Source organism: Scleromatobacter humisilvae, assembly GCF_023231945.1.
In the GTDB taxonomy this organism is placed as follows: domain Bacteria; phylum Pseudomonadota; class Gammaproteobacteria; order Burkholderiales; family Burkholderiaceae_C; genus Scleromatobacter; species Scleromatobacter humisilvae.
Map to the genome: position 1 here is coordinate 170,677 of NZ_JAJLJH010000001.1, position 54,244 is coordinate 224,920.

Genomic DNA, 54,244 nt, shown 5'->3' on the forward strand with positions numbered 1-54,244 from the left:
CCTCTCGCGCGCCGCGTTCGCGCGCCTGTTCGCGCAGCACGCGCGCAGCGGGCCGCTGGAGCTGCTGACGTCGCTGCGCATGGAGCTCGCCTCGCGCCTGCTGGCCGTCGGCGAGCAGGACACCGCGACGATCGGCGAGGCCGTGGGCTACCGGTCCGAGGCGGCGTTCAACCGCGCGTTCGCGCGCCACGCCGGGATGACGCCGGGTCGCTTCCGGCGCGGCGAGCGCGCCGCTGCAACGGCTGGTTAGGCCGCCGGCTTCACCTTGCGCGCCGTCTTCAGGCAGGCCGACAGCAGCGCCTGCGCATGCTCGGGCGTCATCGGCGCCGTGCTGAACAGCGCGCGGTAGACGATGGGCGAGGCCACGGTGTCCATGACGGCGTCGACCTCGGGCACGGCCTCGCCGCGCCTGGCGCCGCGGGCGATGATGATCTCGATCTGCGACGCGGTGAACGCCGCGCACTGGCTGGGCACCGGCGGCTTGCCCTCGGCGAGCGCGCCGTTGCGGGCGGAAAGCACGTCCAGCATCATGCCCAGGCCGACGTCCGAGGACATCTCGTCGCGGTACTGCTCGACCCACGCCTGCAGGTCGCCGGCGACGCTGCCGGTGTCCGCCGGATCGCCGTCGGGGCGCAGGCGCTCGACGGCGACGTCGGCCAGCAGGTCGGCCAGCTCGCCCCAGCGGCGGTAGATCGTCGAGGGCGTGACGCCGGCGCGGGCCGCGATGAGCGGGACCGTCAGCGCGGCGCGGCCGTCCTGCGCGAGCAGGTCGAGCGTCGCCTTGTGCACCGCCGCCTGGACGCGGGCGCTGCGGCCGCCGGGACGGGGGATGGCGCGGTTGAGGGCAGTCGTCATGTCGCCATCCTAACGCAAAGGAATTGCGTTAGTGGCAGAAGGGGTGCACAATCCGCTAACGCAAAGTTTTTGCGTTAGTCATCAGGAGATCCGCATGTCCCACGCCGCCAATCCCTGCCTGCCCGCGGTGGCCGCCGCGCCCCGCCGCATGGGCCGCATGGCCGCGCTGTGGCTCAACGCGTCGATCCTCGTGGCCTATCTCGCGGCATCGACGGCGCCGTCGCCGCTGTACGCGCTGTATCGCGAGGCCTGGGGCTTCTCGGCGCTGACGCTGACGCTGGTCTTCTCGACCTACGCGTTCACGCTCCTGGCGGCGCTGCTGTTCTTCGGCGCGCTGTCCGACCATCGCGGCCGGCGCGAAGTGGTCATCGTGGCGATGGTGCTGGAGATCGCGTCCATCCTGCTGTTCCGCCATGCCGAGTCCGTCGCCTGGCTCATCGCCGCGCGCGCCGTGCAGGGCGTGGCCACCGGCATCGCCACCAGCGCGCTGAGCGCCGGCATGCAGGACATCGACCGCGAGCGCGGCTCGCTGCTCACCAGCATCTCGCCGCTGTTCGGCATGGGCGCGGGCGCGCTGCTCGCGGGCGGGCTGGCGCAGTTCGCGCCGGCGCCGACGCGGCTGGTGTTCGACGTCCTGCTCGCCGTCCTGGCCGCGCAGGCCGTGGCCGCGTTCTGGCTGCCCGAGACCGTCTCGAAGCGCGCCGGGGCGCTCGCGTCGATGCGGCCGCAACTGGCGGTGCCCAGGCGGGCGCGCGCGATGCTGTGGCAGGTGATGCCGGTCAACACGGCACAGTGGGCGCTCGGCGGCTTCTATGCGTCGCTGGGGCCGTCGCTGGCGCGCATCATCACCGGCCTGCACTCGCCGTTGCTGGGCGGCGCGGTCGTCGCGTCGCTGGTACTGAGCGGGGCGGTCGCGATCCTGTTCGTGCGCACGCGTCCCGCGCGCGCCGCGCTCGCGGGCGGCACGGCGGCGCTGGTCGTCGGCGTGAGCGTGACGCTGGCGGGCGTGCAGCTGCACTCGATCGCCGCGTTCTTCGTCGGCTCGATCATTGCGGGACTCGGCTTCGGCGCCGCCTTCAACGGCACGCTGCGCAGTCTCGTGCCGCTGGCGGAGGCGCACGAGCGCGCGGCGCTGATGTCGACGTTCTTCGTGCTGAGCTACCTCGCCTTCAGCATGCCGGCGATCGCGGCCGGGCTGCTCGCCGGGCGCATCGGCCTGCAGGCGGCGTCGATCGGCTATGGCCTGTTGCTGGTCGCGCTCGCGTGCGTGGCGCTGGCGATGATGACGCGGCGCAAGCCTTGAGCCCTAAGCCGCCTCGCGCAGATCCTTGGCGGGCGCGACCAGCATGTCGTGCGGCACGACGACGCCGTTCTTGACGGCCACGACCTCGGCCAGGATGCTCAGCGCGATCTCCGGCGGCGTCTTGCTGCCGATGTAGACGCCCACCGGGCCGCGCAGCCGGGCGAGCTCCGCGGCCGTGAGGTCGAAGTGCTCCTGCAGGCGCTGGCGCCGCGCGTCGTTGTTGCGCCGGCTGCCGATGGCGCCGACGTAGAACGCCTCGGTCCGCAGCGCCTCGAGCAGCGCGAGGTCGTCCAGCTTCGGGTCGTGCGACAGCGCGATCACGACGCTGCGGCGGTCGGCGCGGAACGCCAGCACCGCGTCGTCGGGCATGCCGGCGAGCAGTGTTGCGCCGTCCACGCGCCAGGTCGCGCGCACCTCCTCGCGCGGCTCGCACACGGCCACCTCGAAGCCGCTGAACAGGGCCATCGTGGCCAGGTACTCGGTCAGCTGGCCGCCGCCGATCAGCAGCATGCGGTAGCGGGGCCCGAAGGTGTTGGCCACGTGGTCGTCCGCGACGCGCAACTCCTCCGGCTGGGGCGCCGCTTCATGCGTGGCGCGGCCGTCGGCGAGGTCGACCCGGCGCCGCACGAGTCCGCCGCCGGCCAGGCCTTGCAGCAGCGCGTCGAGCGCCGCGGGGTCGGGATCGTGCTCGACCAGCAGCTCCAGCGTGCCGCCGCAAGGCAGGCCGAAGCGGTGCGCCTCGTCCGCCGACACGCCGTACGTGACGAACACCGGCGCGGCGCGCGCGGGCAGCGGATGCGCCTGCTCGTCCTTCCAGCGCTGCCGATAGCGATCGGACAGGTCGTCCTCGATGCAGCCCCCGCTGACCGAGCCGGCGATGCGCCCGGTCTCGGACAGCGCCAGGATCGACCCGACCGGCCGCGGCGACGAACCCCAGGTGCGCACCACCGTCGCCAGCAGCGCGCGCTGCCCGGCGCGGCGCCAGTCGCGCAGCTCGCGCAGCACGAGCAGGTCGAGGTTCTCCATGTCAGGGCGCGGGACAGGCGGCGCCGGCCTGGATCCACGCGGCCACCAGTTCGCCGAATTCCTTCTGCGTGCCCGGCGCCGGCGTGCGCGTGCCGCCCGGGTGCCAGCCCCAGCCGACGAGCGGGTCGAAGGCCATGTGGTCGTGGATCTGCTTGAGCGAGCGCTGGCCGTTGCGCGCGGGATCCTTGATCTGCTCGCAGATCTGGCCGAGCGACCTGTCCTGCCACGCCATGCCCGCGGGTGCGACGTGCCACTTGGGCGCGCCCGGCACGCCGGCCGGCTGGAAGTTGGCGGCCTGGTGGCAGGTGGCGCAGCGCATCGCGAGCGCGCCCTGGTCGTCGCTGCCGCGCACCACCAACGGCAGGTGCGGGTGCATGTCGTCGCCCTGGCTCGGGCGGACGCCGGACGGGTGGCAGTTCTGGCAGCGCGGGCTCTCGATGACCTTGCCCATCTCGGCGAACAGCGCGCGCGATCGTTCGGCGGGGTCGGCGATGGTGGAGAAATCCTTCGCCGGCTTCAGCGCCGCGGCCGTGTCCTGCGCCAGCACGGGCAGTCCGGCCAGCAGCGTCACGAGCACAAGTCCAACAAGCGTAGTCGGCCGCATCGCGCTTCTCCACAAATTTTGCGAGGCACGAGCATACTGCGCCATCCGGATTCGTTCACGGGGGCTTTGCAATGTCAGGTGTTTCACTCAACGTCAACGGCCACTCCCATCACGTGGAGGCCGATCCGCAGACGCCGCTGCTGTGGGTGCTGCGCGACGAGATCGGCCTGACCGGCACCAAGTTCGGCTGCGGCGTCGCCCAGTGCGGCGCGTGCACCGTGCACGTCGACGGCCAGGCGATGCGCTCGTGCGTGGCGCCGGTCTCGGCGATCGCCGGGCGCAAGGTGACGACGATCGAGGGCCTGCAATCGCGCGCAGCCAAGGCCGTGCAGAAGGCCTGGGTCGACCTCGACGTCGTGCAGTGCGGCTATTGCCAGTCGGGCCAGATCATGTCGGCGACGGTCCTGCTCGAGCAGAACCCCAAGCCCAGCGACGAGGACATCGACCTCGCGATGGCTGGCAACATCTGCCGCTGCGCCACCTACGTCCGCATCCGCGCCGCGATCCACGCGGCGTCGGCCCAGCTCACGGCTTGAGGAGGTTTCCGCCATGCACCCGTTGATGCAAGCCTTCCGCGACGCGCAGCCCGACGGCGCCGGCGACCTCGCGCTGGTCGCGCCCGGACGCGAGCCCGCGCCCGCGCGCACGGGCGTCACGCGACGCGACGTGCTGGCCGCAGGCGGCCTGGTCGTGGCCATCGGCGGCTGGCTGCCGTCGGCCGCGTCGGCGGCGGCAGCCGGGCAGGCGCGCGAAGGCGATGCCGCCAAGGCCGTCTTCGAGCCCAACCAGTTCGTCAGCATCGGCTCGGACAACCTCGTCACCATCGTCAACAAGCACCACGAGATGGGCCAGGGCAACACGACGGGCCTGGCCACGCTGGTGGCCGACGAGCTCGACGCCGACTGGTCGCTGGTGCGCACCGAGTACGCGGGCGCCAACATCAAGCTCTACGCCAACCTCGCGTTCGGCATGCAGGGCACCGGCGGCTCGTCGGCGATCGCCAACTCCTACCTGCAGTACCGGACGGCGGGCGCGACGGCGCGCGCGATGCTGGTGTCGGCCGCGGCGCAGGCGTGGGGCGTGCCGGCCAGCGAGATCCGCACCAGCGACAGCGTGCTGACGCATGCGTCGGGCAAGCGCGCGACCTACGGCGAGATGGCCGCGGCCGCCGCGAAGATCACGCCGCCGAAGAATCCGGAGCTGAAGACGCCGGATCGTTTCTCGCTGATGGGCAAGGAACACGCGACGCCGCGCGTCGATTCGCCGTCCAAGTGCAACGGCACCGCCACATACACTGGCGACGTCAAGCTGCCCGGCCTGCTGACCGCGGTCATCGCGTTCCCGCCGTCGTTCGGCGCGAAGATGGTGTCGTTCGATGCCGGCGCCGCGAAGAAGGTGCCGGGCGTCACGGACGTCGTCGCCGTGCCCGAGGGCGTGGCCGTCGTCGCGAAGAACACGTGGGCCGCGCAGCAGGGCCGGCGCGCGCTGAAGGTGACCTGGGACGAATCCGCCGGCGCGCAGCTCGACTCCGAGGCGCTGCTGGCGCACTACCGCGAGTTGGCGTCGCAGCCCGGCACGCCGTTCGCGAAGCCGGCGCCGGTGGCCGCGCCGACGGTGGCCAAGTCCGTCGAGGCCGTCTACGAGTTCCCGTTCCTGGCCCACGCGCCGATGGAGCCGCAGAGCTGCGTCGCCTGGCTGCACGACGGCATGCTCGAGACCTGGGCCGGCCACCAGTTCCCCACCTTCGACCACAAGCTCGCCGCCCAGGCCGCGGGCCTGCCGATGGAGAAGGTCAAGCTGCACTCGCTGGTCTCGGGCGGCAGCTTCGGCCGCCGTGCCAACGCGTGGAGCGACTTCACGGTGGCCGCGGTCAACGTGGCCGTCGCGATCAAGGGCCGCGCGCCGGTGCGCCTGCAGTACACGCGCGAGGACGACATGAGCGCCGGGCTGTATCGGCCGATGACGGTGCACTCGGTCAAGGTCGGCCTGTCCGACGCCGGCAAGGTGGCCGCGTGGAAGCACACGGTGGTCACGCAGTCCATCGTCGCCGGCACGGCGATGGCGATGATGATCAAGGACGGCATCGACCCGACCTCTGCCGAGGGCGTCTCGCCGACGGTGTACGAGCTGCCGATGATGGACGGCCAGCTGCACTCGCCGGCCCTGCCCGTGCGTCCGCTGTGGTGGCGCTCGGTCGGCAACACGCACACGGCCTACGTGATGGAGACCATGATGGACAAGCTCGCGCAGGCCGCGGGCCAGGACCCGCTGGCGTTCCGTCTCGCGTTGCTGGACAAGAACCCGCGCGCCACCGGCGCGTTGAAGCTCGTGGCCGAGAAGTCCGGCTGGGGCAAGGCCATGCCGGCCGGCTCGGCCCAGGGCATCGCGGTGCACGAGTGCTTCGGCACGACGGTGGCGCAGGTGGCCGAGGTCACGCTCAAGGACGGCAAGGTGCGCGTCGACCGCGTGTTCTGCGCGGTGGACTGCGGCGTGGCGGTCAATCCCGACGTGATCCGCGCCCAGATGGAGGGCTGCATCGGCTTCGCGCTCGGCGCGCTCTACTACAGCGAGATCGAGCTGAAGGCCGGGCGGCCGGTGCAGCGCAACTTCGACCAGTACAAGGCCCTGCGCATCTACGAGATGCCGGCGGTGGAGGTGTTCATCGTGCCGAGCACGGCCGCGCCGACCGGCGTGGGCGAGCCGGGCGTGCCGCCGCTCGGGCCGGCCGTCGCCAACGCGATCGTGCGGGCGGGCGGCCCCGGGGTGACGCGGCTGCCGTTCGCGCGGGCGGGCCTGGTCTCGGCATAGATCGCCACGGCGGACAATGTCCGTCGATGGACATCCTTCCGCCACCCGAGACGCTGCGCCTGCTGCACGCCGACGGCGCCCTCGTCGCGATCGACAAGCCCGCCGGCCTGCTGGTGCATCGCTCGGCGCTCGACGCCCACGAGACGCGCACCGCCGCCGACCTGCTGCGCGCGCAGCTGGGCGCGCCGGTGTGGATGCTGCACCGGCTCGACAAGGCAACGTCCGGCGTGCTCGCGTTCGCGCGCGATGCGGCGACCGCGTCTGCGCTGGGCGAAGCCTTCGAGTCGGGACGCGTGCGCAAGCGCTACCTCGCGCTGGTGCGCGGCTGGCCGCCGGCCGAGGGCGAGATCGACTACGCACTGGCGCGCGATCCGGAGCTGCCGTCCGCGGGTCAGCCGCGCCTCCCAGCGGTGACACGCTGGCGACGCCTCGCCTGCGTCGAATGGCCGTTCGGCGACGGCCGCCACGCGACGAGCCGCTACGCGCTGGTGGAGGTCGAGCCGCTTTCGGGCCGGCGCCACCAGATCCGCCGCCACTTCAAGCACATCGCGCATCCGCTGGTGGGCGACACGACGCACGGCAAGAGTGCGCACAACCGCGCGGTGGCCGCGTGGCTGGGCACGTCGCGGCTGTGGCTGCATGCGAGCCGGCTCGAGCTGCCCGGCATCGACGGCGGGCCGCCGCTCGTGATCGAGTCGCCGCCCGGCGCCGAGTGGGCGCCGCTGCTTGAAGCGCCGCCTTGATCGCCGATGCGGCTTCGCCGCCCGTCGCCTACTTCTTGCGGACGATGACGCTGCCGATCGAGTAGCCCGCGCCGAACGAGCAGATCACGCCGACGTCGCCCGCCTTGAGGTCGGCGCGGTACTCGTGGAACGCCAGCACCGAGCCGGCCGAGGCGGTGTTGGCGTAGGTATCGAGCACCAGCGGCGCGAGGTCGCCGCCGGCCTCGGCGCCGACCAGCTTCTTCAGGATCAGCTGGTTCATGCCGAGGTTGGCCTGGTGCAGCCAGTAGCGGCGCACCTGCGTCGGCTCGAAGTGCAGCGCCTGCAGGTGGGCCTCGATGTGCGCGGCGGCGAGCGGAACGACTTCCTTGAACACCTTGCGGCCTTCCTGGCGGAAGGTCTTGTCGCGCGCGTCGGGATCGGCATCCTCGCTGCGGTTCATGAAGCCGAAGTTGTTGCGGATCGCGTTGGAGAACTGCGTGACGAGCTTGGTGCCCAGCACTTCCCATTGATCCGTCGAGACCGCGGTGTCGGCGCTCTCGATCAGCGTGGCCGTGCACACGTCGCCGAAGATGAAGTGGCAGTCGCGATCCTTGTACTCGATGTGCGCGGACGTGATCTCCGGGTTGACGACCAGCACGCACTTCGCGCTGCCCGAGCGCACCGCGTTGACGGCCTGCTCGATGGCGAAGGTGGCCGACGAGCACGCCACGTTCATGTCGAAGCCGTAGCCGCCGGCGCCGAGCGCCTGCTGGATCTCGACGGCCATCGCCGGATAAGCACGCTGCATGTTGGACGCCGCGCAGAAGATCGCGTCGACATCCGCGCCCGTGCGCCCGGCCGCGGCCAGTGCCTTCTTGCAGGCGTCGACCGCGATCTCGGCCATCAGCGACAGCTCGTCGTCGCCACGTTCGGCGAACTTCGGCCGCATGCGCGCCGGGTCGAGCACGCCGGCCTTGTCGATGACATAGCGCTGCTTGATACCCGAGGCCTTCTCGATGAACTCGACGCTCGATCCCACCAGCGCCATCTCGTCGCCGCGCGCGATGGCCTCGGCATGCCTGGTGTTGTGCGCCTCGGCGTAGGCATTGAATGCCTGCACCAGTTCCGCGTTGGTGACGATGTGCGGCGGCTGGTAGAGGCCGGTGCCGCTGATGACTGCTTGGGGCATGGAGATTCCTGGGTTACCCGCTGATTTTAGCTGGCCGGGTCACGCCGGACGGGCGCGTGTTCTCGGGGAAAGCACCACGCCGCACGACGGATGACCGCGGATTCACGCACGTTGCGTGCTGCGGCGCACAAGCCTCAGAACGGCACCGGGCTCTCGAACACCAACGGCTCGCCCGTCAACGTATGCGGCAGCGCCAGCCGGCACGCGTGCAGCATCATGCGCGGCGACACATCGCCCTCGATGCCGTAGAACGGGTCGCCGGCGATCGGGCAGCCCAGCGATGCGAGATGCACGCGCAGCTGGTGCGTGCGGCCCGTGACGGGCGCCAGCGCGATGCGCGTCAGCGTGCCGACGCCATCGACCCGCGTCTCGCCGACGACTCGGTAGTGCGTCAGCGACGGCTTGCCGGTGTCGTGGCAGACGACCTGGCGCGGCCGGTTCGGCCAATCGACGATCAGCGGCAGATCGATCTCGCCCTCGTCGCGCGCCGGCCGGCCGTGCACCAGTGCCTCGTAGACCTTGTCGACCTCGCGCTCGCGGAAGGCCTCGCTGAGCGACGCGTGCGCCAGCGCCTCGCGCGCGAGCACGATGACGCCGCTGGTGGGCATGTCCAGCCGATGCACGATGCGCGCGCCAGGCCACACGGCCTGCGCGCGGGTCAGCAGGCTGTCGCGCTTCTCGAGCCCGCGCCCCGGCTCGGACAGCAGCCCCGCCGGCTTGACCAGCACGACGAAGGCATCCTCGACATGCAGCACCTCGAGGCCGGTGTCCGGCGGCGGCCGGTAGACGTCGGCGTCGGGAACCGTGCGCGGCGCGTTCACTTCTCGATCAGCAGCGTCTCGACGTCGACGCCGCGCTCGCGCAGCAGCTCGGTCAGCGGCGCCAGCAAGGGGCCGAGGCGCTCCTCGACGGACGCGCGCACCGTGTCCACCATCACCTGCGTGCCGCGCTCGATCTCGATGTTGAGCGCGTCGCCGGGCTGCTTGTCGGCGAAGGTCGTCATGCGCAGCGTCTCGGGGATCAGCCAGACCTCGAACCAGCCCTCGGCCTTGTTGGCGTCGGACACGGTCAGGCTCGCGCCGTTGATCGCGATGTAGCCCTTGGCGAACACGTAGCGCATCCAGCGCGATGGCACCGCGATGCGCATCACGTGGTTGTTCTCGGGCTGGCGCACGGAACCGAGCACGGCCTGGAAGTCGACGTGCCCCGACAGCGGATGGCCGCCGATCTCCGCGCCGTCGCGCGCCGCGCGTTCGACGTTGATGCGGCTGCCGACCTTGAGCGTGTCCAGCGTCGTCAGGCTGAGGCTCTGCTGCATCACGTCGAAGTTGGCGGCGCGGTCGCCGACGAGCTCGGTCACCGTCAGGCAGACGCCGTCGACCGACACGCTGGCGCCGATCTCCAGCCCGTCGCAGAAGCCCGCGGGGAATTCGAGCGTGAAGCTGCGCAGGCCGGGCTTGTCGACGAGCACGGAGACGGTGGCGACGGCCTGGACGATGCCGGTGAACATGATGGTGCGGTTCCGGAAAGGGGGATGCGCGATTGTCGCCGTTGCCGGACGCCCGTGCCGGCGTGGTGCAATCCACGCCTCAGCCACGGAGAGCTCATGTTCCTGCCCGCCACAGACGCCGACATCCCCCGCATCGTCGACCTGATGAACCGCGCCTACCGCGGCTCGACCAGTTGGAGCGCCGAGCAGGCCTACATCACGGGCGACCGCACGACGCAAGCCTTCCTGCGCGAGGACATCGCCGCCAACCCCGCCGCGACGCTGCTGAAGTGGGTCGCCGGGCCCGGCGACCCGGCCAGCGGCTGCGTCTGGCTGGAACCCCTGGGCGACGGCACCTGGTACCTGGGCTCGCTGTGCGTCGCGCCCGATGGCCAGAACGCCGGCCAGGGCCGCACGCTGCTCGCCGCCGCGGAGGCGTGGGCGCGCGCGCGCGGCGCCGCGCGCGTGCGCATGAGCGTCGTCAACGTGCGCGACACGCTGATCGCCTGGTACCGGCGCCGCGGCTACCGCACCACCGGCGAGATCGAGCCATTCCCGTATGGCAGCGACCGCTTCGGCACGCCGCTGCGCGACGACCTCGCGTTCGTCGTGCTGGAAAAGGATCTGCGGGCCGCCGGCTGACGCCGCGATTGCGCGGATCAATCGGCCCCAGTCGGGCAAGGCCGCACGCGAGCCCGGACAATCGCCCCATGCCGTGGAGCCTCCCGAAGTTCGCGACCGCCCCGTTCTGCCCGTCCGAGGTGCGCGGCAGCATCGCGGTGCCGCCCGGCACGCCGTGGTGGCAGCGCGTGCTGCGCTTCGCCGGGCCGGGGCTGCTGGTGGCGGTCGGCTACATGGATCCGGGCAACTGGGCGACCGACATCGAGGCCGGCTCGGTGTTCGGCTACTCGCTGCTGTTCGTGGTGCTGCTGTCCAGCCTGGCGGCCATCGTGCTGCAGGTGCTGTCGCTGCGGCTGGGCATCGTGGCGCGGGTCGACCTCGCGCGGGCCTGCCGCGACCGCTACGGCGAGATCCCGCGCAAGGCCCTGTGGCTGATGGCCGAGATCGCAATCGTCGCGTGCGACGTCGCCGAGGTGCTGGGCTCGGCGCTGGCGCTGCACCTGCTGTTCGGCGTGTCGCTGGCGCTCGGCATCGTCATCACCGCCTTCGACACGCTGCTGGTGCTGGGCCTCAAGGGCAAGGGCTTCCGCCAGGTCGAGGCCATCGTGCTGGGCCTGGTGGCCACGATCAGCGTGTGCTTCGCGATCGAGCTCGGGCTCGTCGGCCCCGACTGGCACGCCGTGGCCGCGGGCTTCGTGCCGCACGTCGACGCGCTGCGCGATCCGCACGCGCTCTACATCGCCATCGGCATCCTCGGCGCCACCGTGATGCCGCACAACCTGTACCTGCACTCGTCCATCGTGCAGACGCGACAGACGGGCCGCGACCACGCGAGCACCGCCAACGCGGTGCGGCTGTCGACCATCGACACGGTGGGCTCGCTGACGCTGGCGCTGCTGGTCAACGCGGCGATCCTGACGCTGGCCTCGAGCGCGTTCCACACCACCGGGCACACGGGCGTCACCGAGATCCAGGACGCGTACCACCTGCTCGACCCCATCGTCGGCTCGGGCGTGGCCGCGCTGCTGTTCGGCGTCGCGCTGCTCGCCTCCGGCCAGAGCTCGACCTTCACCGGCACCATCGCGGGCCAGGTGATCATGGAGGGCTTCCTCGACCTGAAGATCCCGTGCTGGCAGCGCCGCCTGATCACGCGCGGCCTCGCGCTGGTGCCGGCGCTGGCCGGCGTGCTGTGGCTCGGCGACCAGGGCGTGGGCACGCTGCTCGTCGCCAGCCAGGTGGTGCTGAGCCTTCAGCTGCCGTTCGCGATCTGGCCGTTGGTGCGACTGACGAGCGACCGCGCGCTGATGGGCCGCTTCGCGAACGGGCCGGGGCTCAAGCTCGTCGCCTGGGCGCTGTTCGCGGCCATCACGGTCGCCAACGTGTGGCTCATCGGCAGCATGCTGCGCTGATCAGACGCGCGTTTCCCAGTCGTCGGCATCGAAGCCGACCGTGATGCGCCCGTCGTCCCACTCGACGACCGGCCGCTTGATCACGCTGGCCTGCTCGCGCATCAGCGCCTGCGCCGACGCGGCGTCGACCACCGAGCCCTGCTGCGCCTCGGGCAGCTTGCGCCAGGTCGTGCCCTTGCGATTGAGCACGCGCTCCCAGCCGGCCGACGCCACCCAGGCGGCGAGGCGGTCGGCGGGAACGCCCGCCTTCTTGAAGTCGTGGAAGTCGTGGGCGACGCCGTGGCTCGCGAGCCAGTCGCGGGCGCGCTTGACGGTGTCGCAGTTGGGAATGCCGTAGAGGATGGTCATGGCGCCATTGTCGCGCGACGTCGCGTGGTCGACTGCCGAGCCGCAACACGCCGAAGGCATGGCGCTTGCTGACGGTCCGGGTCTTCGGAGCCCGACCGTCGGATGTCGCCGCTCCGCCTTTTGCGCACCGCCGCGCAACCGAACCGGAGTCTGCGATGACCGCGCCACTCGAATCCTGGAAAGTCTTGCCGCATGGCCCGTTGACCGAGGTCGACGACAAGGTGTGGACGGTCACCGGCACCATCCACATGCCCGTGGGCGACTTCGAGCGCCGAATGACGGTCGTGCGGCTGCGCGATGGCGGCCTCGTCGTCTACAGCGCGATCGCGCTCGACGAGCCGCAGATGGCCCGGCTCGAGAGCCTGGGCCGCATGGCGTGGCTCGTCGTTCCCGGCGACGACCATCGGCTCGACGCCAAGCCCTGGCTGCATCGCTACCCGACCATGCACGTGGCGGCGCCCGCGGGTGCGCTCGAGAAGGCGCTGGAGGTGGTGCCGATCGAATCGACCGCGCCCGACTTCGGCGACCCGGACGTGCGCTGGGTCACCGTGCCCGGCACGCGCGAGCACGAGGCCGCGCTGGTCGTGCGCGGCGCCGGGGGCACCACCATCGTCGTCAACGACCTCATTGCCAACCTGCGCCACGAGCACGGCTTCACGGGGTGGATGCTCCGCCTGATGGGCTTCGCCGGCGACGAGCCCAACATCCCGGGCGTGCGCAAGCTCGCGATGGTCAAGGACTCGGCCGCGCTCGCCGACCAGTTGCTCGAATGGAGCGAGATCGCCGACCTGCACTGCGTGCTCGTGTCGCACGGCGAGCCCATCGTCGACGACCCGCGCGCCGAGTTGCGCCGCCTGTCCGATTCGCTGCGCTGAAGGACGACCCATGAGCGAGATGCTGCCGGAGGACAACGAAGAAGGCGCCCGCCAGTCCGCGTTCCGCGCCGGCTACCGCACCGGCTTCGGCGACGGCTTTGAAGCCGCCGACAAGGTGCACGAGGCGACGAGGAAGGACGACAAGGACGGCGACAGGAAGCAGGACGGCGACGACAAAAAGGACGCCAGGCCGGACGACAAGGACAAGGACGGCGGCAGGAAGGACGACAAGGACAAGAAGGACGACGGCAAGCCGCCGCTCTGGAAGCGGCCGCTGTTCGTGCTGATCGCCATCGTCGTGGTCATCGCCCTGATCATCGTCGGCACCATCGCGCTGATCGACTCGCGCCATCACGAGACCACCGACGACGCGTTCATCGACGGCAACGCCAGCCAGATCGCCGCGCAGGCCGCCGGGCGCGTGAGCCATCTCTACGTCGACGACAACCAGCTGGTGCATCGCGGCGATCCGCTGGTCGACATCGACACCGCCGACATCAACGCCAAGGTCGACCAGGCCAAGGCGGGCGTGCTGACCGCGCAGAGCCAGGCCCAGCAGGCACTGGCGCAGGTCGAGGGCCAGAAGGCCAACGCAGCGCAGGCCGCAGCCAATGCGCGCCAGGCCGAGGCGGAGTCCGTCAACGCGCAGCAGGATCTCGCGCGCTTCAAGGGCGTCGATCCGGATGCGGTCTCGCGCCAGCAGTACGACCAGGCGGTGGCGCAGGCGCGCGCGGCCAGGGCCAAGCTCGACGCGGCGCGCGCGACCGAGGGCACGGCGCAGGCGCAGGTCAAGGCGGCGCAGGCCAACGTCGGCGCGGCGCAGTCGCAGGTCGCCACGGCGCAGGCCGACCTCGAGACGGCCAACATCCAGCTTGGCTACGCGCACGTGGTCGCGCCGATCGACGGCCGCGTCACCAAGCGCGCCGTGGACGTGGGCAACGTGATCTCGATCGGGCAGCCCATCCTCGCCATCGTCAGCGACAACCTGTGGGTGACGGCCAACTACAAGGAGACGCAGCTCAAGAAGATGCGCGTCAACCAGGCCGTCACGATCAAGATCGACGCGGTGCCCGACGTCAAGTTCGCCGCGCACGTGCAGAGCTTCCAGCGCGCCGCGGGCAGCTACTTCAGCGCGCTGCCGGCCGAGAACGCAACCGGCAACTACGTGAAGGTGACGCAGCGGGTGCCGGTCAAGATCGTGTTCGACCACCCCGAGGAGCTGCAGAAGTACAACGTCGGGCCGGGCATGTCGGTCAAGCCCAGCGTGTCGGTCGAGTGAGGGCCTGAACGCGTGGCCGCCTCCGATGCGTCGTTGCCGCGCTCCGCGGCGGGCGGGCACAACCCGTGGCTGATCGCCATCGTCGTGTCGCTGGCCACCTTCATGGAGGTGCTCGACACGACGATCGCCAACGTCTCGCTGCGCCACATCGCCGGCGGCCTGGGCGCGAGCCAGGACGAGGCGACGTGGATCCTCACGAGCTACCTGATCTCCAACGCGATCGTGCTGCCGATCAGCGGCTGGCTCGCGACGCTCATCGGGCGCAAGAAGTTCTACATGATCTGCGTGGCGCTGTTCACCGGCAGTTCGTTCATGTGCGCGCTGTCGCCCAACCTCGCGACGATGATCTTCTTCCGCGTGCTGCAGGGCATCGGCGGCGGCGGCCTCGCGCCGACCGAGCAGTCGATCTTCGCCGACACCTTCCCGCCCGCCGAGCGCGCGAAGGCGTTCGCGTTCTACGGCGTCACCGTGATCGTCGCGCCCGCCATCGGCCCGCTGCTGGGCGGCTGGCTCACCGACAGCTTCTCCTGGCACTGGATCTTCCTGATCAACCTGCCGGTGGGCTGCGCGGCGCTGATGCTGATCTGGTTCCTCGTCGACGAGCCGCAGGCCGTCAAGGACGACACCGCGCAGTTCCGCAGGAACTTCATCCCCGACTGGCTGGGCTTCATCCTGGTGGCGTCGACCTTCGGCTGCCTGCAGGTGGTGCTCGACAAGTTCCAGGAGGACGACGGCTTCTCGTCGAACTTCATCGTCGTGTTCTTCATCATCTTCGTGTGCTCGGCGATCGCGCTGGTGCTGTGGGAACGCATCCATCCGCAGCCGGTGTTCGACGTCAAGCTGTTCAAGGTGGGCTCGTTCGGCGCCGCCAACATCGTGATGCTGCTGGTGGGCTTCACGCTGTTCAGCACGACGCAGCTGATCCCGCAGTTCGCGCAGAACCTGCTGCAGTACGACGCGCTGGCCGCAGGCCAGACGCTGGCCCTCGGCGGACTCGCCGCCGCGGCGATGATGCCGTTCGCCGGCATCGCCGCGACGAAGGTGCCGCCCAAGATACTCGTCGGCCTGGGCCTGCTGTGCACCGGGTTCGCGCTGGTGCACACCGCCTACCTCAACGGCCAGATCAGCTTCTTCGACCTGTCGATGACGCGCGTCTACCAGAGCCTGTGCCTGCCCTTCCTGTTCGTGTCGCTGACCACGGCGGGCTACGTCGGCATCCCGCCCGACCGCAACAACGAGGCCTCGGCCATCATCAACCTGTCGCGCAACCTCGGCGGCTCGATCGGCGTGGCCACGGCCACGACCATGCTCGCGTGGCGCGTCCAGTTCCATCACGAGCGCATCGGCGAGCAGGTGTCGACGATCGGCCCGCGCGGCCAGCAGCTGACGCAGCACGGCCTCGCGGCGGCGCAGCAGGTCGTCAACGGCCAGGCGCAGGTGCTCAGCTACCTCGATATCTTCTACGCGTTCGGGATCATGGCGCTGGTCGTCACGCCGATCGCGCTGTTCCTCAAGACCCCCGCGCCCGGAGAAGCCCATGGCCACTGATCCCCTGCGCCCGCGCGTGACGCCCGCGCGCGCGACCGCGCTCGCGGCCGCCACGCTCGTGGGCGCCTGCACGATGGGCCCGAACTTCCATCGCCCCGAGACGACGCCGCCGCCATCCTGGGCCGGCGCGGCCTCGGCGCCGGCCGACCTGCCCAGCAAGCCGGTCGCGCGCGCCTACGACGGGCGGCTGTGGTGGTCGGTGTTCAGGGATCCGATGCTCGACGGCCTGGTCGACGAGGCCGTGCGCCAGAACCTCGACCTGCAGACCGCGGCGCTGCGCATCGAGGAGGCGCGCGCGCAGCGCGGCAGCGCGGCGTCGCAGGGCCTGCCGCAGGTCAACGGCAGCGGCATCGGCGGGCGCCAGCGCGCCAGCAAGAACGGGCTGGCGAGCGCGTTGACGGGCGGGGCATCGCAGCAAGGCTCGTCGTCCGCTGGAGCCGGTGGTTCGGCTGCCACGCCTGCACCGGCGCCGTCGCCCTACTCGGACTTGTTCGACGTCGGCTTCGACGCCACCTGGGAACTCGACCTGTGGGGCAAGGTGCGCCGCGGCGTCGAGGCGGCCGACGCCAGCATCGTGTCGGCGGAGCAGGCGCGCGGCGACGCGATGGTCTCGATGACCGCGGAAGTGGCGCGCACCTACCTGTCGCTGCGCGGCGCGCAACGCCAGCGCGCGATCGTGCTGGCCGACATCGACGACGAGCAGCAGCTGTTGAAGCTCACCAACTCGCGTGCGAACAACGGGTTCTCGTCGCAGGCCGACGCCGTGCAGCAGCAGGCGCAGCTGTCGGCCTCGCAGGCGCAGCTGCCGCCGATCGACCAGAACATCGACCAGGCGATGAACCGCCTCGCGCTGCTGCTGGCGCTGCCGCCCGGCGCGCTCGCCGACCGGCTCGGTCCGCTGCCGCAGGACGACGTCGCGCTGCCGCCCGAGGTGCCCGTCGGCCTGCCGGGCGACCTGCTGCGCCGCCGGCCCGACATCCTCAAGAGCGAGGCCGACCTGCACGCCGCCACCGCCAAGGTGGGCCAGGCCAAGGCGCAGCTGTTCCCGTCGATCACGCTGGGCGGCACCGCCGGCTTGCAGTCCATCCACGCCGACAGCCTCACCGACTGGGCCTCGCGCTTCTGGGTCGGCGGCGCGCAGGTGTCGATCCCGATCTTCGAGGGCGGCAAGCTGAAGGCACAGATCCGCACGGCCGACGCGCAGATGAAGGAGGCCGCGCTGGCCTGGCGCGGCACGGTGCTGTCGGCGTACCACGACGCCAACAACGCGCTCGTCGCCTACGCCGACGAACAGCGCCACGCCAGCGCGCTGGCCCGCCAGCTCGCCGACGCGCGCCGCGGGGACGAGCTGATGCGCTCGCGCTTCAAGAGCGGCTTCGTCTCGATGATCGACGTGCTCGACGCGCAGCGCAACGTGCACCAGGCGGAGCAGCAGGCGCTGCAGAGCAACGTCACGGCGTCGACGGATCTCGTCGCTTTGTACAAGGCGCTGGGTGGGGACTGGAGCGAGGATGCGGCGGCAAAGGTGGCGTCGACGGCGCCCTGAGCGCATTCGAGCGGCCGCCGGCATCGATCCGGGTGTCAGTCGTCCAGGTCCTTCGGAATCGCTCCCGGTGTCCACCACTCCGACAGCACCACCGCCGCCAGGTCGCGGCTGGCCGACTCGTCGCTGTAGGCCATCACGTCGAGGAAGCGCAGCACCACGGTCTCCTGCGGCTTGGTCAGCGAACCCAGGCGCGGCGGGTTGCGGTCGGGCGGGCGGAAGGATGTGAGGAGCGCGTCGGTGACGTCGCTGGGCTGGGCGATGTGGCGCAGCGCGTACTCCATCATGAACGGCAGGTAGTGGCGCCAGGACGCGGCGTCGAGCCAGCCGCTGCCCCAGGGATGGGCCTCGAGGTAGTCGTCGGAGATGGCGTCGACCAGCACGTCGAACGGCGGCGCCGGCTTGTCGAGGTCGAGCGCGTCGCCGCCGCGCAGCGTCATGGCGGGGAAGGCGGTGCCCTCGGCGGAGAAGGCCGCGAAGGCGTCGGCGATGAGGTCGGTGTGGGACATGGTGCGAGGCGGTGGCGCGGATCGAGGCGGTACTGTCGCACACCGCGTCGCCGGCGGCGCGCGCTCGGCCCTGCGAAGGGGATTTGCCGCGCGACTTAAAATCGGCGACTCATGGCCTTCTCTCTCGAACGCGCTTCCTGCCGCCTCAACACCGCCTACGGCGACTTCCAGATGCACGGGTTCAAGGACCTCGCGTCCGGGCTCGAGCACGCCGCCCTGTGCCTGGGCGACGTCGCCTCGCCGCCGCCCGTGCTCACGCGCATGCACTCCGAGTGCCTGACCGGGGACGCCTTCGGCAGCTGCCACTGCGACTGCGGCCCGCAGCTGCGCGGCGCGCTGCAGGCGATCGCCAAGGAAGGCCGCGGCATCGTGCTGTACCTGCGCCAGGAAGGCCGCGGCATCGGCCTGCTGAACAAGATCCGCGCCTACGCGCTGCAGGAGCAAGGCGCCGACACCCTGGACGCCAACCGCCTGCTGGGCCTGCCGGCCGATGCGCGCGACTACGGCGTCGCCGCGGCCATGCTCGCGGAGCTGGGCGCGAACTCGATCCGGCTCATGACCAACAACCCGACCAAGATGGAGAGCCTGCAGGCGCACGGCATCCAGATCGCGGAGCGCGTGCCGCTGCAGGTCGGGCGCAACCGCAGGAACGGCGCCTATCTCGACACCAAGGCGCACCGCATGGGCCACCTGTTCGACGTGCTGCGCGAGCCCAGCGACGAGTAGACGCGTCGCGCGCGCGTCACGCGGGCGCGACCGCCGGGGCCTCGACCGCCGAGCAGCACTCCAGCGCGCGCTGGCGCACCTGGTTGCGGCCGTTGTGCTTGGCGTCGTACATCGCGAGATCGGCCGCGCGCAGCAGGTCGGCGGGCGTCGAGTCGCGCGCATCGCACATCGCGGCCAGGCCGATGCTGACCGACACCGGCGCGGCGAGCTCCGGCTCCCCGCGCGCGTGCAGCGTCTCCACCTTCTGGCGGATGCGTTCGGCCACGCATGCGGCGCCGGAGAGGTCGCAGGACGGCAGCACGACGACGAACTCCTCGCCGCCGTAGCGCGCGACGAAGTCGCCGGGGCGCAGGCCGGCCTCGCGTACCGCGCTGACCACCGCGCGCAGGCAGGCGTCGCCGGCAGGGTGGCCGAAGCGGTCGTTGAAGTGCTTGAAGTGGTCGACGTCGATCAGCAACAGCGCCAGGTGCGCGGCCTCCTCGACGGCGCCGTCGTCGCGCCGGCGCAGCGCCGCGCGGCGCGCGCGCTCGTGCTCGGCGTGCAGCACGTCGTCGAAGTGGCGCCGGTTGAACGCGCCGGTCAGGCCGTCCTCGATGGCCAGGCGCTGCATGCGCGCGTTGGCCTCCTGGAGCTGCGTGGCCATCACCTTCAGCGCGAGCAGCAGCATGCCGCACTCGTCGTCGGAGCTGCGCGGCAGCGGGATGTCCAGCTGGCCGCTGCCCACCGCCGATGCAAACAGCACGGCCTGCTTCAGCGGCCGGGTGATGCTCAGCGTCAGCCGCCAGCCGACGAACGCCGCCATCAGCGAGGCCAGCACGGCCACGCCGCCGATCACGAGGTCGTTGCGGTCGGCGTACGCGCTGAGCGCCTGGATCTCGGTGGCGACGCGCTGGTTCTGCAGCTCGGCCAGGTCGTCCAGCACGTGCAGCCAAGCGGCGTGGAGGGGCGCGGCCTCGCGATCGAGCATGCGCGCGGCCATGCCGGGGTTGTAGCCCTTGACGCTGGCCTGCGCCACCTCGAGGGTCGGCGCGACGCTGCGGTCGTAGTCCTCCATCCGGCCGATCATCGTGCGTTCCTGGACGGTCTCCGCCTGCGCCGCGAAGCGCTTCTCGATGCGGCGATACGACACGGTGTCGTCGACGATCGCCGCCATGTCGTTCTGGGCATCCTCGACCGAATTGACGAGCGCGAGGCGCTGGCCGATCCGGTCCTGGCGCTCGATCAGCGCGCGCATGTCGCGGATGTCGGCCTGGCGTGCGTTGGACCGCACCACCAGTTGCATCAGGCTCTCGCGCGCGTGCCGCGTGCTCGAGACGGCCAGCCACGCGCCCGCGATCATCAGCAGCAGGATGAGCGAGAAGCACAGCACCAGGCGGTGGCCGATGCGCAGATGGCGGAAGAAGGTTCTCATCGAAGTCCGGCGTGGTGCGGTCGACCACGGCACAGCTCGCCGCTCCGCAACCGGAAAGGCGATCAACGGGATATCGACGAGAGGCCCCTCCCAGTTGAGCCCGGGGCCGCGCGCGGGCGCCGCAAGCGCGAAATCCTCCTGCTTTGCGGCGATCCCTGCCGTCGGGCTAGCCGTCGGCTTGCCGCACGTGGTCAATGAGCCTGTCGCGCACCGCGTTCATCGTGCGGCGCGCCGCGGCGAAGTCCGCGGCGCCCAGCCCGGTCGCCTGGACCAGCGTCCGCTGCGCGCCCTTCTCGCGCAACGCCCGGCCGGCGTCTGTCAGCTTGACGATGACCTGGCGCTCGTCGCGCGAGTCGCGCCGGCGCTCCAGGTAGCCGAGCGCCTCCAGCTTCTTCAGGATGGGCGTCAGCGTGTTCGATTCAAGGAACAGCTTGTCGCCCAGGCCGCTGACGGTCTGCTCGTCCTGCTCCCACAGCGCGACGATCGTGATCCATTGCGTGTACGTGAGGCCCAGTTCGTCGAGGATGGGCTTGTATGCCCGGCCGTAGGCGAGGTTGGCGGAATACACGGCGAAGCAGAGGAAGTCGTCGAGCCTGGGCAGCTCGACCGGGGTGGATGGCGTGGACATGGTCGCGGTCTCCTTGGCCCTCATGATAACCCTTTTAGATCGCATGCGATTTAATCGCATTGCTTGACATCGTGATGCTCGATTCGTACATTGCACGTATGCGATTCAATCGCATCCGATTTATCAACCCAGGAATGACCATGAACCACGTCGACACCGTCCTCTACACCGGCCACACCCACACCATCGGAGGCCGCGACGGCGCCGCGCGCAGCTCGGATGGGCGCCTGGACATCCGCCTGTCGCCTCCCGGCAGCGCGGGCGCGGGCACCAACCCCGAGCAGCTCTTCGCGGCCGGCTGGTCGGCCTGCTTCATCGGCGCGATGGGCCGCGCCGCCCAGGCCGCCGGCGTCAAGCTGCCGGCCGACGTGGCGGTCGACGCCGAGGTCGACCTCGGCAAGAGCGGCGACGGCTTCGCGCTGCAGGCGCGGCTCTCGATCAGCCTGCCCGGACTGGCGCCGGCGGTCGCGCGCGCCATCGTCGACGGCGCCCACCAGCTGTGCCCGTACTCGAAGGCGACGCGCGGCAACATCGCCGTCGAACTTACCCTCGCCTGAACCCGACGCCTCGAAAGAAACGACCATGACCCGCCTCGCTCGATTCGCTCCCCTGCTCGTGGCCGGCGCCGCGCTGCTGTCCGCCGGCCTGACGATCACGGCCCACGCGGCGCCCGCCGCCGACGCCCTGCCCTCCGTCGTGCTCGTCCACGGCGCGTTCGCCGACGGCTCCGACTGGGCCCGCGTGATCCCGCTGCTGCAGGCCCGCGGCGTCCACGTGACGGCCGTGCAGAATCCGCTGACCTCGCTCGCGGACGACGTCGCCGCCACCCGGCGCGCGATCGCCGCCCAGCCCGGCAAGGTGGTGCTGGTCGGCCACTCGTGGGGCGGCACCGTCATCACGGAGGCCGGCGCGAGCGACAAGGTGGCCGCCCTGGTCTACGTCAGCGCCTTCGCGCCGGACGTCGGCCAGACCTCGGGCGATCTGGGCAAGGGCTATCCGACCCCGCCGGGCCTGGCCACGCTGAGCGCCGACGCCTCCGGCTTCCTGCACATCAGCGACGAGGGCATGCGCACGCAGTTCGCGTTCGACGTGCCGCCGGGGCGCGCCGCGGTGATGGCCGCGACACAGGGCCCGATCGCGGCCAAGGCCTTCGACGAGCCCGTCACCGTCGCGGCCTGGAAGACGCATCCGAGCTGGTTCGTCGTGTCCACGCGCGATCGCATGATCGCGCCGGAGCTGGAGGCCGCGATGGCGCAGCGGATCGGCGCGCACGTCACGCGGGTCGCGACGAGCCACGTGCCGCAGGAGGTCGAGCCGGCCCAGGTCGCGGCGGTCATCCTCGACGCCGTGCAGCACGCGCGCTGAAGAACGAGGACGCCCCGCCATGCGCACTCTCGCACGAACCCTCCTGCTGTCGCTCGCGCTGCTCGCCGGTGCGGCGACGGCGTCCGCGGCCCGCCTCGACACGCCCGGCGGCGCGGCCCTGCCCGTCGAGCCGCTGCATCCCAGCCTCGCCGGCGCCACCGGCTGGCTCAACTCAGGCCCGCTGACGCTGGAGGGCCTGCGCGGCAAGGTGGTGCTGGTCGACTTCTGGACGTACTCCTGCATCAACTGCCTGCGCACGCTGCCCTACGTGCGCGCGTGGGAGCGCACGTACGCGAGCCAGGGCCTGGTCGTCATCGGCGTGCACGCGCCGGAGTTCGAGTTCGAGCACGACCCGCAGCGCGTGCGCAAGGCGCTGATGGACCTGGACGCGGACTGGCCTGTCGCCATCGACGACGACTTCGCGATCTGGAAGTCGTTCCGCAACCAGGCCTGGCCCGCGCTGTACTTCATCGACGCGCAGGGCCGCGTGCGCCACCACCAGCTCGGCGAAGGCAACTACGCCGAGTCGGAGCAGGCGATCCGGCGCCTGCTGGCCGAGGCCCATGCCGACGCCAAGGTGCCGCCCGCGATGGCGGCCGTCGACGCCCGCGGCATCGGCGCGCCCCCGGACTTCGAGCACGTGCGCTCGCAGGAGACCTACCTCGGCTACGCGCACGCCGACGAGGCCGCGCCGCCCGACGTCCTGCCCGATCGCACGCAGCGCCACGTGCCGGGCATGCCTCGCCTGAACATGTGGACGCTGGGCGGTGGCTGGGTGCAGCGTCCCGAGTTCGTCGAGGCCACCGAGGCCGGCGGCACGATCGCGATGCGCTTCCACGCGCGCGACCTGCACCTGGTGCTGGGCGCGGCCGACGGCCGGCCCGTCCCGTTCCGCATCACCATCGACGGCCACGCGCCGGGGCGCGACCACGGCGTGGATGTCGACGAGCAGGGCCGCGGCGTCGTCTCGGGCGAGCGGCTCTACCAGCTGGTGCGCGAGCAGGACGCCGTGGCGGACCACACCTTCGAGATCCGCTTCGACCGCGCCGACGCGCGCGCCTGGGTCTTCACGTTCGGCTGAACGTCGCAGCACGCGTCAAGGCCTGGCCGCCTTCTCCGGATAGTTGATCGACCGCAGGATGCGCCAGTCGGCGCCCTGCCGGTGGAAGACGTCCATGCTGCGGTTGCGCTGCGTGACGCGGTCGCCGACGTGCAGTTCCCACACCGAGCGCACGATGGCCATGCTGCCCTCGGCGTGCACCTCCTCGACGCGCGGTCGAACGTGTCCAAGACCTGCGCGGCGGCGACCCGGGCTCGCCACCGCGACCGGCAGCGGAATCAATGGTCCGAACGACGCCGGACGGCGTCGGCTTGCGCTGGATCGGCGGATCAATGCGGCGCGGCATCGAGGATCCGGGCCGCCAGCGCGCCGTATTCGCCGCCGAAGTGGTGGCCGCCGGCCAGGGGCACCGCCTGCGCGTGCGCCGGCGCGAGTTCCGGGCACAGCGAGTCCTTCTCGTCCTGGCCGTAGATGCACAGCGTGTCCGCCGCGTCGAGCCGGGACGCCTCGGGGGCGATCGGCAGGTCGCCGCTGGGGCCGATCCAGTTGGCGAGGTGGAACTCGAACGATGCCTTCTGGCCCAGACCCAGCAGCGCCGTCAGGCGCACGCTCGCGCGCGTGGCCGGCGGCAGCCGGTTGATCGCGAAGGGCAGGACGTCGGCGCCTTGCGAGTAGCCGACCAGCAGCACCTCGCTGCGGCCCCAGCGCGCGCAGTAGAAGCGGATGATGCGGTCGAGGTCGGCGGCCAGTTCGGCCGGCGTGCGCGCGTTCCAGAAGTAGCGCAGGGAATCGAAGCCGGCCACGGGCACGCCCTGCGCCGCGAACGCCGCGCCCAGGCTCTTGTCGATGCCGGCCCAGCCGCCATCGCCGGACAGCAGCACGACCAGGCGACGTCCCGGCGCCGCGACCGGCAGTTCGACGACCGGCAGGTCCGCCAGCTGTTGCGGCGGCGCGCCGAGCGCGACCTGGGGCACGGCCAGCTTGCGGAACGCGCGGTCGAATGCCGCCATTGAGGCCTCCGGCGAGTGCCCGTCCGCGACGTCCACCCATGCCGCGCCTGGAACGCGCTGCACGAACGCGCGCGCCGCGTCGGCGGCAGCGGCGGGCCGCGAGTCGTCGCGCACGGCCATCCAGGGGCTCGCCAGGGCCGCCGGGGACGGCACGAGGTCGACCGTCCCGCGCGCGGCATCGGTGCGCTCGCGCAGCGCATGGGTCGGACAAGGCGGCGTCTTCAGCTTCAGTTGCGAACTGAAGCCGAGCAGCAGGCCCGCCTCGAAGGTGCCGTTCGGCGCCTGGGCGAGCACCGAGTAGGCATAGGGCGACACGTCGTCCGCCGCGACCAGGATCGGCAGCAGGTAGGCGGGCAGGTGCTCGTAGGCCTGCAGGTGCCGCGACAGGTTCTCGAAGGCGCCCGGCCCGAACGTGCACTTGCCGTCCTGGGCAGACAGACTGGCGTAGAACGGCGCGAACGGCACGGTCGCCACCATCGCTCCTTCGTCGAGCATCGTCCGCAGCATCTGCTCCTCGCGCCTGTCGGGAGCCGAGCCGGCGATGACCAGCAGCACGAACTGGCGCACGCCGCCGGCGGGCCGGTGGACGCGGACGTCGGAGAACAGGCCATGCGCGATGGCCTGCGACTCCGCCGCGGGCGCGGAAGGCGCCTCCTCCGCCGCGACGCGAGCGGGCCCGACGATGACGCAGAGCGCCGCGGCCAGCACGACGCCAGGGCGACGCATCGCAGCGAGGAATCGAAGCGGTCTCATGTCTTCTGTGCGGACTTGGCGCCGCCGATCAGGGTCGTCACGTCGGCCAGTATGAAAGCCGTGGCAAGCCCCTTCGGCGCGGCCAGGAATCGCGCTTCCCAGACCGGCGCGAACTTGTCCTTGAAGCTGCGCAGGCCGCGAAAATTGTAGAAGCGGTCGCCGTGCTCGAAGACGAGCCGCGCGATGCGCTGCCACTTCGGCGCGCTGCGGTGCTCGGTCATCCCGGCCATGGGCGACATGCCCAGGCCGAACCGCCGATAGCCTTCGGCCTGCAGGTGCAGGACGGTGCTGACGATCAGGAAATCCATCGTGCCGGGAGGCGCGTCGGGCAGGTAGCGCATGAGGTCGAGCGCGGCCTCCTCCCGGACGTCCGTCGTCAACAGGTTGGCGAACGCGATCAGGCGGTCGCCGTGGAAGACGGCGGCGACCGGAAACCGGCGCAGGTAGTCGGCGTCGAAGCGTCCGACGGAGAACGCCTTCTCGCCGCCGCGCTGCTCGGCGAGCCAGGCGTCGGAGACCGCCTGCAGCGCCGGCAGCATCGCGTCGACCCCGTCGGCGGCGATCACCTCGAAGCGAAGCCCTTCGCGTCGCGCGCGATTCACGCCCGAGCGCAGGTTCGCGCGCAGCGCGCCCTTGAGATCGAAGTCGCCCAGCTCGATGTGCGCATGCTCGCCGAGCTTGAACGGATGCAGCCCGCAATCGAGGAACAAGGGCAGCGCCGTCGGGCGCACGTGGTAGAACGCGGCGCGGCCGCCGTGGTCGGTGGCCATCTCCATGAATCGCCAGACCATGTCGGGGAACTCCTTCGCGTCGCCGCAAGGCCCGAACAGGCCGACCCACGAGCGGCCCTGCTTGCCGAACATCAGGAAGCTGCGGCCGGTCGGCGAGAACATCAGGTGCTTGTCGCCGATCAGCGCGTAGCAGGCGTCCGAGGACGGGTTGTCGCGCGCGATCGCGGCCGCGCGTTCGATCTCCTCCGGCGTCGTCTCCGCGAGTTCCCCGGCGGGCGGCCGCAGCAGCTCCCACAGCCCGTAGGCGAGCGCCAGCAGCGCGACGGCGGTCAGCGCGCGCAGCGAGCGCGGCGCCTGGCCGTCGAGTTCGAACTGCCACCAGAGGCGGTTGCTGTAGTCCACCTCCTTGAACGCGAAGAACAGGATCCACGCGCAGGCGACCACCACGCCGCCGAGCGCGACCACCCATTCGGGCTCCAGGTGCTGCGCGAAGAACGAGGAGCGACGGTCGAACTGCCGCCGCGAGATCGCCAGCAGCACCACCAGCGACAGCAGGAACTCCGCCTCGTGCAGCGCGATGCCCTTCGGCAGCGCCAGGGCCGCGGCGACGATCGCGAGCGCGGATGCGATCCACCAGGCGACGTCCAGCCGGTGCAGGATGCCGCGCGCGACGATGATGAGGCCCAGCCCGGCGACGCTGCCGATGAAGTGCGATGCCTCGATGAGGGGCAGCGGCACGCGCAGCGCGGCGAGTAGCTCGCGGGCGTCGTCGGTGAACGGCGTGACGCCCGAGACGATCAGCCAGATGCCCGCGATGAGCGTCAGGGCCGCGAGCAGCGTCGGGCTGAGGCGCACGGCCATGCGTCCGACCGGCGCGGCGATGCCCGAGCGCAGCTCGTGGACGACCAGCAGCCCCGTCGCGACCACCAGCGGAAGCACGTAGTAGATGCCGCGATTGAGCAGCAGCGCGCCGAGCATCGCGTCGCGCGGGATGCCGTTGCCGGCCGCCAGCAGCATCACCGTCTCGAAGACGCCGATCCCGCCGGGGATGTGGCTGATGATGCCCGCAGTGATCGCGATGGCGTAGAACGCCACGAAGGCCGGGAGCGGAAGCGGGCCCGGCGGCAGCAGCAGCCACAGCACAAGGGCGGAAGCCGCGAGCTCGATCGCCGAGATCGCCAGCTGGCGCAGCGCCAGCTCGATCGGCGGCAACTGGATGCGCCAGGCGCTGCCGATGCCGATCGACGACCGGCGGCCGCACAGCCACACGAAGCCGAGCAGCACGAGCAGCATCGCGGCCGCGACCAGGCGCAGCGCCCAGCCATGCAGGTGCAGCAGCCGCGCGACGTCGTGCGCGCCCCAGAGCAGGCCCAGCGCGCCGAAGAACAGCATTCCCAGGCCGAACGCGGCCGCGTTGAAGACGATCGCCCGCGCGACCTGCGGCGGCTGCACGCCCGCCGCGGAATAGAGCCGCATGCGAACGACGCCGCCGGACAGCGGCCCCAGTCCGACCGTGTTGGACAGCGCGTAGGCGACGAACGAGGTCAGCAGCACCGTCTTGCCGCTCACCGTCGCGCCGACGTAGCGCAGTGCCGATGCGTCATAGCGCGTGAGCGCCAGGTAGCTGAAGGCCGTGGCCAGCAGCGCCGCGGCGATGTTCGGCGCCGGCGTGGCGACGACGGCCGACATGACGTCGGCGTAGTGAACCTCCTGGAGCAGGCGCCGCAGCGAGATCCCGATCGCGGCCGTCAGGGCCAGGCCCAGCAGCGACAGCAGCCACGGCCGCAGGCGCGCCCACCACTCGGCGGGGTCGGCCGGGTCGAGCAAGGGGGCGCCAGGCACCTGGCGTTCGGTCTGGTCCACGTCCGTTCGCTTGCGATCCGCTCGTTGATTCGACATTTGACCAGACTGCGAGAGCAGCCTGCGCGCCGGGACGGCGACCGTCGCCCACCATCGACTGCGACGTCGTCTCGCGATGGCCACGCCTCGCACTTCGGCGCCACGAAGAGGCGACGCCACAAAGGCAAACGGCCCAGACTTGACGCCTGAGCCGTTCACTCTTCTTCTTAATTTTGGTGGGCCCTGAGTGACTCGAACACTCGACCTACGGATTAAGAGTCCGCTGCTCTACCAACTGAGCTAAGAGCCCGAAATTCTCGGTTGCTGCCTTCGCAAACCTACTGCTTTCGCGAAAACTGCAGCCTCAGATTCTACTTTGATTTTTGCTCGACATGCAAGCAAAAACTTCGAGACCATCCGGAAGACCGTTGCCGTTCGACGCGTGTTGCGGTGCGTCTCGCGGGTCGGGTGGTGGGTTGTGCGGGACTCGAACCCACGACCTACGGATTAAAAGTCCGCTGCTCTACCAGCTGAGCTAACAACCCCGTTTCCGGCAGAGCCTCAAATCATATCATGGCTTGCCGAGCGGCGACAAGACCCCGCTGACTCGGCAAGCAACTCCCGGCGGCCTCTTCACTTCAACAGCTGCGCGACGATCTCGCCGGCGGCGGCCATGCCGAAGCTGGCGGTGACGACGACCGTCGAGCCGTAGCCGTGGCAGTTGAGCGTGTTGTCGCGGCGCGCTTCGGCCGCGGGCGACGCGTCGCCCGCGGCGTCGATCTCGCAGGCCACCTCTTCCGGCTCGGGCGGCGCCACGGCCTCGCGCGAGAACACGCAGCGCACGCCGATCTTTCCCGTGCGCGGCGCGCCGTGCTGCGAGCGCAGGCGCTGGCGCAGGCTGGCCAGCAGCGGGTCGTGCGTGGTGGCGTGCAGGTCGTCGATCTCCAGCTTTTCCGCGCGCCGCTTGCCGCCTGCGGCGCCGCAGGTGACGAAGGCGGTGCCGGTGCGGCGCGCCCACGCGGCGAGCGCGAGCTTGGCCTTGCTCTGGTCGCAGGCGTCGATGACGGCGTCGACCTCGATCGGCAGCAGGCCGGGCCAGTTGTCGGCGTCGGCGAACTCCTCGATGCAGTGGACGATGCAGCCCGGGTGGATGTCGGCGATGCGGCGAGCGAGCGCCTCGGCCTTGGACATGCCGATCGTCTGCCCCGTCGCCTGGATCTGGCGGTTGACGTTGGATTCGGAGACGTGGTCGAGGTCGATCAGCACCAGCTGCGCGACGCCGCTGCGCGCGAGCGCCTCGACGGCCCACGAGCCGACGCCGCCGAGCCCGACGACGGCCACGCGCGCCGCGCGCACGCGCGCGTAGCCGCGGGCGCCGTAAAGGCGCTTGAGGCCGCCGAAGCGGCGTTCGAGATCCGCGTCGTCGTCCGCCGCCGCGACGGCGGACGTCGCGGCGAGGACGTCGGGAGCGAGGGTCACTTCAGCGACGCCAGACGTTCCTTGCCCGCGACCGCGGCCTCGGACTTCGGATACGTCTTCATCAGGTCGGCCAGCGTGGCCTTGGCGCCCTTGATGTCGCGCAGCTCGATCTGGCAGTTGGCGACCGCCAGCTCCGCCTCGGGCGCGCGCGCGTGGTCGGGCGCCGCGGCGATGAACGCCTTGAACGTGACGATCGCGCCCTTGAAGTCGCGATTGCCGTACTGCGCGTTGCCCAGCCAGTAGCGCGCCAGGTCGGCGTAGCCGCTGGCCGGCCAGCGGCGCAGGAAGTTGCCGAGCGAGGCCTGCGCCTTGTCGAAGTCGCCGCTGCGCAGGGTGGCCGTGGCGGCCTCGTACGCGGCGATTTCCTCGGGGTCGGCCATGAAGGTCTTGCCGTCGAGGTTGACCTGCTGCGGCTCGACGCGCTTCAGGCGATCGTCGACGCCCTGCGCGATGTTCTTCTGCTGGCGCTGCACGTCGGACAGATCCTTGGCGAGCTGCTCGTTGGCGCCACGCAGCTGCGCGATCTGCTGGCGCAGCTGCTCGTTCTGGTTCGTCAGGTCGAGCAGCGCGTTCTGCAGCTGCTGCAGTTGCTGCGCGGTCTGGCCGCCCTGCGCCTTCGACGCGTCTTCCAGCGCCGAGATGCGCGTGCGCAGGTCGATGATCGCGCGACGCGCCTCGTCGTCGTCGAACAGGCCGGCGTGCGCGCTCGTGCCGCAGGCGAGCAAGGCCGCCACGGCGCAGGCGCGGCGCACGGCCGCGAATGCGCGCGGGCCAGGCCGGCCCGCGTCAAGCCCCACGACCGGCGACATCACTTGCTGCGCAGTTCGACGCGGCGATTCTTCGCCCACGCCGACTCGTCATGGCCGTCGACCGCCGGACGCTCCTTGCCGTAGCTGACGGCCTCGAGCTGCGAGTCGCCGACGCCCAGCACCTTCATCTGCTGCACCACCGCCTCGGCGCGCTTCTGGCCCAGCGCCAGGTTGTATTCGCTGCCGCCGCGCTCGTCGGTGTGGCCTTCGGCCACTTCCTTGGCGCCCGAGTTGGCCTTGAGCATCTTGGCGTGCGACTCGACGATCCCGCGGTACTCGTCCTTGACGGCGTAGCTGTCGAAGTCGAAGTAGATGACGCGGTCCATCGTCGCCGGCGTCGTCTGCTGGCCGCTCAGGTCGGTCGTCGTGACCGTCGAGGCGCCCGTGCCGGGCGTCGTGTCGGTCGTCGTGCGCTGGGTCGTGACGTCCTTCTTCTCGACCTCGGCCGGCTTGTCCAGCTTCGTCGATGCGCAACCTGCCACCACCGCCAGGCTGGCCAGCGCCAGCAACATCTTTCCGGAATTCCTGTTCATCGATTTTCTCCTACCAGCACTATGAAACACATGGCCGCGGCGCGCGAGTCGCCCCGGTTTTCCCCACAATCAGCGGCCGTACGGGCCCCAGACAGGTTCTCGGATGTCGAGGCCCGATTCGAGCAGCTTCGACTTGAATTTGCCATCGGTCGTGGTCGTCATCAACACGTCGCGGCCGTCGGCCTTGGTGGCGTAGATGATGTAGCGGCCGTTCGGCGCGAAGCTCGGGCTCTCGTCGTCGTTGGTGTCGCTGACGCCGCGCACGTCGCCCGAGGCCAGGTCCATCACCATGACCTTGAAGCCGCTGCCGCGCGAGATGTACGCAAGAAGCTTGCCGTCCGGGCTCAGAGCGGGGCTGATGTTGTAGGCGCCGCTGAACGTGACCCGCGTCGCGCCGCCGCCGCTCACCGACTGCCTGTAGATCTGCGGGCCGCCGCCGCGGTCGCTCACGAAATAGATGAAGGCGCCGTCCGGCGAGAACTTGGCCTCGGTGTCGATGCCGGTGCTCTCGGTGATGCGGCGCACGTTGGCGCCGCTGCGGTCCATCAGGTAGACGTGCGAGCCGCCGTCGCGCGACAGCGTCACCGCCAGGGTGCGGCCGTCCGGCGAGAACGACGGCGCGCTGTTGGAACCCTTGAACGCCGCGACTTCGCGCGTGGTGCCGGCGTGCACGTTGCGGATGACGACCTTGGCCTTGCGGTCATGGAAGGTGACGTAGGCCAGCTCGCTGCCGTCCGGCGACCACGCCGGCGAGATGATCGGCTGGTTGTCGATCAGCGCGGCCTGGATGTTCTCGCCGTCGGCGTCGGTGATGCGCAGCGTGTACTTGCCGGGCGCCTTGGTGACGTAGGCGATGCGCGTGGAAAAGATGCCGCGCTCGCCGGTGAGCTTCTGATAGATCTGGTCGGACACGTGGTGCGCGGCCAGGCGCAGGTCGGCGGGCAGCGTCGGCTCGCTCTGGCCGCCCTGGTCGGCGCCCTTGATGACGTCCCACAGGCGGAAGCGCACGTCGATGCGGCCATCGGCCAGGCGCGAGGCCGAGCCGGCGACCACCGCGTTGGCGCCGCGCGAGCGCAAGGTGTTGTAGTCGGGCGTGCCGTTCTCGTCGGCCGGCGCCACGCCGTCGACGATCTTGAACACGCCGCTGCGCTCGAGGTCGGCGCGCACGATGGCCGAGATCGACTGGGCTTGGCGATCCTCGTCGCGGAAGCGCCCGAGCACGATGGGGATCTGGGTCGCGCCGACGCCATTGATCTCGACGTGGAATTGGGCGAACGCCGGACTCAGTGCCGGCAGCGCGAGGGAGGCGCCGAGGGCGCGCAAGGCTTGTCTTCTAGGCCACATGGAGGATTCAATGAGTCCTGTTCAGTCGGAAAGGTTCCGGGGAAACATCTCATGCTGTTCAGCAGGCGCATTGTAGGCAGCAAGAACGAGGCCTGCTTGTAGGTCAACAGCGCATCCGCCCGGGGCCGGATAATGCGCGTTCCTGTCGTTCGGCGGGCGGCACCGGCCGTCCGCCCCATCCCGCCTCGATGAGCACCCTCAAGCAGCGCCTGGCGCGCGTGATCCCCTACTTCCGCGACAACAGCCGCTCCGCGCTGTTGCTGGCCGCGAGCGGCAACGTGGTTGCGGCGGCCACCGAGCCCGTGATCCCGTACATCCTGAAGACACTCCTGGACAGCGGGTTCAAGAACACCTCCGGCCTGCCGATCTGGGCGGTGCCGCTGGCCGTGGTCGTGCTGTTCATCGTGCGCGGAATCTCCTGGTGGGTGTCCAGCTACGGCCTGACCAAGGCCTCGCAGAACGCGGTGCTCGCGATCCGCAGGCACCTGTTCGCGCACATGCTGCGCGCCGCGCCGGCACTGTTCACGCGCAACACGGCCAGCAGCATCACCAACAACATCGTCTACGAGATCCAGCAAGGCTCCAACCTGCTCATGGGCACGGTGCAGACGCTGATCCGCGGCACGCTCACCGCGCTGTTCTTCATGGTCTCGCTGGTCGTGCTGAACTGGCGGCTGACGCTGCTCGTCCTGGTGCTGTTTCCCATCACCGGCTTCCTCGTGCGCATCGTCAGCAAGCGGCTGCATCGCCTCAACCTGGCCGGGCAGGACGCCACCGACGATCTCGCCTATGTCGTGGAGGAGAACGTGCTGGCCTGGCGCATCGTGCGGCTGCACGGCGCCGCCGACCAGGAACAGCGCCGCTTCGAGAACAGCTCGCGCCTGATGCGCAGCCTCAACATCAAGCAGCAGGCCGCCGGCTCGCTGATGTCGCCGGTCACGCAGGTGCTGGCCTCCTTCGCGCTGGCCGCGGTGCTGTGGATGGCGCTGGCCGAGAGCACGCGCGCGCACGGCACGGTGGGCGGCTTCGTCGCCTTCATCACCTGCATGCTGCTGATGATCCAGCCGTTCAAGCAGCTGTCCGACGTCATGGCGCCCCTGACGCGCGGCACCGCGGCGATGGAGCGCGGGCTGGACATGCTCGAGGCCATCCCCGTCGAAAGCGGCGGCACCCTGTCGCCCGGCCGCGTCAAGGGCGACATCGAGTTCCGCGACGTCGGCCTGCGCTACACGGCGCGCGATTCGAGCGAGGTGCCGGACGGCACGCAGGTGGCGGCGCTGTCGGACATCGACCTGAAGATCCGCGCCGGCGAGACGGTGGCCTTCGTCGGCCCATCGGGTGCGGGCAAGACCTCGCTGGTCAACCTGCTGCCGCGCTTCGTCGAGCCCACCAGCGGCGACATCCTGATCGACGGCGCACGCATCCACGACTACGAGATGACCGCGCTGCGCAGCCAGTTCGCGCTGGTGAGCCAGGACGTCGTGCTGTTCAACCACAGCGTCGCCGCCAACGTGGCGCTGGGCGACGCGGCCGATCCCGCGCGCGTGCGCAGCGCGCTCGCGGGCGCGAACCTGCTCGACTTCGTGATGACCATGCCCGGCGGCATCGACGCGCCCATCGGCCACAACGGCACGCAGCTGTCGGGCGGCCAGCGCCAGCGCCTGGCGATCGCGCGCGCGATCTACAAGGACGCGCCGATCCTGATCCTGGACGAGGCCACGTCGGCGCTGGACTCCGAGTCGGAGCGCGCGGTGCAGGCGGCGCTGGAGGTGCTGATGAAGGGCCGCACGACGCTGGTCATCGCGCACCGCCTGTCGACGATCGAGCACGCCGATCGCGTCATCGCGATGGAACACGGGCGCATCGTGGAACAGGGGCCGCACGCGGAGCTGCTGGCAGCCGGTGGGCTCTACGCGCGCCTGCATGCGATGCAGTTCCGCAATGCGTGAGAGCCGCCGCGGCCATCCCGGCCGCGGCAGGTGAGAAGCGTCAGGCCTGGTCGGCCGCGACCGCCACGGCGGCGATGTCGTCCGTGATGTCGTTCGGGTGTCCACAGCCGGTGAGCGCGGCGGCGGCCACCAGCAAGGCCGCAAGCAAGATGGACTTCTTCATGGGCGTTCTCCAACGATTCTGGGATCGGCAACGGCACGTTTCGACGTCGGCGCAGGCGGGTTTCTGACCCGCGCGCGCTCCGGACGGAAAAGCGGATGCATGGTACGAACATGCTCGCCGCTTGCGCAGCAGGCCAGAGCAGGGATTTTCCCTGAAAGTGTGTGCAATTGATGGGGAAGGGGCTCCAAAGTCGCGTCGACTTTCCCCAAAACCGGTGAAATCGACGCCCGGCCGCGCCAGGCCTAACGCGACCGCAGCGTCGGGAACTCCAGCAGCACTTCGGTGCGTCCGGCGTGCGAGGTGACCAGCAGCCGGCCGCCGAGCGCGGCCGCCCGGCGGCGCATGTTCTCCATGCCGCGGCCCGCGCCGCGCCGCGGCTGGATGCCCTGCCCGTTGTCGACGATCGCGATGTGCGCCGTCTCGTCCACGCCCGGCTCGCCCTTCAGGCCCGTCGTGACGGCGATGCGGGTGGCGCCGGAATGCTTCAGGCAGTTGGCGAAGGCCTCCTGCACGATGCGCAGGATCGACAGCACGCTGTGCGGTGTCAGCATCGGCAGCGGCGGCAGGTCGACGACGTTCCACTGCAGCTCGATGCCGCCCTTGCCCAGCCGGTCCTGCAGCCGGTAGCGCAGCGTGCCCAGCACGGTCAGCAGGTCGTTCTCCACCGGCTCCAGCGAGTCGATGATCAGCTGCAGGTCCTCGATGCTCTCGCGCAGCACCGTGGCCACCTTGCCGTCCTCGCCGTCGTAGGCCGGATCGGCCTCGCGATCCATGCGGCGCACCAGCGACAGCGCCATCGTCAGCTGCGAGCCGATGCCGTCGTGCATCTCGCTCATGATGCGCGTGCGCTCCAGCGCCAGCGCCTCGTTGCGGCGCGCCTCGACCAGCTGCTCGTAGTTGCGCTCGAGCTCCGCGGCCTTGGCGCTGACGCGCTGCTCCAGCACGCCGGCGAGCTTCTCGTAGGCGTTGTGAGATTCGGTGAAGCGGCGGATCAGGATCGTGCCGACCACGAACAGGTACAGCGGCGCGCTGAAGTGCGCCAGGTAGACGCGGTCGGTCCAGGTGTTGGCCGAGTACAGCCACAGGTCGTAGCCGCTCAGGATCATCTGCACCATGCCCGCGATGGCCAGCATCACGCCCTCGAGCAGGCTGCGCCGAAGGCCCACGCGCACCTGGATGAAGAAGAAGTAGGCCGACGCCACCAGCACCACCAGGTACCAGAGGTCGATGACCTCGTTGGCCATGAAGTTGCCGAAGCTGGCCACCGCGCCGACGAGGAAATAGAGCCACGACACCGTCTCGATCACCGGCCGGCGCATGCCGCAGTAGCGCAGCACGAACATGAACATCAGCACGCCGCGCAGCACCGGCGACACCTCGATGAAGCGTTCCCACAGCCAGGGCGACACCGGCGGGGTCAGCGCGTAGTAGTCGAGGCTGAAGACCGTCCACAGCAGCGAGGCGCAGCCGAACCAGAAATACATCGTGTCCCGGCGCCGGCCCAGCCAGACGCCCAGCATGAACACGCCGATCGCGCCGGTACACGCGCCCAGCAGCCGCACCAGGTCGTTCTGCCAGAACACGCGGCGCTGCCAGACGGGGCGCAGCTCCTCCTCGGTGCCGAGCCGGATCGGCGCCAGCCAGCCGAGATCCCACGCGTAGGCGCGCTGCTGGATCTCGATCTCGTTGTCGCCCGCGCGCAGCATGGTCGCCGGGATCACCGCGAACTGGGAGCGGTTCCAGTTCAGCGGCAGCGGCTGCTGCATCGGGCCGATCTCGCGCAGCGGCTGGCCGTTGACGAAGAAGCGGCCCGTGCGGTTGAACGCGACGATGTACATCGCCAGCGTGCGCTGCGGCACGGCGTCGAGCCGGAACTGCAGGCGATACCAGGCGTCGGCCATGCCCTCGTCCGACGGCGCCTTCCACAGCTTGGCGAGCTCCACCGTCTTCCAGCTGCAACGGACGTCGGACGGCGTGGCGTCGAGTCCGGCGCTCTGGCAGAACTGGGCCTGGGTCAGCGTCTGCGACAGCCCGCCGGCCGACGCGCCCGCGGGCGCCGGCGCGGAGCGCCCGATGGCCACCAGGCCGCACACCATCACGATCGTCAGCAGCGCCAGCGTGACGACGGTCAGCCACGCGCGCCAGCGCAGCGACAGCGCGCGCAGGCTGGTGACCGCCGGCGAGACCAGCACCGCCGTCACAGCAGGCCCATGCGCCCCGCCTCGAACACGGCTTCGGTGCGCGAATGCACGGCGAGCTTGCGGTAGATGTGCTTGACGTGCGTGGCCACGGTGTGCGCCGACAGGTGCAGCATGTTGGCGATCTCGCCGACGGTGAAGCCCTTGGCGATGAACAGCAGCACCTCGCGCTCGCGCTCGGACAACCCGCCGTCGTCGACCACCGCCGGCTGCGACGGCGCGGCCGGCGTGTCCTTCTTGAAGCGATGCAGCAGCTGGCGTGCGATCACCGGGCTTATCGGCGAGCCGCCGGCGCGCAGCTCGCGCACCGTCGCGCCCAGCGTGTCGTTGAGGCTGCGCTTGAGCAGGTAGCCGGTGGCGCCGGCCTCGATCGAGGCCAGCACGTGGGCCTCGTCGCCGAACACGGTGACCACCATCACGTCGGTGTCGGGCCGCGTGCTGGCGATCTCGCGAATCAGGTCGATGCCGTTGCCGTCGGGCAGCCCGAGGTCGATCAGCGCGACGTCGAACTCGCCCGTGGCGATCGCCTCGCGCGCGCTCTCGGCGTTGCTGACCTGGTCGGCCAGCACCAGCGCGTCGTCGCGCGCGATGGCGGCGCAGACGGTCTCGCGGAAGGCATCGTCGTCGTCCACGACCAGGATGCGGGTCGGGAGTTCTTGCGGCAGTTCAACGGTTTCAGGCATTGTTCATTGGATCAAGCACAGGCCCGACTGTAAACGCGGGGTTGCATCCCCGGACCCGGGTATTGCCGCACAAATGCGCGGCGGTGAAGGCGGGCGGCGGAGCGGTTAAGCTCGCGCGCAGACCGTCCACCTCCGCCACCCATGTCCGCCGATACCGCCGCCCCACCCCGCATCTGCGTCGTCACCAGCGGCCAGGCGCGCCTGTTCTCCACCTGCATCGAGCTGCTGATGCGCCAGCTGGGCGTCGCGGAGCGGCCCATCGACCTGCACGCCCTGTTCTGGGACGACGCCGACCTCGACAAGGTGCGCGCGGCCACGGCCGGATTCCGCGAGACGACGATCTGGACGCACCCGCGGGTGCAGTTCAACGACGACCTGTCCGCCTACGCCAAGCCGCCCGAGACCAACGTCCACAACTTCCTGTCGATGATCTGGGGCCGGCGCCTGCTGCTCGACAGGCTGCGCGAGATCGGCGCCTTCGAGCGCTACGACCTGTTCCTGTACGTTCGCCTGGACACCTGCTTCAACCGCCCGCTGGACTACGCCGCCGTCGAGGCCCAGTTGCGCGAGCACGACGTCCTGCTGCCCGTCAACGGCCATTGGCGCGACGGCTGGTCCGACCAGTTCGTCGCCGCGCGCGCGCCGGCCGTGCAGACCTGGCTGGGCTTCGCCGACCGCGTGAAGTCCTATCTGGCCGCGGGCGTGATGCTGCATCCCGAGACGCTGCTCAAGCACCACCTCGTGACCAGCGGACTGCGGCCCGCGGCGCTGATCACGACCTTCATCTGGCGCGGCGAGGCGACCTTCAACGTCGGCTGAGCCCGGGCACCACAGGGTTTGCACGCAGCGGACGTCGCGCGTCCACGCCGTCGCGCTGCCCCAGAATCGTCGGATGACAGCCTGGCTCCACGACACCGTCACCGCCCTGACCAGCCCCGGCCCCTGGCGATCGTTCCGGCACGTCTTCGTCGTGAGCTTCCTGGACGACGGCAAGTACTACCTGCTGTCCGCGCTCGTCATCTGGGGCGTGCTGCACGTGCTGCTGAAGCAGCGTCTGGCGCACCGCGTGATCGGCGGCTGGCCCACGCGCGCCGACCTGCGCCGCGAGATCACGTACTCGATCAGCACGCTGTGCGTCATCACGGCGCTCAACGCGGGCATCCTCGCGCTGGTGGTGAGCGGCATCTTCGAGGTCTACGAGCAGCCACTCAAGCACGGCCTCGCGTGGCTGCTGCTGAGCCTGCCGCTGATGATCCTCTGGCACGACTTCTACTTCTACTGGACGCACCGCCTGCTCCACACGCGCTGGCTGTTCCGCCACGTGCACGGCGTGCACCACCGCTCGCGCAACCCGTCGCCGTGGGCGGCGTTCTCGTTCCATCCGGCCGAGGCGCTGGTCAACAGCATGGTCGTGCCGATCACGCTGATCGCGGTGCCGATCAACGAGTACGTGCTGGCCGCGTTCGCGATCCACCAGATCATCCGCAACGCCCATGGCCACGCCGCCGTCGAGAGCCTGCCGCGCGGCTTCGCACGCCACTGGCTGGGCGGCCGCTTCGTCACCACGACGCACCACCACCTGCACCACGAGACGGCCCAGGGCAACTACGGGCTGTGGTTCACGTGGATGGACCGCTGGTTCGGCACCGAGCGCCCGGACTACTTCGAGCGCTTCGACAAGGCCACGACGCCGCGCCAACAGTCTCACACGAGCATCGGGAGCAAACTTGGTTGAATCTGTTGAGCATGCGTTCTTGAAGACCCAATTGGGCGACTCCATGCAAGCCTTCGCCAGGACGGGCTTGCTGGGCGTCACGGAGGCGAATCGCGGCCGATACGACTACGCGTGCAGCCTGGAAAGGGACTTCGTCCGCGCCATGGATGCACAGGTGTGCTGGGGCAACAGCGCGGGCCTGGCCAAGGACATACATCACCTGCTGGTCGCGAGCGAAGCTCCGATTCGGCTGCTCGTCTTGCGCAACACCGTTGCCGCACATCGGCAACTCGAGGAGAGCCTGGCCGACCATGGCAAGCGCGATCCCTCGCGCCTGACAGGGTTCAGGTACTTTGCGCTGCCTGTCGGCTTCGATGCGGACAAGGAGGATCTACGGGACTGGATGGCAGATCACCTCAGGCAACGCCTCTGCGCCGACCTGTTGTTCGGGACGATCTTCGGCCGCCTGGCGGCGCGCGATCTCCGGGCCTTCGTGAATCACGGCGGCCCGTTCGGATTGAAATGCGCCGTGCTCGGACTCTGCGCAAGGCACCCGATATACGCCATGGGAAGCCTGATGACTCAACTCGGAACAAAGTCGAACAGCTCCGTGCGTGAGGTATTGGTCATGCTGACCTCCGCCGGCTTTCTCTACCAGATGCCGCATCAGCAGCCTTGGCTTCCGACGCTCAAGGGGAGATTTCTCCTCGACCTCCTGACGCGTCTTCTCTTCGAGTCCGAGACTCGAAGCGAGTGGTCACCCGAGATCAGGCTGATACTCAACCACTTGAACATCCCCTCGGACAAGCTCCGCCGCGCAGCGGAAATCCAGGAACTCCTGGCATCCAGGCAGCTTGACCCACGCGACTCGCTGGTCGACTTGCTCTGCTCGGCCATTTGGTCTGGCATCTATTTCGATGTCGATTTGCGCAAGGGCATCGATGCCGATCATCCAGTGTTTCGTTCGGAACTCGACTGGAGCAAATTCGAAAACCTCGTTCCGGGCAGCCCGCTGCCTGCCGCACAACTGATGGAGCTCGACTAGACGGTGCGGCACCGCCCCACCGATGGCGTGCACGCGTCGCCCAATCGCCGCGCTTCAGAGCAGCACGATGTCGTACTGTTCCGGATTCATCGTCGGCTCCGCGCTCAGCGAGATCGGCTTCTTGATGAACGCGGAGAGATCGGCCAGGTGCGCGCTCTCCTCGTCGAGCAGCATCTCGACGACCGCCGCGCTTGCGATCACGCGGAATTCCTTCGGGTCGAACTGGCGCGCCTCGCGCAGGATCTCGCGCAGCACGTCGTAGCAGACGCTGCGCGGCGTCTTCACCTGGCCGCGGCCGGCGCAGGTGGGGCACGGCTCGCACAGCATGTGGGCCAGCGACTCGCGCGTGCGCTTGCGCGTCATCTCCACCAGGCCCAGGCCGGTGAAGCCGCTGACGGTGACCTTGGTGCGGTCCTTGGCGAGCTGCTTGCGGAACTCGGCCAGCACGTTCTGCTGGTGATCCTCGCGCGTCATGTCGATGAAGTCGACGATGATGATGCCGCCGAGGTTGCGCAGCCGCAGCTGGCGCGCGATGGCGCCGGCGGCCTCGAGGTTGGTCTTGAAGATCGTCTCGTCGAAGTTGCGCGCGCCCACGAAGCCGCCGGTGTTGACGTCGATCGTCGTCAGCGCTTCCGTCTGGTCGATGATGAGGTAGCCGCCGCTCTTCAGGTCGACGCGCCGGGCGAGCGCGCGCGCGATCTCCTCCTCGATGTTGAAGAGGTCGAAGATCGGCCGTTCGCCCTTGTAGTGCTCGAGCCGGCCCACCGAGCTCGACGCGTAGGTCTCGCCGAACGTGCGCAGCGCGTCGTGCTGCAGCTTCGAATCGATGCGGATCGTCTGCGTGCTCTCGTTGGCGATGTCGCGCAGCACGCGCTCGGCCAGGCTGAGGTCCTGGTGCAGCAGCGAGCCCGCCGGCCGCGACAACGCGCGCTCGCGGATGCGGTTCCACGTCGTGCGCAGGTAGGCGATGTCCTCGGACAGTTCCTGGTCGCTCGCCTCCTCCGCATTGGTGCGCAGGATGAAGCCGCCGCCGCCCTCGGCCGGGTTGCCGGCGAGCGCGATCATGCGCGCGCGCAGCTGCTCGCGCAGCTCGTGCGAGCCGATGCGCTGCGAGATGCCGATGTGGTTGTCGTGCGGCAGGTAGACCAGCAGCCGGCCCGCGATGCTCACCTGCGTGGTCAGGCGCGCGCCCTTGGTGCCGATCGGATCCTTGACGACCTGCACGGTCAGCGCCTGGCCCTCGAAGACGAGCTTCTCGATGGCCGTGGGCACGCCGTCGGGCTTGGTGGACGGATGGCCGTGCAGGTCGGCCACGTGCAGGAAGGCCGCGCGCTCCAGGCCGATGTCGATGAAGGCCGACTGCATGCCGGGCAGCACGCGCGCCACCTTGCCGAGATAGACGTTGCCGACGAGCCCGCGCTCCAGCGAGCGTTCGAGATGCAGTTCCTGGATCGCGCCGTTCTCGATGATCGCGACGCGCGTCTCTTGAGGCGACCAGTTGACCAGGATGTCGTGCATGGCGATACGGTCTCGGGTTCTCTTATTCTTCGAACAGGACCCCGGCTTGCAGCAGGAGCTGCGCAGTCTCGTGCAGGGGCAAACCCATGATACCGGAGTAGCTCCCGCCGATGCGCTCGATCCACGCGGCGATGCGGCTCTGGATCGCGTACGCGCCGGCCTTGCCGAACGGCTCGCCGCTGGCGACGTAGGCCTCGACCGCGTGCGGCGGCATCGCCGCGAAGCGCACCGTCGACACGCTCAACGCGGACGTGCGCGCGCGGCCCGACGCCAGCGCCACCGCCGTCATCACGCGATGCGTGCGGCCCGACAGCCGCTGCAGGGTCGCGACCGCGTCGTCGGCATCGACGGGCTTGCCGAAGATGCGCCGGCCCAGCGCCACGGTGGTGTCGGCGCACAGCACGGGCGCCGGCGGCAGTCCACGCTTCTTCATGCGCGCGACGGCGGCGGCCAGCTTCAGCTGCGTGACGCGCTCGCAATAGACGGCGGGGGCCTCGCCGGCGACGTGCTCCTCGAGCGCCTCGGCGTCCTCGTCGGGCGATGCGAGCAGCAACTCGTGGCGCACGCCCAGCTGGTCGAGCAACTGGCGGCGGCGCGGGCTTTGGGAGGCGAGGTAGATGAACGCGTGCGTCTTCATTCGCGGTGATACGGATGGTTGGTCGACAACGACCACGCGCGATACAGCGCCTCGGCCAGCATCACGCGCACGAACGCGTGCGGCAGCGTGAGGTCGGACAGGCGGCAGGTCTCGTCGGCCGTGGCCTTCAGGTCGGGGTCGAGGCCGTCGGGGCCGCCGATCAGGAACGCGACGTCGCGCCCGTCGCCGCGCCAGAACTCGAGGCGATCGGCGAGCGCGCGCGTCGTCCAGCGCGTGCCGCGCTCGTCGAGCACGACGCGGCGCACGCCCTGCGGCAGCACGGCTTCCAGGCGCTTCGCCTCGGCCTGCATCATCTGCGCGGCCACCTTGCCACCGGTGCGCGGCTCGGCCTTGACGGCCTTGAGCTCGAGCCGCATCTCGGGCGGGAAGCGGCGTTCGAACTCGTCGTACGCGGCCTCGGCCCAGGCGGGCGGCTTCTGGCCGACGGAGGCGATGATCAGGCGCATGGCGATGTGACGTGAAAACGGCGACCGAAGTCGCCGCTCGTTGCGAGACGCAGACGCATCAGCCGCGGCGCGCCGCGATCTTCTTGGCGACCGCGACCTTGGTGGCCGCCGTCTTCCTGGCGGTCTTCTTGGCGGCGGTGGCCGCGTTGCGCGAGCTGTTGACCGGCACGACGACCTTCTTGACCGACGCGACCTTCACCGGCGCCTTGCCCTCGCGCGCGGCGGCGGAGCCGGCGCGCGTCTTGGCGGCGGCGGCGAGCTTGCCGGCGGCCGTCTTCGGTGCCGGCTTGGCGCGGCCCGCCTGCGAGCCGGCCGGCTTGGTGGCCGCGGCCTCGCGGGCGGTCAGCTTCTTCGCCGGGCCGCGCGTGGACGTCGAGCGCTCGGCCGGCGTCTTGGCGCGCGGCAGCGGCGCCGCCTTGCCCGCGGCAGCCTTCTTCGCCGCCGGCTTCTTGAGCGCGGCCTTCTTGGCCGGCGTCTCGTCATCGGCGTCGACCGGCTTGGCGGCCTTCGCGCGCTTCTTCGGCCTGGGCGTCTCGTCCTCGTCCTCGTCGTCGTCCGAGCCCTCGGCCTTCACCAGGCCGGTCGCCTTCGTGTTCAGCTTGATCGCCACCGGCTTGCCGCCCCAGATCTCCTCGAGGCGGTAGTAGTCGCGGATCGACGGCTGCATGATGTGCGCGACCGCCGCGCCGCAGTCGACGATGATCCACTCGCCGTTCTCCTCGCCCTCGGTGCGCAGCACGTCCATGCCGGCCGACCTCACCGCGTCGCGGACGCTGGCGGCCAGCGCCTTCGTCTGGCGATTGCTCGCGCCGGCCGCGACGATCACGCGCTCGAACAACGGCGACAGGTGCTCGGTGTTGAAGACCTGGATGTTCTGGCCCTTGACGTCTTCCAGGCCATCGACGATGGCGCGTTGCAGTTTGCGGATGTCCATTAATTCTTCTTGCGGTTTGCGAATCGGGAGGGTTTCCAGCTCACGGCTGGGCGATTCGGTAGAGGTGGTGGTCGGCAATATAGCGCGCTACCGGCGTGCCGACCAGCGCCGTGACGTCCAGCCCGGCCGCGGCGCGCGAGCGCACCGTGGAGGCGGAATGCGGGAGCGGCGTCATCTCGACGATGCGCAGCGTGTGGGGAACATCGGCCAGGCCGGGCGCGGCGCGGACGCGATCGGCATCGCGCGCGGCCACGGCGAGACCGGCCAGCGCGAGGATCCCGCGCCAGTCGTGCCAGGTGTCGAAGCGCGCGTACTGGTCCTGGCCGATCACCAGCCACCAGCGCGTGCCGGGTTGCTCGGCGTGGAGCTGGCGCAGCGTGTCGACGGTGTAGCTGGGGCCGGCGCGGTCGAGCTCGCGCGCGTCGATGGAGAAGCGCGGCTCGCCTTCGGTCATCCGTTGCAGCATCGCGACGCGATCGGCGCCGGACGCGGGCGCGTGGTCGGCCTTGTGCGGCGACTGGCGCGCAGGCACCCACACGAGCTCATCCAGCGCCAGCTGCGCGAGCGCGGCCTGCGCCAGCGCGCGATGGGCGAGGTGCGGCGGGTCGAAGCTGCCGCCGAACAGGCCGACGGTGCGGGTGGTGGCGGTCAGGGCGTGATCCAGTCGCGCGGACGCAGGAAGTCGGTGTAGAGCACGGCCTCGGGCGTGCCGCCGTCGGGCGACCACTCGTAGCGCCACGCGGCCAGCGGCGGCATCGACATCAGGATGGCCTCGGTGCGCCCGCCCGATTGCAGGCCGAACAGCGTGCCGCGATCCCACACGAGGTTGAACTCGACGTAGCGACCGCGCCGGTAGGCCTGGAAGTCGCGCTCGCGCTCGCCGTAGGGCAGCGCGCGGCGGCGCTCGACGATGGGCAGGTACGCGCCGAGGAAGGCGTCGCCGACCGAGCGCAGCATCGCGAAGCCCTGCGCGAAGCCGAGCTCGGTGACGTCGTCGAAGAAGATGCCGCCGATGCCGCGCGGCTCGTTGCGGTGCTTCAGGAAGAAGTACTCGTCGCACCAGGCCTTGAAGCGCGGATACAGCGCGTCGCCAAAGGGCGCGAGCGCGTCGCGGCAGCTCGCGTGGAAGTGGCGCGCGTCCTCCTCGAAGCCGTAGTACGGCGTGAGGTCCATGCCGCCGCCGAACCAGAAGACGGGCGCGGCGTCCTTCGGGAACGCGCAGAACAGGCGCACGTTCATGTGCACCGTCGGCACGTACGGATTGCGCGGATGGAAGACGAGCGAGACGCCCAGCGCCTCGAACGCGGCGCCGGCCAGCTCGGGCCGCGCGGCGGTCGCCGACGGCGGCAGCGTCTGTCCCTTGACGTGGCTGAAGTTGCAGCCGCCGCGCTCGATCAGCGCGCCGTCCTCGATCAGCCGCGTGAGGCCGTCGCCGATCAGCTTGCCGTCGGGCGGGCGCGTCCAGCCGTCGCTCAGGAAGGCGCCGCCGTCAGCCGCCTCCAGGGCGGCGACGATGCGCGACTGCAGGTCGAGCAGCCAGGCGCGGACGGCCACGACGTCGGGCCTGCCGATCGTCGCGCTCATCGTGGCACCTCGTCCTCGCGCGCGCGCAGGCGCACGGGCGCCGCGAACGCGGGACGCCTGCCCGCGCGGCCGCGCAGGCGCTGCGCGAAACGCGCCAGGTCGGCCGGGGCATCGCCGCTGAGTCGCCAGGCCGAGTCGAGGCCGACCTCGCGGCGCGGATAGTCGAGATACGCCAGCACCACCGGCACGCCGGCCTGCAGCGCCACCTGGTGGAAGCCGCTGCGCCAGCCGGGCGTGCGCCCGCGCGTGCCTTCGGGCGAGAGGCCCAGCCACATGAACTCGTCGCGCTGGCGGGCCTCGACCAGCCGCTGCGCCATCTGGCCGACGACGCCGTTGGGCGCGTCGCGCACCACCGGAATGCCGCCGAGCCAACGCAGCCAGCGCCCGAACAGCGGCACGCGGAACAGCGTGGCCTTGCCCCAGAACGTGACGTCGAGACCCAGCGACCACTTGGCCAGCACGGCCCAGACGAAGTCCCAGTTGGACGTGTGCGGGTACACGACGATCACGCCCTGCCGCGCGGGCAGGCCGTCGGCGACCACGCGCCAGCCGAACAGCCGCATCACGCCGCGCGCGACGCGGCTGCCGCGCAGGCGCACGGGCCGCGCGGTCAGTTCGACGGGCTCGACGACGGACGCCGGCGCCAGGCGCGCCGGCTCGGAGGCCGCGAAGTCGCGACCGCCGGCGTCCCAGCACTCAACGCTTGTGGATCGCACGATGCCCGATGTCGGTGCGATGCTGCTCGCCGTCGAAATGCACGTGGCGCAGCGTCTCGTAGGCGCGGTGCTGCGCGGTGCGTGTCGAGTCGCCGAGCGCCGTGACGCACAGCACGCGGCCGCCGGTCACGCTCGTGACGTCGCCCGCCAGCGCCGTGCCGGCATGGAACACGACGGCCTCGTCGGTGTCGACCGGCAGGCCGGTGATGCGATCGCCCTTGCGCGGCGCCTCCGGGTAGCCGGCCGCGGCCATCACCACGCCCAGCGCGACGCGGCGATCCCACTGCAGCTCGACCTGGTCCAGCGTGCCGTCGGTCGCGTGCATCAGCACCTCGGCCAGGTCGCTCTTCAGGCGCATCATGATGGGCTGCGTCTCGGGGTCGCCCATGCGGGTGTTGAACTCGAGCGTCTTCGGATGGCCCTGCCCGTCGATCATCAGGCCGGCGTACAGGAAGCCGGTGAAGACGATGCCGTCCTTGGCCATGCCTTCGACCGTCGGCAGGATGATCTCGTGCATCACCTTGGCGTGCACGTTGGGCGTGACGATGGGCGCGGGCGAGTACGCGCCCATGCCGCCGGTGTTGGGGCCGGTGTCGCCGTCGCCCAGGCGCTTGTGGTCCTGGCTGGACGCCAGCGCGAGGACGTTCTTGCCGTCCACCATCACGATGAAGCTGGCCTCCTCGCCCGCGAGGAATTCCTCGATGACGACGCGCGGCGCATCGTTGTGCTGCACCGCGAGGCCGCCCTCGGGCTTGAGCATCCAGTCGACCGCGGCATGCGCCTCGTCGACCGTGGCCGCGACGACCACGCCCTTGCCCGCGGCCAGGCCGTCGGCCTTGACGACGATGGGCGCGCCGACCTTGTCGACGAACTTGTGCGCCAGCGTGATGTCGGTGAAGGTCTCGTACGCCGCGGTGGGAATGCCGTGGCGCTTCATGAAGTCCTTCGAGAACGCCTTCGAGCTCTCGAGCTGCGCCGCCGCCCTGGTCGGGCCGAAGATGCGCAGGCCGTGCGAACGGAACACGTCCACCACGCCCTGCGACAGGGGGCCCTCGGGGCCGACCACCGTCAGGTTGATCTTCTCGGCCAGCGCGAACCGGGCCAGCGCCTCGGGCTCGGTGATGTCGACGTTGACCAGGCGCTTGTCCGCCGCCGTGCCGCCGTTGCCGGGCGCCACGTAGACGCGTTGCACGCGGTCGCTTTGGGCCAGCTTCCAGGCCAGTGCGTGCTCGCGCCCGCCGCCGCCGATGACGAGGATCTTCATTCGGAAAGTACCGCGTTGTGATAGACGTCCTGCACGTCGTCGAGATCCTCGATGATGTCCAGCAGCTTCTGCATGCGCGCGCTGTCGTCGCCCGCCAGTTCGACGTGGCTCTCGGGGCGCATCGTCACCTCGGCGCCGTCGGGCTTCAGGCCCGCGGCCTCCAGCGCCTTCTGCACGGCCTCGAACTCGGACGGCGCGGCCAGCACCTCGATCGAGCCGTCCTCGTTGGTGACGACGTCGTCGGCGCCGGCTTCCAGCGCCACTTCCATGATCTTGTCCTCGGACGCGCCGGGCGCGAAGATGAACTGGCCGACGTGCTTGAACTGGAAGGCCACCGAGCCCTCGGTGCCCATCACGCCGCCGTACTTGGAGAACGCGTGGCGAACCTCCGCGACCGTGCGCACCTTGTTGTCCGTCATCGTGTCGATGATGACGGCCGCGCCGCCGATGCCGCGGCCCTCGTAGCGGATCTCCTCGTAGCTGACGCCCTCGAGGTTGCCGGTCGCCTTGTCGATGTTGCGCTTGACGGTGTCGGCCGGCAGGTTGACCGCCTTGGCCTTCTCGATGGCCAGGCGCAGGCGCGGGTTCATGCCCGGATCGCCGCCGCCCGTGCGCGCCGCGACCATGATTTCACGGATGACGCGCGTCCATTCCTTGCCGCGCTTCTCGTCCTGGCGGCCCTTGCGATGCTGGATGTTGGCCCATTTCGAGTGCCCGGCCATAAGAAAACGCTCCTGGAAGACGACGCTGCCCGGAGCGACGGCGCTCGGCGGGCTTGGATTTGGGGGAAACGACCATTTTAGCCGGGCGCCCGAGGCGCGGGCGCCACACCCGGGCCGCGCGCCCTCCGTCGCCCCCGACTTCGAGCAGCCAGCCAGCGAAGGCCCCATCTTCCCGATCCTGGCCGACGCCGACAAGAAGGTCGCCAACCCCGACGCCATGCTGCACCCGAACGCCAGCGCCACGGCGACCGTGCCCTCCGTGTTCGTCATCGACCCGCGGAAGAAGATCCGCCTGGCGCTGACCTGCCCGGCCAGCACCGGCCGCAACGTCGACGAGATCCCGCGCGTGATCGACTCGATGCAGCTGACCGACTCGCGCAGCGTGGCCACGCCGGTCGACTGGAAGGACGGCGATCCGGTGGTGATCGTGCCGTCGCTGCACGCGGCAGCCGAACAAGTAAGCACATGCGGTCCGCTTCGTTGCGCCGCCGCGCCCGCGCGCCGAAACTGGCGCTGCGCCAACGCAAGGGGGCGTGACGGGACGCCAGGGTTGACGGGCCCTGGCGGGTAGGGGGAGCGAGATGTCCAGTCTCGCTCCCTTTTCCTTTTTTGCAGGCAAACTCCTGGCCGATGAACCCGTCGAACCCGAGCGCCGAGCCCTTGCTGGTCGCCTGCCTGTGCGCCCAGTGGTGCCGCACCTGCGACGCCTACCGCGACACCCTCGCCGCCACGCGCGACGCGATGCGCCGCGGCCATCCCGACGCCGCGATGCGCTTCGTCTGGGTCGACATCGAGGACGAGTCCGAGCTCGTCGGCGACCTCGACATCGAGGACTTCCCGACCATCCTGCTCGCCCGCGGCGACCAGGTGCTGTTCTTCGGCCCGGTGCTGCCGCACGCGCAGACGCTGGACCGCCTGGTGCGCAACGCGCTCGACACCGATCTGCCGCCGCTGTCCACCGCGGCGCTGGCGGAGGACGTGCGCGCCCTGCCCGCGCGGCTGCGCGCGCACGAGGCCCTCTAGGCCACGCGCAGCCTGCGCCCCGCGTTGTAGCCGCGCTCGACGTCCACCTTGATCTCCGCCGCGAACTCGCGCAGCTCGGCCTCGAGCCGGCGCCGGAACCAGCGGCCAAGGATGGGCGCGAGGACGGGCCGCAGCGGCTGGGTCAGCGTCAGCTCGACCAGCGTGCCGGTGCGCCCGCCTTCATCGCTGCGGTAGAAGCGCGCGACGATCGAGCGGCCCCAGTGGGCGCCGGCGATGCACTGGTCGAGCACGCTGCCGTCCGGGCGGTCGAGGCGCTCCCAGACCTCGCGCCGTGTGCGCCAGCCGGGGCGCACCAGGCGCTCGAAGCGCGGCCCCGCGGGCCCGGGCGGCAGCTGGCGCAGGCGCTCTCGCGGGTGCACGCGCGCGACGTCCCGATGGCTGAGATCGTTGTAGTGCGCGCGCGCGACGTCGGGCGTGGCGGCGACCCACTCGTCGTGCTGGATCTCGATGAAGCCGGACATGCGCTCTCCTGGCAACACCCATGCCGCGTCGGGAACCGCGCGGCTGGAACCGGGAGACTACGGAAGGACGGCGGCGACGGATTCAAGCGGGCGCCAAGCCCGCTCCGGCGTCAGGGAGTTGCGCTCAGGCGCCGGGCCTGGCGGGCGTGGCGTACCAGAGCGCCGCGAAGAAGTGGCAGGTGGTGCCCGCCAGCACGAACAGGTGCCAGGCGAAGTGCATGTACTTCGCGCGCGAGTCGAAGATGAAGACGATGGCGCCCAGCGTGTAGGCCACGCCGCCGGCCAGCAGCCACAGCAGGCCGGTGGCGGGCATGGCGTGGATCAGCGGGCCGGCCGCGAGCAGCGCCGACCAGCCCATCGCCACGTACAGGCCGGTGGACCAGAGCGGGTGCTTGAGCATGTCCATCAGCTTGACGGCGATGCCGGCGGCCGCCATCGCCCAGACCGCGCCGAACAGCGTCCAGCCGGTGGCGCCGTGCAGCACGCCGAGCGCGAACGGCGTGTAGCTGCCGGCGATGAACAGGTAGATGGCCGCATGGTCGACGCGCGCCAGGATGTTCTTGACCTTGCCGTCGGGAATCGCGTGATAGAGCGTCGACGACAGGTACAGCAGCATCATCGTGACGGAGAAGATGCTCACCGCGACGATGTTGAGCGCCGTGCCGTGCCGCGCGGCCATCACGACGAGGATGGGCAGCGACGCGATGGCCAGCAGGAAGCCCAGCCCGTGGCTGATCGCGTTGGCGATTTCCTCGCCCAGCGTCTGCGGGCGTTCGTCGAAGATGATGGCGGTGGCGGGGGTGGTCATGAGGCGATCGTACCGGCTTTGCCGTCGGGCTTGATGACCACGAGGCAAAGCCCGTGCCCGTCGGATCAGGGCCTGGTCGCGACGAGGTTGATCAGCGTCTCCTCGCGCTCCTTGGGCGGCTTGATGCGCAGCACGCGTTCCATCAGCCCGAGATCCTCGCGGCTCCACCACAGGAACGGGTACGACACCTGCGAGTCCGGCACCACGAAGCCCGCGGCGCGCACCAGCGCGAGGTACTCGGGCGCGGTCTTCTGCACGTCCATCGGATGGCGGAACAGCAGCCGGATGATCCACGAATGGATGTAGCGCCGCGTCGACTCGGCGAACAGCAGCGTGCCGCCCGGCTTGAGCACGCGGAAGAACTCGGCGATCGCGGCGTCCTGGTCGACGAGGTGATGGAAGGTCTGGTGGCAGAAGACCAGGTCGACGCTCGCATCGGCCAGCGGCAGCGCGGCGCTGTCGGCCTTGACGACCTCCGCCGTGCCGCCGCCCGCGGTGCGGACCTGCGCGGCCTCGCGCGTGGCGGCCTCCACCATCTTGGGCGCGATGTCGAAGCCGAGCAGGCGCTCCGGCTTGAAGCGCTCGTTGAGCTTGCGCAGCGAGCCGCCCCAGCCGCAGCCGACGTCGATCACGACGGGATAGCTCGCGCGGCGAGCCGGCATCATGGGCTCGAGGTCGCGCAGCGCGACCTCCAGCACGTGCACGTCCCAGGTGGGCGTCTGCAGGAACCAGTCGCCGAAGGCGGTCTCGGGGATGTAGGCGGGTGAGGTGCGGGCGTGGGACATCGAAGTCGGGTGAAACTCAGGCGCGCGCGACGCGCCAGAAAGTGCTCGTGGCGGCGCGATCCAGGCCCGCGCAGGCGACCTGCGACAGATCGTCCTCGCCGGCGCTGCAGATGGCGACGTGCAGCGCGTCGGCCTCCCACACGCGCACGTTCGCGCCGGCGGGGGCGCACGTCGTGGCGACGGCGTGGCGGAAGTCCCAGGGCGCAGCGCCCGCGGGGCACGCCTTGAACCAGGCCTCCTTGGCCGTCCACGCGGTCAGCAGCGCCGCCTCGCGACGCTCGGCGGGCAGCGCGTGCCAGCACGCCAGTTCGGGCGGCGCGAGCATCAACCCGGCACGCTCGTCCGGCGCGGAGCGCGGGGCGCGCCCGAGTTCGATGTCGACGCCCACCGCGGAGGCCGACACCGCGGCCGCCACCCAGCCGAGGCGATGGGCCAGGCTGACGCGAACCGCGTCGTCATCGACGCCGGGCGCGCTCGCGCGCGGCGCGCATCCGGCCTCGGCGGACACGCTCCAGGACAGGGCGGCGACGCCCGTCGCGGCTTCCAGCAGTTCGCGCAGCAGGCGCCGGCTCGCCGCGAATGCCGCCTGCGCACCAGGCTTCAACCGCGCCCAGCGGGCGCGCTCGGAGTCGCCCACCCACGCCGGCGGCCCCGCCGGCACGGTGGAACCGGCCTCGGGCAAGCGGGCGACGGCGACGCGGATCAGCGCCGTGCCGGTGTCACTTGACGTTGGCGTACGTGCCCCGCAACGTGATGCCGGCCGCGAAGGTGCCGTCCGAGCATTCGATGTCGGTCGGGCTCTTGAACTCCACGTGGTCGCGCACGCTGACGATGTCGACCACCGCGTTCGCGTTCTGGCGCTGCGCGTGCTCGCGGAACTTGATCAGCGCCGTCAGGGCATTCCAGCGGCAGGCTTCCTCGGGCGTCTTGTTGAACGCGTTGGTCCTCGCGTTGCCGGTGTCGGTGCCGAGCTTCTTCAGCACCTTGGGCGAGGGGCCGCCGGCGAGGTAGAAGCGGACGCCGTCCAGCCTTTCCTTCGCCTCGGGCATGTCCAGCACGCTCTGCAGCGTGACCGTCACCACGTCGTTCCTGGCGATGGCGGGCATCGCCAGCGTGGCGGCGGCCAGGGCGGCCACGAAGATCCTCTTCATCTCGTCGTCCTCGGGTTGGGCGGGGCGCAACGGCGCATCAATACCGTTCGCCGTTGCCGGTGCGCACGGCGGCCCGGATCGCGGTGCTCAGGTCGTTGACCCACTGGTTGTACTTCGGATGGATCACGGGCTTGCCATCGACGGTGTCGTAGCCCATCTCGACGCTGCTCTTGTAGCGGATCTCGTAGCTCTTGGCATCGTAGGCGACGTCGACCACCACGATGTGCCCGCCGTTGGACGCCTGGAGCGACAGCACGCCCGGCTGCTCGCCCACGGCCGTCCACCGCCGCGTCAGGCCGCCGTACAGGATCGCCTTGCGCATGGCGTCCAAGGCGAGCGGCTGGCCGTCCATCGTCACGATTTCCTGGCGCCCCAGCTCGCGCATGGGAACGGACGATCGCGCCGCCGACGCTGTCGCAGCGATGGCAAGGCAAAGCGCGAGCAGCGTCGCGCGCAGCGTGAAGGGGGTCGTCATGCCGTCATGCCCCGCGTGGAGATCAGTTGGCGGCCTCGGACGCCGGCGCGCTCGCAGCCTCGGGCGCCACCGCGTCCTCCGAGGGCGGCACGAACTTCGGGTCGCGGGACCAGCGCGCCAGGTCCCTGCCGATGCTCACGGAATCGCGTTCCATGAAGCCGCAGATGCCCTTGAAGGCTCCCCAGAAGCCGCCCATGGTGGTGCGATGCAGGCTGGTGGAGCGCACCACGACGCCGTCGTGCAGGAGCACCGCGTCGAGGCCGAGGCCCTTCGGTCCGGTCCAGTTGTTGCCGCGCGCGCCCCAGATCGTCGTGACGGTGACCTTGAGCACGTCGCCCTGCATCGAGTCCGTGGTGCCCGGACCCTTGTTGGCGCGCCGCAGCGCGTCGCCCACGTGGTGGGCCAGCATGTCGCCCAGCTTGCAGTCGTCGCGCACCTCGGCTCGCGGGTCGGTGGTCGGCGCGAACGCCACGGGCGTCAGCAGCGCGACCGGCGTGGCGGCACCGGCAGCAGCGGCCGAAAGCGACACCGCCATCGCGGCGACGAGTCTATGGACATGCTTCATGGAACTCCTCCTGTTGTGATTTGATGTTGTTCGACTCAGCCGAACCAGCGCCGGAAGATCAACGAGGTGTTGATGCCGCCGAACGCGAAATTGTTGCTCATCACGATGTCGGTCTCGATGACGCGGCCGCCGCCGGTGATGTAGTCGAGCGCGCCGCAGCGCGGGTCGACCTCGTCGAGGTTGAGCGTGGGCGCGAACCAGCCCTCGCGCATCATCTCGATGGTCATCCAGGCCTCCAGCGCGCCGCAGGCGCCCAGCGTGTGGCCCATGTAGCTCTTGAGCGAGCTGATCGGCATGTGCGTGCCCAGCACCTCGCTGGTGGCCTGCGATTCGGCCATGTCGCCCTGCTCGGTGGCGGTGCCGTGCGCGTTGACGTAGCCGATCGAGTCAGGCGTCAGGCGCGCGTCGACCAGCGCCAGCCGCATCGCCTGCGCCATCGTCGCGGCGTTGGGGTGCGTCACGTGCGTGCCGTCGGAGTTGGTGCCCCAGCCCAGCAGCTCGGCATGGATGCGGGCGCCGCGCGCGAGCGCGTGATCGAGTTCCTCCAGCACCAGCGTGCAGGCGCCCTCGCCCAGCACCAGCCCGTCGCGCTTCGCGTCGAACGGGCGCGGCGTCAGGGTCGGCGTCTCGTTGCGGGTGCTGGTCGCGAACAGCGTGTCGAACACGGCGGCCTCGGTGGCGTCGAGCTCCTCGGCGCCGCCGGCCAGCATCGCCACCTGGCGGCCGCTCTGGATCGCCTCGAACGCGTAGCCGATGCCCTGGCTGCCCGAGGTGCAGGCGCTGGACGTCGTGACGATGCGCCCGGTCAACCCGAAGAACACGCCGATGTTGACGGCCGCGGTGTGCGACATCATCTTGATGTACGTGTTGGCCGTGATGCCCTCGGTGGACTTGTCGTGCATCATGCGGCCGAAGTCGCCGAGTGCCTGCGGCGTGCCGGCCGACGAGCCGTACGACACGCCCATGCGCCCGCTCGTGACCAGCGGATCGCCCAGCAGCCCCGCGTCGGCGAGCGCCAGCTCGCTCGCGCGCGTGGCCATGATCGCGACGCGGCCCATGCTGCGCATCGACTTGCGGTTGTAGTGCGCGGGCAGCTCGAACGGCTTCGCGGGCACGCCCAGCTGCGTGTTGAGGCCGTCGTACTGCGCCCAGTCCTCCATGACCTGCACGGCGTTGCGGCCGCCCTTGAGCGCGGCGAGCACGCTGGGCCAGTCGTGGCCCAGCGGGCTGATGGCGCCGAATCCGGTGACGACGACGCGCTTCATCCGACCATGCCCCCGTTGACCGAGATCACCTGGCGCGTGATGTACGCCGCCTCGGGCCTGAGCAGGAAGGCGACCAGCGCGGCCACCTCGTCGGGGGTGCCCATGCGGCGCAACGGGATGATCTTCATCGCTTCCTCCAGCACCTCGGGCGGCACCATCTCGGTGTCGATCAGCCCCGGCGCCACGCAATTGACGGTGATGGCACGCTTGGCGAGCTCGACGGCCAGCGACTTCGTCGCCGCGATCACGCCCGCCTTGGCGGCACTGTAGTTGGTCTGCCCGCGGTTGCCCATCAGCG

The 54,244-nt window shown here is 70.5% G+C and carries 58 protein-coding genes, 2 tRNA genes and 1 pseudogene (2 of these 61 running past the window's edge); 21 read left to right on the plus strand and 40 right to left on the minus strand.

Annotation, left to right across the window (positions count from 1 at the left end; genetic code table 11):
- Positions 1–250 carry the end of an AraC family transcriptional regulator gene (locus LPC04_RS00740; protein WP_275680263.1) on the plus strand. The gene continues 695 nt to the left of window position 1, outside the view, so 250 of the gene's 945 nt are visible here — the last part of the coding sequence; the start codon falls outside the window, past its left edge; it ends in the stop codon at positions 248–250.
- On the opposite strand, the gene LPC04_RS00745 is transcribed toward LPC04_RS00740, so the two are convergent.
- On the minus strand, positions 247–855 hold the full coding sequence (locus LPC04_RS00745; protein WP_275680264.1) for a TetR/AcrR family transcriptional regulator: 609 nt from the start codon (positions 853–855) through the stop codon (positions 247–249). The genes LPC04_RS00740 and LPC04_RS00745 overlap by 4 nt on opposite strands.
- A 94-nt stretch (positions 856–949) precedes the next feature.
- Between LPC04_RS00745 and LPC04_RS00750 the strand changes: the two genes are divergently transcribed.
- Positions 950–2,158 (plus strand): MFS transporter, encoded by a 1,209-nt coding sequence (locus tag LPC04_RS00750; protein WP_275680265.1) that lies wholly within the window; start codon positions 950–952, stop codon positions 2,156–2,158.
- A gap of 3 nt (positions 2,159–2,161) precedes the next feature.
- Here LPC04_RS00750 and LPC04_RS00755 read toward each other — a convergent pair whose 3' ends face one another.
- Positions 2,162–3,184, minus strand: coding sequence for an XdhC family protein (locus tag LPC04_RS00755; protein WP_275680266.1), 1,023 nt, complete (start codon positions 3,182–3,184; stop codon positions 2,162–2,164).
- Position 3,185: 1 nt separating this feature from the next.
- Positions 3,186–3,755 carry an Isoquinoline 1-oxidoreductase subunit gene (locus LPC04_RS00760; protein ID WP_275680267.1) on the minus strand — a complete coding sequence of 190 codons (570 nt, stop codon included), beginning with the start codon at positions 3,753–3,755 and terminating at the stop codon, positions 3,186–3,188.
- A 104-nt stretch (positions 3,756–3,859) separates the two neighbouring features.
- Between LPC04_RS00760 and LPC04_RS00765 the strand changes: the two genes are divergently transcribed.
- The 3 genes from LPC04_RS00765 to LPC04_RS00775 are packed head-to-tail and all read left to right on the plus strand — an operon-like array spanning position 3,860 to position 7,339.
- Positions 3,860–4,324, plus strand: a complete 465-nt coding sequence (locus tag LPC04_RS00765; RefSeq protein WP_275680268.1) for a (2Fe-2S)-binding protein — start codon at positions 3,860–3,862, stop codon at positions 4,322–4,324.
- Positions 4,325–4,337: 13 nt separating this feature from the next.
- Positions 4,338–6,596 (plus strand): xanthine dehydrogenase family protein molybdopterin-binding subunit, encoded by a 2,259-nt coding sequence (locus LPC04_RS00770; protein ID WP_275680269.1) that lies wholly within the window; start codon positions 4,338–4,340, stop codon positions 6,594–6,596.
- Between the two features lie 26 nt (positions 6,597–6,622).
- Entirely contained in the window at positions 6,623–7,339 is a 717-nt protein-coding gene (locus LPC04_RS00775; RefSeq protein WP_275680270.1) for a pseudouridine synthase, read from the plus strand.
- Between the two features lie 28 nt (positions 7,340–7,367).
- Here the strand turns inward: LPC04_RS00775 and LPC04_RS00780 are convergent, their stop codons facing one another.
- The 3 genes from LPC04_RS00780 to LPC04_RS00790 form a co-directional block, all read right to left on the minus strand.
- On the minus strand, positions 7,368–8,489 hold the full coding sequence (locus LPC04_RS00780) for a beta-ketoacyl-ACP synthase III (RefSeq protein WP_275680271.1): 1,122 nt from the start codon (positions 8,487–8,489) through the stop codon (positions 7,368–7,370).
- 134 nt (positions 8,490–8,623) lie between these two features.
- The gene (locus LPC04_RS00785; RefSeq protein WP_275680272.1) at positions 8,624–9,310 is read right to left on the minus strand and encodes an RluA family pseudouridine synthase; all 687 of its coding nucleotides are present in this window, start codon (positions 9,308–9,310) and stop codon (positions 8,624–8,626) included.
- Positions 9,307–9,999 (minus strand): riboflavin synthase subunit alpha, encoded by a 693-nt coding sequence (locus LPC04_RS00790; protein ID WP_275680273.1) that lies wholly within the window; start codon positions 9,997–9,999, stop codon positions 9,307–9,309. Before LPC04_RS00790 ends, LPC04_RS00785 begins: the two co-directional genes overlap by 4 nt.
- 96 nt (positions 10,000–10,095) lie before the next feature.
- Here LPC04_RS00790 and LPC04_RS00795 point away from each other — a divergent pair, with 96 nt between their 5' ends.
- Both LPC04_RS00795 and LPC04_RS00800 read left to right on the plus strand, forming a co-directional pair.
- Complete coding sequence (locus tag LPC04_RS00795; protein ID WP_275680274.1) at positions 10,096–10,620, plus strand: GNAT family N-acetyltransferase; 525 nt, start codon at positions 10,096–10,098, stop codon at positions 10,618–10,620.
- 68 nt (positions 10,621–10,688) lie between these two features.
- The gene (locus LPC04_RS00800) at positions 10,689–12,008 is read left to right on the plus strand and encodes an Nramp family divalent metal transporter (protein ID WP_275680275.1); all 1,320 of its coding nucleotides are present in this window, start codon (positions 10,689–10,691) and stop codon (positions 12,006–12,008) included.
- Here the strand turns inward: LPC04_RS00800 and LPC04_RS00805 are convergent, their stop codons facing one another.
- A complete protein-coding gene (locus LPC04_RS00805) occupies positions 12,009–12,356 on the minus strand; it encodes an ArsC family reductase (RefSeq protein WP_275680276.1) in 348 nt (115 codons plus the stop codon).
- Positions 12,357–12,511: 155 nt separating this feature from the next.
- Here LPC04_RS00805 and LPC04_RS00810 point away from each other — a divergent pair, with 155 nt between their 5' ends.
- Genes LPC04_RS00810 through LPC04_RS00825 form a run of 4 tightly spaced genes read left to right on the plus strand, consistent with a single transcriptional unit; the run spans position 12,512 to position 17,604 of the window.
- On the plus strand, positions 12,512–13,231 hold the full coding sequence (locus LPC04_RS00810; RefSeq protein ID WP_275680277.1) for a hypothetical protein: 720 nt from the start codon (positions 12,512–12,514) through the stop codon (positions 13,229–13,231).
- A 10-nt stretch (positions 13,232–13,241) separates the two neighbouring features.
- Positions 13,242–14,510 (plus strand): HlyD family secretion protein, encoded by a 1,269-nt coding sequence (locus LPC04_RS00815; RefSeq protein ID WP_275680278.1) that lies wholly within the window; start codon positions 13,242–13,244, stop codon positions 14,508–14,510.
- Between the two features lie 12 nt (positions 14,511–14,522).
- Positions 14,523–16,058, plus strand: a complete 1,536-nt coding sequence (locus tag LPC04_RS00820) for a DHA2 family efflux MFS transporter permease subunit (RefSeq protein WP_275680279.1) — start codon at positions 14,523–14,525, stop codon at positions 16,056–16,058.
- Entirely contained in the window at positions 16,048–17,604 is a 1,557-nt protein-coding gene (locus LPC04_RS00825; RefSeq protein ID WP_275680280.1) for an efflux transporter outer membrane subunit, read from the plus strand. Before LPC04_RS00820 ends, LPC04_RS00825 begins: the two co-directional genes overlap by 11 nt.
- A gap of 35 nt (positions 17,605–17,639) precedes the next feature.
- Here the strand turns inward: LPC04_RS00825 and LPC04_RS00830 are convergent, their stop codons facing one another.
- Entirely contained in the window at positions 17,640–18,110 is a 471-nt protein-coding gene (locus LPC04_RS00830; RefSeq protein ID WP_275680281.1) for a DUF6714 family protein, read from the minus strand.
- A gap of 111 nt (positions 18,111–18,221) precedes the next feature.
- On the opposite strand from LPC04_RS00830, the gene ribA reads away from it, so the two are divergent.
- The gene (gene ribA, locus LPC04_RS00835; RefSeq protein WP_275680282.1) at positions 18,222–18,836 is read left to right on the plus strand and encodes a GTP cyclohydrolase II; all 615 of its coding nucleotides are present in this window, start codon (positions 18,222–18,224) and stop codon (positions 18,834–18,836) included.
- A gap of 16 nt (positions 18,837–18,852) precedes the next feature.
- Here ribA and LPC04_RS00840 read toward each other — a convergent pair whose 3' ends face one another.
- Both LPC04_RS00840 and LPC04_RS00845 read right to left on the minus strand, forming a co-directional pair.
- Positions 18,853–20,247: a diguanylate cyclase gene (locus LPC04_RS00840; protein ID WP_275680283.1), complete on the minus strand. Its 1,395-nt coding sequence runs from the start codon at positions 20,245–20,247 to the stop codon at positions 18,853–18,855.
- A gap of 166 nt (positions 20,248–20,413) precedes the next feature.
- A complete protein-coding gene (locus LPC04_RS00845) occupies positions 20,414–20,875 on the minus strand; it encodes a MarR family winged helix-turn-helix transcriptional regulator (protein ID WP_275680284.1) in 462 nt (153 codons plus the stop codon).
- A gap of 140 nt (positions 20,876–21,015) precedes the next feature.
- Between LPC04_RS00845 and LPC04_RS00850 the strand changes: the two genes are divergently transcribed.
- From LPC04_RS00850 to LPC04_RS00860, 3 genes are read left to right on the plus strand one after another with little or no spacing between them, the layout of a single operon-like run.
- Positions 21,016–21,432: an organic hydroperoxide resistance protein gene (locus tag LPC04_RS00850; protein WP_275680285.1), complete on the plus strand. Its 417-nt coding sequence runs from the start codon at positions 21,016–21,018 to the stop codon at positions 21,430–21,432.
- Positions 21,433–21,457: 25 nt separating this feature from the next.
- Complete coding sequence (locus LPC04_RS00855; RefSeq protein ID WP_275680286.1) at positions 21,458–22,240, plus strand: alpha/beta fold hydrolase; 783 nt, start codon at positions 21,458–21,460, stop codon at positions 22,238–22,240.
- Positions 22,241–22,259: 19 nt separating this feature from the next.
- Positions 22,260–23,321: a thioredoxin family protein gene (locus LPC04_RS00860; protein WP_275680287.1), complete on the plus strand. Its 1,062-nt coding sequence runs from the start codon at positions 22,260–22,262 to the stop codon at positions 23,319–23,321.
- A 15-nt stretch (positions 23,322–23,336) separates the two neighbouring features.
- Here the strand turns inward: LPC04_RS00860 and LPC04_RS00865 are convergent, their stop codons facing one another.
- The 9 genes from LPC04_RS00865 to tolB all read right to left on the minus strand — a co-directional run bounded on the left by LPC04_RS00865 (position 23,337) and on the right by tolB (position 31,798).
- Entirely contained in the window at positions 23,337–23,483 is a 147-nt protein-coding gene (locus LPC04_RS00865; protein WP_275680288.1) for a hypothetical protein, read from the minus strand.
- Positions 23,484–23,629: 146 nt separating this feature from the next.
- Positions 23,630–25,063 carry a virulence factor family protein gene (locus tag LPC04_RS00870; protein WP_275680289.1) on the minus strand — a complete coding sequence of 478 codons (1,434 nt, stop codon included), beginning with the start codon at positions 25,061–25,063 and terminating at the stop codon, positions 23,630–23,632.
- Entirely contained in the window at positions 25,060–27,657 is a 2,598-nt protein-coding gene (gene mprF / locus LPC04_RS00875; protein ID WP_275680290.1) for a bifunctional lysylphosphatidylglycerol flippase/synthetase MprF, read from the minus strand. Before mprF ends, LPC04_RS00870 begins: the two co-directional genes overlap by 4 nt.
- A 210-nt stretch (positions 27,658–27,867) precedes the next feature.
- Positions 27,868–27,943, minus strand: a tRNA-Lys gene (locus tag LPC04_RS00880).
- A gap of 159 nt (positions 27,944–28,102) precedes the next feature.
- Positions 28,103–28,178: transfer RNA gene (locus tag LPC04_RS00885), tRNA-Lys, on the minus strand.
- A gap of 88 nt (positions 28,179–28,266) precedes the next feature.
- Positions 28,267–29,112: a tRNA threonylcarbamoyladenosine dehydratase gene (locus tag LPC04_RS00890; RefSeq protein ID WP_275680291.1), complete on the minus strand. Its 846-nt coding sequence runs from the start codon at positions 29,110–29,112 to the stop codon at positions 28,267–28,269.
- Positions 29,109–29,921 carry a tol-pal system protein YbgF gene (gene ybgF / locus LPC04_RS00895; protein WP_420854692.1) on the minus strand — a complete coding sequence of 271 codons (813 nt, stop codon included), beginning with the start codon at positions 29,919–29,921 and terminating at the stop codon, positions 29,109–29,111. Before ybgF ends, LPC04_RS00890 begins: the two co-directional genes overlap by 4 nt.
- Positions 29,921–30,454 (minus strand): peptidoglycan-associated lipoprotein Pal, encoded by a 534-nt coding sequence (gene pal, locus LPC04_RS00900; protein ID WP_275680293.1) that lies wholly within the window; start codon positions 30,452–30,454, stop codon positions 29,921–29,923. Before pal ends, ybgF begins: the two co-directional genes overlap by 1 nt.
- A 69-nt stretch (positions 30,455–30,523) precedes the next feature.
- Positions 30,524–31,798, minus strand: coding sequence for a Tol-Pal system beta propeller repeat protein TolB (gene tolB / locus LPC04_RS00905; RefSeq protein ID WP_275680294.1), 1,275 nt, complete (start codon positions 31,796–31,798; stop codon positions 30,524–30,526).
- Between the two features lie 188 nt (positions 31,799–31,986).
- Between tolB and msbA the strand changes: the two genes are divergently transcribed.
- Positions 31,987–33,747 (plus strand): lipid A export permease/ATP-binding protein MsbA, encoded by a 1,761-nt coding sequence (gene msbA, locus LPC04_RS00910; RefSeq protein ID WP_275680295.1) that lies wholly within the window; start codon positions 31,987–31,989, stop codon positions 33,745–33,747.
- A gap of 40 nt (positions 33,748–33,787) precedes the next feature.
- Here msbA and LPC04_RS00915 read toward each other — a convergent pair whose 3' ends face one another.
- The 3 genes from LPC04_RS00915 to LPC04_RS00925 form a co-directional block, all read right to left on the minus strand.
- The gene (locus tag LPC04_RS00915) at positions 33,788–33,910 is read right to left on the minus strand and encodes a hypothetical protein (RefSeq protein WP_275680296.1); all 123 of its coding nucleotides are present in this window, start codon (positions 33,908–33,910) and stop codon (positions 33,788–33,790) included.
- Between the two features lie 242 nt (positions 33,911–34,152).
- Positions 34,153–36,102, minus strand: coding sequence for a sensor histidine kinase (locus LPC04_RS00920; protein WP_275680297.1), 1,950 nt, complete (start codon positions 36,100–36,102; stop codon positions 34,153–34,155).
- Between the two features lie 5 nt (positions 36,103–36,107).
- Complete coding sequence (locus LPC04_RS00925) at positions 36,108–36,791, minus strand: response regulator (RefSeq protein WP_275680298.1); 684 nt, start codon at positions 36,789–36,791, stop codon at positions 36,108–36,110.
- 141 nt (positions 36,792–36,932) lie between these two features.
- On the opposite strand from LPC04_RS00925, the gene LPC04_RS00930 reads away from it, so the two are divergent.
- The 3 genes from LPC04_RS00930 (at position 36,933) to LPC04_RS00940 (ending at position 39,550) form a co-directional block, all read left to right on the plus strand.
- Positions 36,933–37,610 carry a hypothetical protein gene (locus tag LPC04_RS00930; protein WP_275680299.1) on the plus strand — a complete coding sequence of 226 codons (678 nt, stop codon included), beginning with the start codon at positions 36,933–36,935 and terminating at the stop codon, positions 37,608–37,610.
- A 73-nt stretch (positions 37,611–37,683) separates the two neighbouring features.
- Positions 37,684–38,526, plus strand: a complete 843-nt coding sequence (locus tag LPC04_RS00935; RefSeq protein ID WP_275680300.1) for a sterol desaturase family protein — start codon at positions 37,684–37,686, stop codon at positions 38,524–38,526.
- Positions 38,527–38,545: 19 nt separating this feature from the next.
- Positions 38,546–39,550, plus strand: a complete 1,005-nt coding sequence (locus LPC04_RS00940; protein WP_275680301.1) for a hypothetical protein — start codon at positions 38,546–38,548, stop codon at positions 39,548–39,550.
- Positions 39,551–39,604: 54 nt separating this feature from the next.
- On the opposite strand, the gene rng is transcribed toward LPC04_RS00940, so the two are convergent.
- Genes rng through LPC04_RS00985 form a run of 9 tightly spaced genes read right to left on the minus strand, consistent with a single transcriptional unit; the run spans position 39,605 to position 47,392 of the window.
- Positions 39,605–41,068: a ribonuclease G gene (gene rng / locus LPC04_RS00945; RefSeq protein WP_275680302.1), complete on the minus strand. Its 1,464-nt coding sequence runs from the start codon at positions 41,066–41,068 to the stop codon at positions 39,605–39,607.
- A 22-nt stretch (positions 41,069–41,090) separates the two neighbouring features.
- Entirely contained in the window at positions 41,091–41,705 is a 615-nt protein-coding gene (locus LPC04_RS00950; protein ID WP_275680303.1) for a Maf family protein, read from the minus strand.
- Positions 41,702–42,172, minus strand: a complete 471-nt coding sequence (gene rlmH / locus LPC04_RS00955) for a 23S rRNA (pseudouridine(1915)-N(3))-methyltransferase RlmH (protein ID WP_275680304.1) — start codon at positions 42,170–42,172, stop codon at positions 41,702–41,704. The genes LPC04_RS00950 and rlmH overlap by 4 nt, the downstream gene beginning before the upstream one ends.
- Positions 42,173–42,230: 58 nt before the next feature.
- Positions 42,231–43,106 (minus strand): ribosome silencing factor, encoded by an 876-nt coding sequence (gene rsfS, locus LPC04_RS00960; RefSeq protein ID WP_275680305.1) that lies wholly within the window; start codon positions 43,104–43,106, stop codon positions 42,231–42,233.
- 40 nt (positions 43,107–43,146) lie between these two features.
- Positions 43,147–43,833, minus strand: coding sequence for a nicotinate (nicotinamide) nucleotide adenylyltransferase (gene nadD / locus LPC04_RS00965; RefSeq protein ID WP_275680306.1), 687 nt, complete (start codon positions 43,831–43,833; stop codon positions 43,147–43,149).
- The gene (gene hemF / locus LPC04_RS00970) at positions 43,755–44,690 is read right to left on the minus strand and encodes an oxygen-dependent coproporphyrinogen oxidase (protein ID WP_275680307.1); all 936 of its coding nucleotides are present in this window, start codon (positions 44,688–44,690) and stop codon (positions 43,755–43,757) included. Before hemF ends, nadD begins: the two co-directional genes overlap by 79 nt.
- Positions 44,687–45,406, minus strand: coding sequence for a 1-acyl-sn-glycerol-3-phosphate acyltransferase (locus tag LPC04_RS00975; RefSeq protein WP_275680308.1), 720 nt, complete (start codon positions 45,404–45,406; stop codon positions 44,687–44,689). The genes hemF and LPC04_RS00975 overlap by 4 nt, the downstream gene beginning before the upstream one ends.
- Positions 45,387–46,670 carry a phosphoribosylamine--glycine ligase gene (gene purD, locus LPC04_RS00980; protein WP_275680309.1) on the minus strand — a complete coding sequence of 428 codons (1,284 nt, stop codon included), beginning with the start codon at positions 46,668–46,670 and terminating at the stop codon, positions 45,387–45,389. Before purD ends, LPC04_RS00975 begins: the two co-directional genes overlap by 20 nt.
- Positions 46,667–47,392, minus strand: a complete 726-nt coding sequence (locus tag LPC04_RS00985) for a YebC/PmpR family DNA-binding transcriptional regulator (RefSeq protein ID WP_275680310.1) — start codon at positions 47,390–47,392, stop codon at positions 46,667–46,669. The genes purD and LPC04_RS00985 overlap by 4 nt, the downstream gene beginning before the upstream one ends.
- Positions 47,393–47,561: 169 nt before the next feature.
- Between LPC04_RS00985 and LPC04_RS00990 the strand changes: the two are divergent.
- Together LPC04_RS00990 and LPC04_RS00995 are read left to right on the plus strand one after the other, a co-directional pair.
- A pseudogene (locus tag LPC04_RS00990) lies at positions 47,562–47,963 on the plus strand (thioredoxin domain-containing protein); the annotation flags it as partial.
- 59 nt (positions 47,964–48,022) lie between these two features.
- A complete protein-coding gene (locus LPC04_RS00995) occupies positions 48,023–48,415 on the plus strand; it encodes a thioredoxin family protein (RefSeq protein WP_275680311.1) in 393 nt (130 codons plus the stop codon).
- Here the strand turns inward: LPC04_RS00995 and LPC04_RS01000 are convergent.
- The 9 genes from LPC04_RS01000 to fabG form a co-directional block, all read right to left on the minus strand.
- Positions 48,412–48,897 carry a hypothetical protein gene (locus LPC04_RS01000; protein ID WP_275680312.1) on the minus strand — a complete coding sequence of 162 codons (486 nt, stop codon included), beginning with the start codon at positions 48,895–48,897 and terminating at the stop codon, positions 48,412–48,414. The two genes, LPC04_RS00995 and LPC04_RS01000, sit on opposite strands and share 4 nt — an antisense overlap.
- A gap of 124 nt (positions 48,898–49,021) precedes the next feature.
- Positions 49,022–49,705, minus strand: coding sequence for a PAQR family membrane homeostasis protein TrhA (gene trhA, locus LPC04_RS01005; protein WP_275680313.1), 684 nt, complete (start codon positions 49,703–49,705; stop codon positions 49,022–49,024).
- Between the two features lie 65 nt (positions 49,706–49,770).
- The gene (locus LPC04_RS01010; protein ID WP_275680314.1) at positions 49,771–50,490 is read right to left on the minus strand and encodes a class I SAM-dependent methyltransferase; all 720 of its coding nucleotides are present in this window, start codon (positions 50,488–50,490) and stop codon (positions 49,771–49,773) included.
- Between the two features lie 16 nt (positions 50,491–50,506).
- Entirely contained in the window at positions 50,507–51,172 is a 666-nt protein-coding gene (locus LPC04_RS01015) for a 4'-phosphopantetheinyl transferase family protein (protein ID WP_275680315.1), read from the minus strand.
- Positions 51,173–51,209: 37 nt separating this feature from the next.
- The gene (locus LPC04_RS01020; protein WP_275680316.1) at positions 51,210–51,641 is read right to left on the minus strand and encodes an excinuclease ATPase subunit; all 432 of its coding nucleotides are present in this window, start codon (positions 51,639–51,641) and stop codon (positions 51,210–51,212) included.
- 37 nt (positions 51,642–51,678) lie between these two features.
- Positions 51,679–52,116, minus strand: coding sequence for a hypothetical protein (locus tag LPC04_RS01025; RefSeq protein WP_275680317.1), 438 nt, complete (start codon positions 52,114–52,116; stop codon positions 51,679–51,681).
- 22 nt (positions 52,117–52,138) lie between these two features.
- Entirely contained in the window at positions 52,139–52,681 is a 543-nt protein-coding gene (locus LPC04_RS01030; protein WP_275680318.1) for a hypothetical protein, read from the minus strand.
- Positions 52,682–52,716: 35 nt separating this feature from the next.
- Positions 52,717–53,946 (minus strand): beta-ketoacyl-ACP synthase, encoded by a 1,230-nt coding sequence (locus tag LPC04_RS01035; protein WP_275680319.1) that lies wholly within the window; start codon positions 53,944–53,946, stop codon positions 52,717–52,719.
- Positions 53,943–54,244, minus strand: partial view of a 3-oxoacyl-ACP reductase FabG gene (gene fabG / locus LPC04_RS01040; protein WP_275680320.1) — the final stretch only. The gene runs 451 nt beyond the window's last position; the window shows 302 of its 753 coding nt (coding positions 452–753); its start codon lies beyond the right edge, outside the window — the gene reads right to left on this strand; the stop codon is at positions 53,943–53,945. The genes LPC04_RS01035 and fabG overlap by 4 nt, the downstream gene beginning before the upstream one ends.

Bases quoted from the DNA above. Each gene is read 5' to 3' on its own strand.
- LPC04_RS00745 (WP_275680264.1), bottom strand. From the start codon at position 855: ATGACGACTGCCCTCAACCGCGCCATCCCCCGTCCCGGCGGCCGCAGC.
- LPC04_RS00750 (WP_275680265.1), top strand. From the start codon at position 950: ATGTCCCACGCCGCCAATCCCTGCCTGCCCGCGGTGGCCGCCGCGCCC.
- LPC04_RS00755 (WP_275680266.1), bottom strand. From the start codon at position 3,184: ATGGAGAACCTCGACCTGCTCGTGCTGCGCGAGCTGCGCGACTGGCGC.
- LPC04_RS00765 (WP_275680268.1), top strand. From the start codon at position 3,860: ATGTCAGGTGTTTCACTCAACGTCAACGGCCACTCCCATCACGTGGAG.
- LPC04_RS00770 (WP_275680269.1), top strand. From the start codon at position 4,338: ATGCACCCGTTGATGCAAGCCTTCCGCGACGCGCAGCCCGACGGCGCC.
- LPC04_RS00775 (WP_275680270.1), top strand. From the start codon at position 6,623: ATGGACATCCTTCCGCCACCCGAGACGCTGCGCCTGCTGCACGCCGAC.
- LPC04_RS00780 (WP_275680271.1), bottom strand. From the start codon at position 8,489: ATGCCCCAAGCAGTCATCAGCGGCACCGGCCTCTACCAGCCGCCGCAC.
- LPC04_RS00790 (WP_275680273.1), bottom strand. From the start codon at position 9,999: ATGTTCACCGGCATCGTCCAGGCCGTCGCCACCGTCTCCGTGCTCGTC.
- LPC04_RS00795 (WP_275680274.1), top strand. From the start codon at position 10,096: ATGTTCCTGCCCGCCACAGACGCCGACATCCCCCGCATCGTCGACCTG.
- LPC04_RS00800 (WP_275680275.1), top strand. From the start codon at position 10,689: ATGCCGTGGAGCCTCCCGAAGTTCGCGACCGCCCCGTTCTGCCCGTCC.
- LPC04_RS00805 (WP_275680276.1), bottom strand. From the start codon at position 12,356: ATGACCATCCTCTACGGCATTCCCAACTGCGACACCGTCAAGCGCGCC.
- LPC04_RS00810 (WP_275680277.1), top strand. From the start codon at position 12,512: ATGACCGCGCCACTCGAATCCTGGAAAGTCTTGCCGCATGGCCCGTTG.
- LPC04_RS00815 (WP_275680278.1), top strand. From the start codon at position 13,242: ATGAGCGAGATGCTGCCGGAGGACAACGAAGAAGGCGCCCGCCAGTCC.
- LPC04_RS00825 (WP_275680280.1), top strand. From the start codon at position 16,048: ATGGCCACTGATCCCCTGCGCCCGCGCGTGACGCCCGCGCGCGCGACC.
- LPC04_RS00830 (WP_275680281.1), bottom strand. From the start codon at position 18,110: ATGTCCCACACCGACCTCATCGCCGACGCCTTCGCGGCCTTCTCCGCC.
- ribA (WP_275680282.1), top strand. From the start codon at position 18,222: ATGGCCTTCTCTCTCGAACGCGCTTCCTGCCGCCTCAACACCGCCTAC.
- LPC04_RS00840 (WP_275680283.1), bottom strand. From the start codon at position 20,247: ATGAGAACCTTCTTCCGCCATCTGCGCATCGGCCACCGCCTGGTGCTG.
- LPC04_RS00845 (WP_275680284.1), bottom strand. From the start codon at position 20,875: ATGTCCACGCCATCCACCCCGGTCGAGCTGCCCAGGCTCGACGACTTC.
- LPC04_RS00850 (WP_275680285.1), top strand. From the start codon at position 21,016: ATGAACCACGTCGACACCGTCCTCTACACCGGCCACACCCACACCATC.
- LPC04_RS00855 (WP_275680286.1), top strand. From the start codon at position 21,458: ATGACCCGCCTCGCTCGATTCGCTCCCCTGCTCGTGGCCGGCGCCGCG.
- LPC04_RS00860 (WP_275680287.1), top strand. From the start codon at position 22,260: ATGCGCACTCTCGCACGAACCCTCCTGCTGTCGCTCGCGCTGCTCGCC.
- LPC04_RS00865 (WP_275680288.1), bottom strand. From the start codon at position 23,483: ATGGCCATCGTGCGCTCGGTGTGGGAACTGCACGTCGGCGACCGCGTC.
- LPC04_RS00870 (WP_275680289.1), bottom strand. From the start codon at position 25,063: ATGAGACCGCTTCGATTCCTCGCTGCGATGCGTCGCCCTGGCGTCGTG.
- ybgF (WP_420854692.1), bottom strand. From the start codon at position 29,921: ATGTCGCCGGTCGTGGGGCTTGACGCGGGCCGGCCTGGCCCGCGCGCA.
- pal (WP_275680293.1), bottom strand. From the start codon at position 30,454: ATGAACAGGAATTCCGGAAAGATGTTGCTGGCGCTGGCCAGCCTGGCG.
- tolB (WP_275680294.1), bottom strand. From the start codon at position 31,798: ATGTGGCCTAGAAGACAAGCCTTGCGCGCCCTCGGCGCCTCCCTCGCG.
- msbA (WP_275680295.1), top strand. From the start codon at position 31,987: ATGAGCACCCTCAAGCAGCGCCTGGCGCGCGTGATCCCCTACTTCCGC.
- LPC04_RS00915 (WP_275680296.1), bottom strand. From the start codon at position 33,910: ATGAAGAAGTCCATCTTGCTTGCGGCCTTGCTGGTGGCCGCCGCCGCG.
- LPC04_RS00925 (WP_275680298.1), bottom strand. From the start codon at position 36,791: ATGCCTGAAACCGTTGAACTGCCGCAAGAACTCCCGACCCGCATCCTG.
- LPC04_RS00930 (WP_275680299.1), top strand. From the start codon at position 36,933: ATGTCCGCCGATACCGCCGCCCCACCCCGCATCTGCGTCGTCACCAGC.
- LPC04_RS00935 (WP_275680300.1), top strand. From the start codon at position 37,684: ATGACAGCCTGGCTCCACGACACCGTCACCGCCCTGACCAGCCCCGGC.
- rng (WP_275680302.1), bottom strand. From the start codon at position 41,068: ATGCACGACATCCTGGTCAACTGGTCGCCTCAAGAGACGCGCGTCGCG.
- LPC04_RS00950 (WP_275680303.1), bottom strand. From the start codon at position 41,705: ATGAAGACGCACGCGTTCATCTACCTCGCCTCCCAAAGCCCGCGCCGC.
- rlmH (WP_275680304.1), bottom strand. From the start codon at position 42,172: ATGCGCCTGATCATCGCCTCCGTCGGCCAGAAGCCGCCCGCCTGGGCC.
- rsfS (WP_275680305.1), bottom strand. From the start codon at position 43,106: ATGGACATCCGCAAACTGCAACGCGCCATCGTCGATGGCCTGGAAGAC.
- hemF (WP_275680307.1), bottom strand. From the start codon at position 44,690: ATGAGCGCGACGATCGGCAGGCCCGACGTCGTGGCCGTCCGCGCCTGG.
- purD (WP_275680309.1), bottom strand. From the start codon at position 46,670: ATGAAGATCCTCGTCATCGGCGGCGGCGGGCGCGAGCACGCACTGGCC.
- LPC04_RS00985 (WP_275680310.1), bottom strand. From the start codon at position 47,392: ATGGCCGGGCACTCGAAATGGGCCAACATCCAGCATCGCAAGGGCCGC.
- LPC04_RS00995 (WP_275680311.1), top strand. From the start codon at position 48,023: ATGAACCCGTCGAACCCGAGCGCCGAGCCCTTGCTGGTCGCCTGCCTG.
- LPC04_RS01000 (WP_275680312.1), bottom strand. From the start codon at position 48,897: ATGTCCGGCTTCATCGAGATCCAGCACGACGAGTGGGTCGCCGCCACG.
- trhA (WP_275680313.1), bottom strand. From the start codon at position 49,705: ATGACCACCCCCGCCACCGCCATCATCTTCGACGAACGCCCGCAGACG.
- LPC04_RS01010 (WP_275680314.1), bottom strand. From the start codon at position 50,490: ATGTCCCACGCCCGCACCTCACCCGCCTACATCCCCGAGACCGCCTTC.
- LPC04_RS01020 (WP_275680316.1), bottom strand. From the start codon at position 51,641: ATGAAGAGGATCTTCGTGGCCGCCCTGGCCGCCGCCACGCTGGCGATG.
- LPC04_RS01025 (WP_275680317.1), bottom strand. From the start codon at position 52,116: ATGACGACCCCCTTCACGCTGCGCGCGACGCTGCTCGCGCTTTGCCTT.
- LPC04_RS01030 (WP_275680318.1), bottom strand. From the start codon at position 52,681: ATGAAGCATGTCCATAGACTCGTCGCCGCGATGGCGGTGTCGCTTTCG.
- LPC04_RS01035 (WP_275680319.1), bottom strand. From the start codon at position 53,946: ATGAAGCGCGTCGTCGTCACCGGATTCGGCGCCATCAGCCCGCTGGGC.